The sequence below is a fragment of the Bradyrhizobium sp. Mp19 genome, assembly GCF_029952935.1.
GTDB classification, from domain to species: domain Bacteria; phylum Pseudomonadota; class Alphaproteobacteria; order Rhizobiales; family Xanthobacteraceae; genus Bradyrhizobium; species Bradyrhizobium elkanii.
The window spans coordinates 55,434-111,110 of the sequence record NZ_JASAUT010000023.1 but is presented as its reverse complement, the minus strand read 5'-3'; the positions used below and the strand labels follow the sequence as shown (position 1 = coordinate 111,110).

Below are 55,677 nucleotides of genomic sequence, written 5' to 3'. Positions count from 1 at the left end.
GCATGCGTGAGCGGGCGAACTTCTTGACGCCCATCGGCTTGCCGAACAGGTAGCCCTGGACCTGATCGAAATCCATTCCGTGCGCGGCGAGAAAGTCCGCGCGCGTCTCGACCCCCTGGGCCACAACCTGCGCGCTGTTGTCGTGGGCCAGCTCCACGACACGCCGGCATACGGTCTGCTTCAGGCGCTGATCCGCGCAGCCGGTGACGAATTGATGGTCGACCTTGAGCTGGACGAACGGAAAGTTCGGCAGTCCCAGCAAAGATGGCCAGTTCGCGCCGACATTGTCGATCGAGATGCCGATATTGTGCAGCCGAACGCGCCGGGCGACATCGATCGCCAGATCCAGATTATCGACCACCTCGGTGCTGTCGATCTCGATCAACAGGCCCGCGAAGGCCGCATGATCCGGCATCCGGTAACAGAGCTCGCGCACGGCATGATCGTCGGCGAGGAAGGAGATCGGCAGGTTGATCGAGAGATTGACCGGCCCGGTCTGCTCGAGGAGATAGCGCCAGTCCTCGATTGCGCGCTCGATCACGAACTCGGACAGCGCATGAAAATGCGGATCGCTTTCGTCCGGGATGAAGTAGGCCGGCGGCACGACGCCCCAGGCCGGATGGCGCATCCGGATCAGCGCCTCGGCGCCGCTCGGCACCAGCGTCCGGAGGTGAATTTTCTGCTGATACCACAGCTCGAGCCAGCCGGCCTTCAGCGCTTCGGGCACGTCCACCGCCGGGCTCGGTGCGGGTTCGAGCGGCAGCAATGACGCGAGACTGTCACGAAGGGTTCCGGCGCTGAACGGCGTAGACAGGGCCGGCAGCATGGCGATGCCGTACTCATCGCCGATCTGCCGGACGGCCTTGACGATGATCGAGTCCGGCTGGCCGATCACGAGGACCTTTCCGTCATAGTTCTTTCTCACCAAAGTCTCGAGAATTTTACTGACTTCGATGCCATCCACGGACACGCCGAGCACCAAAAGATCGGGCCGTTCCGCGTCCAGAACGGTGTCGAGTTCCAAAGCCTGACTGCATTCACTGGTGATGAAGCCGAGGTCTTCCAGCGCTTCGGCGAGGAAGGTCCGAAGGTGTTTTTTGCTGTCCGCAATGCATGCGCGTGGGGTCAGCTTGCGATGTCCGAACCAGCCGGCTCGCGTGCGTTCGATGTGACTGATGTGATTCATGCCCCGCCTTGTCCGTAGTTACCCCGGCTTGACTCGTACATCCTAGAGCGGCGGCAATCATGGAAATTTCTGGATCATACATTGATTGCCCCGCTAACCTTAAAGGATTCAATTCGATTCAAATGGCGCTGGAATCGCGACGTCTCACCGCTGTTACACGTGCAACAAATGCGTCATCTGACATTCATAAGCGCGATCGCGTCCGACTTTGCACATCGGCAGAAACACTGTGCGCGTGTGTCATCGAGAGACGGCGTTAATGACTGTGTTGTCGCGTCGATGCAGATGCGGAACTGCGTCATTGTCGGACATCGGATCGCATCATGCAGAGTGCTCCGCAGAGCGCCGATGGCGAATCAGATCACTCGTTTAGCGATGCCAACGCAGTTGTGCGTGACGTCGTCGTTGCCGCTCGCAACGTCTCCGGCATCAATGCGCAGTAGCCGATCAGCCCGGCGCAAGCGACAGCTGCAAGGAACAGAAATGCGGCGCTGTAACCGGCGTGGACAATAATGAATCCGGCTACAGCCGTGCTCAGCGCGCCGCCGAGGCCGGTTGCGGTGGCGATCGCGCCTTGGCTGATGTTGAAATGCCCGGTACCGTGAGTGAGATCGGCAATCACGAGCGGGAACAGCGCGCCGAAGATTCCGGCGCCGATGCCGTCGAGCAATTGCACCGACACCAGCCAGTATGGGTTGTCCGACAACGGATAGAGTGCGCCGCGGATCGCCAGCACCGCGAGCGCGGTCGCGAAGATCGGCTTGCGGCCCCAGACGTCGGCCTTGCGTCCGACCAGCATCGCGACCGGCACCATCACGATCTGTGCCGCGATGATGCAGACCGACATCAGCGAGGTCCCGAGGTTGCGGTTGACCAATGCGAGCTTCTGTCCGACCAGCGGCAGCATCGCCGCATTGGCGAAATGAAAGATCACGGTCGAGACCGCGAAGATTAGCAGCGGCCTGCAGGTCAGCAGCACGCGAAAGCCGGATGGCCGGTCCTGCGATGCGCCGTGCTCCTCCATATCGTCGAGCCCGCGTGCGACCTGGTGATCGATGGCGGCGGGTGGGATCGACAGCGTCGCGGCGATGCTGGCGAGCGCCATCGCCGCGAGCAGCCAGAACACGACGACTGGACCGAACCAGTAGGCAGTGCCGCCGGCGATCGCCGCGGCCACCGCATTGCCGGCATGATTGAACGCCTCGTTGCGGCCGGTCCGCGCCGCGAACGCCTTGGGCCCGACAATGCCGAGTGTCACCGCGGCAATCGCCGGCGCCAACACCGAGCCGCTAGCGGCCGCCAGCGCCTGGGTGGCGGCGACCAGTTCGAACCGGTCGAGCAGGGGCAGCAGGAGGCACGCGGCGGTCACGGCAATGGCGGCGGCGATCATCAGGGCACGTTTGGCGCGGCTGCGGTCTATGAGGGCGCCGGCCGGTGTCTGGGCGAGGATCCCGGCGATGGCCGCGATCGACATCACCGAGCCGATCGAGGCCTCGTCCCACTTCCGTTCGGTCAGGAGGTAGATCGCCAGATAGGGGCCGAGCCCGTCCCGCACGTCGGCGAGGAAGAAGTTCAACGCATCAAGCGCGCGCTCAACGGTCGTCGTCCCGGACGGCTGCAAGTCATACCTCGCGGCGGGATTGCGCATCTCAACCCGCCCGCAGGCGGAGAGTTCCCGCGCAGGTAAAGTGGTGTTGCCAACAGGGATTTCCGCCGCGCATGCGTCATTTGGATGGGTTGACCCGGCGGGGGTGTCCGGCCAATTTCCGGCCGGCTTAAGGGGAGAATAATACTCATGAATTCCAAGTTGGTGGCTGCCGCGATCGTGGCAGCCAGCGTTTTGTCCGCGCCTGTCGCACAGGCCGAGCAGTTCATTAACGTGCTCACCGGCGGCACCTCCGGCGTCTACTATCCGCTCGGTGTCGCAATGGGGAAGATCTACGGCGACAAGATCCCCGGCGTGAAAACCCAGGTGCAGGCGACCAAGGCCTCGGTCGAGAACCTGGTGCTGCTGCAGCAGGGCCGCGGCGAGATCGCCTTCACGCTCGGCGATTCGCTGAAGGCGGCCTGGGAAGGTGACGCCGAGGCCGGCTTCAAGAACAAGCTCGACAAGCTGCGCACCATCGGCGCGATCTATCCGAACTACATCCAGATCGTCGCAACCGGCGAGAGCGGCATCAAGACGCTGGCCGATCTCAAGGGCAAGAGCCTGTCGGTCGGCGCGCCGAAGTCCGGCACCGAGCTCAACTCGCGCGCGATCCTCGCCGCCGCCGGCATGAGCTACAAGGATCTCGGCAAGGTCGAGTACCTGCCGTTCGCCGAATCGGTGGATCTGATGAAGAACCGCCAGCTCAACGCCACGCTGCAGTCCGCCGGCCTCGGTGTCGCCTCGCTGAAGGACCTCTCGACCTCGAGCGAGATCACCGTGGTCGCCGTGCCGAAGGAGACCGTCGACAAGATCGGCCCGCCCTTCGTCTCCGTGATCATCCCGGCCAACACCTATACCGGCCAGGACAAGGACGTGCCGACCGCCGCGGTCGTGAACTACCTCGTGACCTCGAGCGCAGTGTCGGACGATCTTGCCTATCAGATGACCAAGCTGGTCTACGAATCGCTGCCGGAACTCGCCAACGCCCACGCCGCGGGCAAGGAGATCAAGCTCGAGGCCGCCGCGACCGGCAGCCCGGTGCCGCTGCATCCCGGCGCGATCCGCTATTACAAGGAGAAGGGCCTGATCAAGTAGGGCCGGTTGCTTCGAGGATGTTGTGGCCGGGCGCCCGTCCCCGACTTGATCGGGGATGACCCGGCCATCCATCTTTCTAGAGACGTTGATTTTTCGATGGATGCGCGGATCGAGCCCGCGCATGACGTGCGGTGGGGCGCTATAAGCGTCGCGGGCACGGCGGGGGACTGATCATATGCAGCAGCAGGTTGAGGGCGAACAGCCCATCAAGGTTGAATTCGACAATTTCGAGCATGGCTTTCCGGAAGGCTTCGGCCCGGGCGCCTGGGGGCATCTGGCCTATGCGATCGGTCTCGCCTTTGCGGTGTTCCAGCTCTATGTCGCGGCCTTCAACTACCTGCCGAGCCAGGTGGTGCGCGGCGTCCATGTCGGCTTCCTGATCCTCCTGACCTTCGGCCTGATCGGCAATTTCACCGCCAAGACCGATTTCGGCCGCGCGGTGAGCTGGATCGTCGGCGCCGCCGGCTTCCTCTGCGGGCTCTATCAGTGGATCTTCTATGCCGACCTGATCGCCCGCGACGGCGATCCGACCCATATGGATCTTGCGGTCGGCACGCTGCTTGCGGTCCTGATCTTCGAGGGCACGCGGCGACTGATGGGGGCGGCGCTGCCGCTGATGTGCGGCGCCTGTCTGCTCTACTGGTTCTTCGGCCAATATCTGCCGTCGCCGTTCAATCACCGCGGCTATGACTTTGACCAGATCGTCACCCATCTCTCGTTCGGCACCGAAGGCTTCTACGGCGTGCCGATCTACGTCTCGGCGACCTACATCTTCCTGTTCATCCTGTTCGGCTCGTTCCTGGAACGCGCCGGCATGATCCAGCTGTTCACCGACGTCTCGCTCGGCCTGTTCGGCCGCACCCGCGGCGGCCCCGCCAAGGTCGCGGTGTTCGCTTCGGGCATGATGGGTACGATCTCGGGTTCGGGCGTCGCCAACGTCGTTACCGTCGGCCAGTTCACGATCCCCTTGATGATCAAGTTCGGCTACCGCCGCGCCTTCGCCGCGGGCGTCGAGGCCACCGCTTCGATGGGCGGCCAGATCATGCCGCCGGTCATGGGCGCGGTCGCCTTCATCATGGCCGAGACGCTCGGCGTGCCCTATTCGGAGATCGTCAAGGCCGCGGTGATCCCGGCGATCCTCTACTTCGCCTCGGCGTTCTGGATGGTGCATCTGGAGGCCGGCAAGCACGGCCTCGTCGGCATGAAGCGCTCGGAGATCCCGAGCGCCTGGAAGGCGCTGGTGGCGCGCTGGTATCTCGTGCTGCCGCTCGCGGCGCTGGTCTACATGCTGTTCGAGGGCTTCACGCCGCTCTATGCCGGCAGCATGGGACTTGCGCTCACGGTCGCGTTGATCCTCGGCGCCAGCATCACGCTCGGCTTCTCCAACACCGTCGTGCGCTACATCTTCTGGATCGGCCTTGCGCTGGTGGTCGCCGCGGTCTCGCGCCACGGCATCGAGATCGTTCCGGTCGCCAGCGTCGTTGCCGGTTTGATCGTCATCGCGGCGATCACCCGCGGCGGCCGCGCCACGCTGAAAGCCTGCCGCGACTCGCTCGCCGACAGCGCCAAGTCGGCGCTGACGGTCGGCATGGCCTGCGCCATCGTCGGCACCATCATCGGCATGATGACGCAGACCGGCGTCGGCACCATCTTCGGCAGCTGGATCATCGGACTCGGCGCCAAGAGCCTGTTCCTGGCGCTGATCATGACCATGCTGCTGTCGATCCTGCTCGGTACCGGCATCCCGACGATCCCGACCTACATCATCACCGCGGCGCTGGCTGCGCCGGCGCTCGCCAAGCTCGGCGTGCCGCTGATCGCAAGCCACATGTTCGCGTTCTACTACGGCATCATGGCCGACCTCTCGCCGCCGGTCGCGCTCGCAGCCCTGGCGGCGGCGCCGATCGCCAAGGAGAACCCGGACAAGATCGGCTGGGAGGCGATGCGGATCGCGCTGGCCGGCTACGTCATTCCGTTCATCTTCGTCTACTCGCCGGCACTGATGCTGCAGACCGGGGATCCGATGGCCGCGCAGCTCGGCTTCTACGGCGCGGTGGCGCTGGCGACCTTCAAGGCGCTGGTGGCGATCGGGTTGTTCGGCATCGTCGCGATCGGCTTCCTGTTCACGCGGCTGACCTTCATCGAGATCCTGGTCGCGTTCGGCGCCGCGCTCTGCCTGCTCGGCGATTTCCCGTTCTCGGATACGGCGGGCTTCACGCTCGCCGCTGCGGTCGTGCTGTGGCAATGGCGGCAGCGTCCGCGCAATGCGGTGGCGGCGGCTTGAGCCTCTGCCTCGCTTCCGCGGGTGTCGTGAAGGCGCTGTCGATCGCGGCCTTCACACTCGCCTGGACGCATTCGATCGAGAAGAGCGCCTGGCAGGAGGACTGGCTGGTCACGCCGGCCGGGCTCACGCTGCAACAGGCGCGCGTCAAGGGCACCGGCGCCGGCATGGAGCCGCCGCCGGAGGCGCGGCTTGTCGATGGCTGGTTTCAATGGTCGCCCCAGGCGGTGCCACGGCCGGAGGTCGTGCTCGGTAATTCCGGCGCCGCGGGTGAATGGCACCTGTGCCGGGAGGGACGCTGCCAGACGCTATCGGAGATTTTCGGGCATCCGATCGGTGCTAATGTCACGACGATGAGTGTTTGCGAGAATCCGTAGGGATCCGTAGCCCGCATGAGCGCAGCGATATGCGGGGATAGCGCCCCGGATATCGCTTCGCTCATCCGGGCTACGGTCCGGCAGCAAGAACAACAAGGGAGAAAGACCGATGGATCGGCTCAAGGGCAAGGTTGCGATGGTGGTCGGCGCGGGCTCGATCGGGCCCGGCTGGGGCAATGGCAAGGCGACCGCCGTCACCTTTGCGCGCGAGGGCGCCAGCGTTTTCTGCGTCGATCGCAACGGCGCCGCGGCGGAGGAGACCGTCGGCATCATCACCGGTGAGGGCGGCAAGGCTGTCGCATTCACCGCCGATGTCTCGCGCGCCGGCGAGGTCGAGGCGATGGTCGCGGCCTGCCTGAAGGCCTATGGCCGCATCGACGTGCTCGACAACAATGTCGGCATCGCCGAGGTTGGCAGCGTGGTGGAAGTTGGGGAAGCGGAGTGGGATCGCGTCTTCGCGGTCAACCTCAAGAGCGCCTATCTGTCGATGAAGCACGTCATTCCCGTGATGATCAAGCAGGGTGGCGGCTCGATCATCAACATCTCCTCGATCGCCTCGATCCGCCATGTCGGCATTTCCTATGTCAGCTACAACGCGAGCAAGGCCGCGATGAACCAGATGACGCGCTCGACCGCGGTCGAGTTCGCCTCCAAGCATGTCCGCGTCAACGCGATCCTGCCCGGGCTGATGAAGACGCCGATGGTCGCGCATTCGGCCGGGCTGGCGCAGAGCTACGCCAAGGGCGATGTCGAGGCGATGTGGCGCGCGCGCGACGCGCAGGTGCCGATGGGGCACATGGGCGACGCATGGGACGTCGCCAATGCCGCGCTGTTCCTGGCGTCGGACGAATCGAAGTATGTCACCGGCATCGAGCTCGTGGTCGACGGCGGCATCACCTCCAAGTCGGGTGCGTGAAGGGCGATCATGATGCGATCGGACGGGACCGCATCATGATCTCGCATTCTTGATTGAGCATGATCTCTTCGGAAATCCGGTTCCCACTTTTCCGGATCATGCTCTATTGCGCCAGCGCCAGGATGCCGCCGGCCAGTGAATGCCAGGCCGCCGAGGTGCTGATCGGCCAGTTCAAGAGCTTCACCGCGACCAGTGCCAGCCCGCCATAGACGTAGACCGGGTGCGGGCGGCCGCGGGTGCGCCAGTCGAACACGATCGCGACGACCAGCAGCAGATAGGCGACGAACGCCGGTGCGATCGTGACCGGGACCGGCGGTGGGCCGGGCGGTCCCGGCGGCGCGAGGACGGTCAGGAACCAGCGCGCGACCGCCGCATCGAGGATCGAGATCGATGCCAGCAGCATCAGCCGCTTGTGGGTCTCGCGGTCGCGCAGGTAGATGATCGCGAGCGCGAACATGACGGCGAAGAACAGGATGCCGCTGAGCGGAACGATGGCAAAGGCGAGGCCCTCATTGAGCTGTCCGATCGCCGCCGAACGCTTCATGACGCTGATCGAGGCCACGATGCCCATCATGGTCATCGCGGTCGCCAGCGAAATGCCGATCAATCCGACGCTGCGATGCCGGGTGATTCGTCCCGAGGCGGCGAGCCAGCTCTGGAACACGAAATAGAGCGTCCAGGCGAAGAACAGCAGCCCATGCAGGTGCACCACGGGAGGCGATGACAGCGAGCCTCTCGCCATCGGCATCCAGTAGGTCGGGGCAAAGCCGAGAAAGGCGACCGCCATGCAGGACAGCGCCATATAGAAATAGAAGAACTTCGCCTCGACTTTCGCCGCGGCGCGCGGGGAATTGCGATCAATGAGGATTGTCATGATGTTAGGTCTGACAAACCCTGTGATGGTTCAAATGATATTGCGGCCCGGCGCTACGCCTCTACGCTGAGCTCGGCGCGGTCGAGCTCTTCCTCGACCAGATGGAACGCGTCGTCGCCGATCGCCTCGGTGCGGCGCAGATTGAGCAATGCCTGACGCGCCGCGGCGATGGCGCGGCGGCGCAAGGGATCCGACGGCAGCTCGCGCGAGGTCAGGCCGCCATCGGGATCATTCTCGGCGCGCAGCAGCACGGCGCGATATTCGAGCCGGAGGATCTCGGCCTCTTCCGACGGGTCGGCGTCGATCTCGTCGAGCGCGGCGCGAAACACCACGCCGCGGGCATGGGCCGCTTCGCGTCCGACCGGATCGTCGTCAGCGAAATTCAACGCCAGGATCAACGGCCGCAGCGTCAGCCCCTGGATCACGAGCGAACCGAGCACCACGGCAAACGCCGTCAGCAGGATCAGATCGCGATACGGAAACCATTCAGGCAGCGCAAACGCCGCTGCCAGCGTGACGATGCCGCGCATTCCGCACCACGACACGATGAAGCCGCGCTTCAAGGTCGGCACGGCGTCCACCACATGGGCGGGCAGCAGGTTGCGCGCCTTCAGCGTGCGCAGCAGCGCGCCGTAGGGCATCACCCAGAGGATGCGGGCGAGGATCACGACGGCGAGGATCGCGGCGGCAAAGCTGCAATATTTCCACCGCACCTCGTCGTCGAGGCCGGACCAGATCGGGCGCAACTGCAGGCCGATCAGCATGAAGGCGAGCACGTTGAGCACGAACACCACGGTTTCCCACACCGCGTAGGACGACACGCGCAGCCGCGCCGATGTGCGGGCCGGCGCGGTGCGCGAGATGGTGATTGCATAGGCGATGATGGTGAGGATGCCGGACAGCCCGAGATGCTCGGCAATGATCCACACCATGAAGGTGCCGCCGAACTGCGTGATGATCGCGCTCGGCGCCTCGGTGATGCGGCGCGTGATCATCATCCAGACTTGCGCGAACAGGAAGCCGGCGGCGAGGCTGCCGACCAGCGCAATCGTGATGGACGGCACGAACTCGCGGATCTTCATATGCTCGGCGGCGACGAGGCCGACAGCGACGCGATAGATGAGCAGCGCGCTGGCATCGTTGAGCAGGCTTTCGCCTTCGAGGATCTTCTGGATCCGGTAGGGCAGGTTGACCTGGCGCAGGATCGCGGTGGCCGCGGCCGCATCCGGCGGCGCCACGATGGCGCCGAGCGCGATCGCAACCGCCCACGGCATGTCCGGGCGCAGCCAATGCGCGACCACGGCGACCGCCGCCGTCGTAACGCCGACCGCGACCACCACCAGCGTCGAGACCGGCAGCCAGTTGTTGCGGAGGTCGCGCAGCGAGGTGTCGAACGCGGCATCGAGCAGCACCGGCGCGACGAACAGCGCCAGCGCCAGTTTGGGTTCCAGCGCCCAGGTCGGGGCCCAAGGCAGCAGCGTCAGCAGCACGCCGCCGAGCGCCAGGAAGGTCGGGTAGGGTACCTTGATCCGCCGCGCCAGCGCCGACAGCGCCACCGCTGCGAGCAACAGGCCGATGATCCATTCGAATGTGAGCAAGCCGAACCCCCGATGCAGCCGATCGTCGCAATTGACGTATAATCCAGCGTGTGGTTTTGCGGCAAATGGCGCGCTGCCCGGAATCAGGGGCCGGTGGTTCGGGCGCAAGAGAGGGATGACTTGTCGGCGATCCGGATGCGACAAAAACGCGCAAATCTGGCCGTGATGCTGCTGGTCTGCGTTGGCCTGTCGGGCGCGCTGATGTCGGGCGTTGCGCGCGCCACCGGCAGCGAGCCGGGCGAGGATGTGCAGACCAATGCCGGCCCCTGCATCGCGGCGGCAGCGGCGGCCGATGACGACAAGATCATCGACGTCTGCGGCACGCTGATCGACAATGAGAAGGCGGCGCGGCCCGATCGCGTCAAGGCGCTGATGGCGCGGGCGGCCGCCTATGACCGCAAGCAGATGATCGATCGCGCGATCGCGGACTACGACACCGCGCTCAAGCTCGATCCATCGCTTGCAGATGCGCATAATGCGCGCGGCGAGCTGTGGCGCCGCAAGGGCGATCGGCCGAAGGCGATCCTGGATTTCGGCGCCGCCGTCAAGCTCGATCCCAATCACACCGCGGCCAAGGCCAACTACAAATCGCTGTCGCTGGAGCTGGAGCGGATCGGCGCCATGATGGCAGTCGCCGGCAAGCCGAGCTTCGATTGCCGCAAGGCGCGCCGACCGGTGGAGAAGGCGATCTGTGCCAATCCCACGCTTGCCGATCTCGATCGCGAGATCGTCGCATCGACGTTCCGCACGGTGCGCGAGGCGCAGAATCCGCACCAGGCGCGCGAGCTGCAGCGCGCGCAGGATCAGTTCGTCGCCCGCCGCAATTCCGAGTTCGGCAAGCCGGACTACGACCTGGAAAAGGCGATGCGCGAGCGTCTGCAGCGGATCAACGGGGTCGACGGCTACTAGTGCTCCGTTTCGATTGAAGCGGAACGGGGCTCTAGATTCTTGTTTTGACGCGTTTTCTTCACGCGAACCGGTACCCACTTCTCTCGAAAACGCTTTGCTCCGACCGGCCGAAGGTCGCGGTCATTTCGGCTTGAAACGGCGCCACTTCCCGTGACAATGGTCGGCAAATGACGCGCGACCGCGCGAGGGAGAAACGCGATGAACCATCAGCAGAGCCGGTATCATGAGGTGTATGCCCGCTCGCTTCGGGACCCCGAGGGCTTTTGGGCCGAGGCAGCGCGCGAGATCGACTGGATCGAACCGGCCAGGAAGATCTACGATCCCTCCGTGGGCGCCTATGGGCGCTGGTTCGCCGGCGCCGTGGTCAACACCTGCTACAACGCGCTGGATCGCCACGTCGCCGGCGGCCGCGCCAGCCAGGTCGCGCTGATCCACGATTCGCCGCTCACCAACACGATCACCAAATTCACCTATTCCGAGCTTCTGACGGAGGTGCAGACGCTGGCCGCGGTGATGCAGGATTTCGGCGTCACCAAGGGCGATCGCGTCATCCTCTATATGCCGATGGTGCCGGAGGCCGTCGTCGCGATGCTCGCCTGCGCGCGGATCGGCGCGGTGCACAGCGTGGTGTTCGGCGGCTTCGCGGCCAAGGAGCTTGCGACCCGCATCGACGACGCCAAGCCGAAGCTGATCTTCTCGGCGAGCTGCGGCATCGAGCCCGGGCGCATCGTGCAATACAAGCCGCTGCTCGACGAGGCGATCCGCCTCGCCGGCAGCAAGCCCGAGACCTGCATCATCCTGCAGCGGCCGCAGCAGGCTTGCGAGCTCGCCGCGGGCCGCGATCATGATTGGGCGACGCTGCGCAAGGCCGCGTTCGACGCCGGCAAGGCCGCGCCGTGCGTGCCGGTAGCCGCCACCGATCCGCTCTACATCCTCTATACGTCAGGCACGACCGGAATCCCGAAGGGCGTGGTGCGCGACAATGGCGGTCATCTCGTCTCGCTGAAATGGTCGATGCACAATCTCTACGGCGTGAAGCCCGGCGAGATCTGGTGGTGCGGCTCGGACATCGGCTGGGTGGTCGGCCATTCCTACATTGTCTACGGCCCGCTGATTCACGGCGCGACCACCATCATGTATGAGGGCAAGCCGGTCGGCACGCCGGATGCCGGCGCGTTCTGGCGCGTGATAAGCGAGCACAAGGCGGTCGCCTTCTTCACCGCGCCGACCGCGTTCCGCGCGATCAAGAAGGAAGACCCCGAAGGCAAGTTCATCCGGAATTACGATCTGTCGGGCTTCCGCACCCTGTTCCTCGCCGGCGAGCGCGCCGATCCGCCGACGGTGGAGTGGGCGGAGCAGCAGCTGAAGGTGCCGGTCATCGACCACTGGTGGCAGACCGAGACCGGCTGGTGCATCGCCGGCAATCCGGTCGGGCTCGGCCAGCTGCCGGTCAAGCACGGCTCGCCCACGGTGCCGATGCCGGGCTATCAGGTCGACATCGTCGACGAGGCGGCGAAGCCGGTGGCGGCCGGCACGATGGGCTCGATCGTGATCAAGCTGCCGATGCCGCCGGGCTGCCTGCCGACGCTGTGGCAGCAGGACGATCGCTTCAGGGACGCCTATCTCTCGGAATTCCCCGGCTACTACAAGACCTCGGATGCCGGCTACAAGGATGCGGACGGCTATGTCTGGGTGATGGGCCGCACCGACGACATCATCAATGTCGCCGGCCACCGGCTCTCCACCGGCGGCATGGAGGAGATCCTCGCCTCGCATCCCGACGTCGCCGAATGCGCCGTGCTCGGCGTCAAGGACGCGATCAAGGGCGAGGTGCCCTGCGGCTTCCTGGTGCTGAAGGCCGGCGTGACCAAGGCGCCCGCCGAGGTCGAGAAGGACGTCGTGGCGCTGGTGCGCGACAAGCTCGGGCCGGTCGCCGCGTTCAAGCTCGCGATCACGGTGGCGCGGCTGCCGAAGACCCGTTCCGGCAAGATCCTGCGCGGCACCATCAAGAAGATCGCCGACGGCGAGCCCTGGACCATGCCGGCGACGATCGAGGACCCGAAGGTGCTCGACGAAATCGGCGAGGCCCTGAAGGGAAAGGCGTAGGCGACGATCGTCGTTCTGAAAACGAAGCGACGAAGCATGCGGTGACGCACATCCGGGAGGGCACGTCGCGTGAACCCCTCTCCCTAACCCTCCCCCGCAAGGGGGGAGGGAACCCTTCCGCCGGTGGCTCCATCACGTAAGACGAGCTGGCTGGCAAGCAGTTTGCGCTGCGTTACGTGAGGCGAGCACGCTCGTCAGGCTCCCTCCCCCCTTGCGGGGGAGGGCTGGGGAGAGGGGTGGCCCCGGGCGCGATGGACGATGAGGGCACCCATAGCGCAATCCGGCCGCGCACCCGCGAAACCCATCGGAAGCAAAACGGCCTTGATTTTGATGGATTGCCGGGTCATCCCGGCCTTCCCTGTCATATGCCACGAGATACGGACCCACGGATGCGATCCATTTCCGCACGCGCGCCACTCGCCTTGCTGCTCGCCCTGCCGCTGCTTGCAGGCTGTCTCGAGCGCGGCCGATCGCCGATCGCGGAGAGCATGGGCGACGACGATCAGTACTGCCAGGCCGGCGGCAAGGTGGCGGTCGGCTCGCCTGATTATGTCGCCTGCCGCAAGAACCGCGACGTGCAGCGCCAGAACGCCGAGGCCCGCACCGATCGGCGGCAGCGCGATCTCGGCGAATACATGATGAACAATCCGGACCGGCACTGAGCCGCGCCGACGGTCGCCGTCACGCCCGTTGCGTGCGCTTCCAAGCAAAAACGCGGCAGGTTGCCCTGCCGCGTTTCGTGTTCTGCTCTTCGAGTTGCGCGATCCGCGCTTACTCTTCCTCGTCGTCGGGTTTCTTGCCGCCGATCGTCTTCAGCTTGGCGAACACCGCATCGACGTTGAGATCGTCGTGGCGCTCGACCGGCTGGTCGTCCAGCTCGTCCTTGCGCGTGGTCTCGGAGGCCGGCAGCAGCGTGGCGCCGCCGTAGACGGTGGTGGTCGGCTTCTCCTTGGCGGCGCGCTGCACCTCGAAATCGAGCTCGATCTGCGAGCACAGGCCGAGCGTCACCGGGTCCATCGGGGTCAGGGTCGAGGCGTTCCAGTGGGTGCGGTCGCGCACGCTGGCGATCGTGGTCTTGGTGGTGCCGACCAGACGCATGATCTGGGCGTCCTTCAACTCGGGGTGGTTGCGCACCAGCCAGAGGATCGCGCTCGGCCGCTCATGGCGGCGCGACACCGGGGTGTAGCGCGGGCCCTTCTTCTTGGCGGCGGAAGGCAGCACCACCTTGCTCTCCTGGAGCTTGAGGCGGTAGTTCTGGTCGCGCTCGCCGCGCTCGATCTCCTCGCGGGTCAGCTGGCCGTTGGAAATCGGGTCCATGCCCTTGATGCCCTGGGCGGCGTCGCCGTCGGCGATGGCGCGGACCTCCAGGGGGTGCATTTTGGTAAAATCGGCCACCTGATCGAAGGTCAGGGCGGTATTGTCGACCAACCACACGGCAGTCGCCTTCGGCATCAGCGGTGCGTTGCTCATGGCAAATCTCCTTTGTGCTTCGCCCACCTCTGTCGAGGCGAAGCTGGTAGTCATCGGCGATGACGGGAATTATGGCGCCTATATAAGCCCTCCGGGGGGAATGGCGCAATGGCCCAGCAAAATCGCCTTGACAGCGCCCGAAAGCAGTCCCAAGTCCTTACCGTAACTGGCCGTTCCCCGCCCCGCCGGCGAGGGGTGATTCGGTCCCGAGATTGCTCCGAGACAGCCCCAAGACAGCCCCAAGACAGCCCATGTCAGCGAAAAAACCCGACCTTAGAATCGTGCTTTGTTCCCCCCGCGGCTTCTGTGCCGGGGTGGTCCGCGCCATCGACACGGTCGAACGTGCCCTCACCATTTATGGCGCGCCGGTCTATGTCCGGCACGAAATCGTCCATAACAAGTATGTGGTCGACAGCCTGAAGACCAAAGGCGCCATTTTCGTCGAGGAATTGGCCGAAATCCCCGACGACACCGACGCGCCGGTGGTGTTTTCCGCCCACGGCGTTCCGAAATCGGTTCCCGCCGAGGCGAAATCCCGCAATTTCTTCTCACTGGACGCGACCTGTCCGCTGGTGACCAAGGTCCACCGCGAGGCGGCGATCCATTTCAAGCGCGGCCGCGAGATCCTGCTGATCGGACATTCCCATCACCCCGAGGTGGTCGGCACCTTGGGCCAGCTGCCGGTTGGCGCCGTGACCCTGATCGAGACCGCCGAGGATGCCAAGACCTTCGTTCCGAAGGACCCCAACAACCTCGCCTTCGTGACCCAGACCACGCTGTCGATCGACGACACCGCGGAAATCGTGGCGCTGCTCAAGCAGCGCTTCCCGAACGTCAATGGTCCGCACAAGGAAGACATCTGCTACGCGACCACCAATCGCCAGCTCGCGGTGAAGAAGGTGGCGCCGGTGGTCGATGCCCTGATCGTGGTCGGCGCGCCGAACTCGTCAAACTCGCAGCGCCTGCGCGAAGTCGCCGAGCGCGAGGGCTGCCCGATCGCCGTGCTCGCCCAGCGCGCCAGCGACATCGACTGGAGCAGGTTCGAAGGCATCAGTAGCCTCGGCATCACCGCGGGCGCATCGGCGCCGGAGGTGATCGTCGAGGAGATCATGGGCGCCTTCGCCGAGCGCTACGAACTGCACGTGGAGACGGTCTCGGCCGCGGAAGAGAACGAGTTCTTCCCGCTGCCGCGTTCGCTGCGGCCCGACGCTGCCGCGGCGGAATAGACCATATGGCGGTCTACACCGACGTTGCCGCCGAAGACCTCGCGGAATTCCTCAAAAGCTACGACATCGGCGAACTGCTCTCCTACAAGGGCATCGCCGAGGGCGTCGAGAATTCGAACTTCCTGCTGCACACCAGCGAGGGCGCCTACATCCTCACGCTTTATGAGAAGCGCGTGGCGGAGGACGACCTGCCGTATTTCCTGTCGCTGATGGCGCATCTCGCCGAGCGCGGCGTGTCGTGCCCGCAGCCGGCGCGCAACCGCAAGGGCGAGGTCACTAGCCGGCTCGCCGGCCGGCCCGCGGCGATCATCAACTTCCTCGAGGGCGTGTGGCCGCGGCGGCCGAACGTGGCGCATTGCTCCGGCGTCGGCGAGGCGCTGGCCAAAATGCACGTTGCCGGCCGCGATTTCCCGCTGGTCCGCAACAATCCGCTGTCGGTCGCCGGCTGGCGGCCGCTGTTCGATCTCGCCGCCGCGCGGGCCGACAGCGTGCAGCCGGGCCTGCACGACTTCATCGCGCGCGAGCTCGATCATCTCGAAGCCTCGTGGCCGGCGGATCTGCCGGTCGGCGTGATCCATGCCGACCTGTTTCCCGACAACGTCTTCTTTCTGGGCGACAAGCTCTCGGGCCTGATCGACTTCCCGTTCGCCTGCAACGACATCCTGGCCTACGACGTCGCGATCTGCCTCAACGCCTGGTGCTTCGAGCCGGACCATTCCTTCAACGTCACCAAGGCGCGCGCATTGCTCAATGCCTATGGCCGCGAGCGTCCGCTGTCGGCGGCGGAAGAGGCCGCGCTGCCGCTGCTCGCGCGCGGTGCCGCGATGCGTTTCCTGCTGACGCGGCTGGTCGATTTCCTCAACGTGCCCGAAGGCGCGCTGGTGCAGCCGAAGGACCCATTGGAATATGTCCGCAAGCTGCGCTTCCAGCAGAACGTCGCGAGCCTGCGCGATTACGGCATCACGCCGGCCGGATGCGCGGCGTGAGCGACAAGCCGCATGTGATTGTCTTCACCGATGGTGCCTGCTCCGGAAATCCGGGGCCGGGCGGCTGGGGCGCGATCCTCAGATTCGGCGAGGTCGAGAAGGAATTGAAGGGCGGCGAGCCGCACACCACCAACAACCGCATGGAGCTGATGGCGGCGATCTCGGCGCTGGAAGCCCTGAAGAAGCCCTGTGTGGTCGATCTCACCACCGACAGCCAGTATGTCCGCCAGGGCATCACCGGCTGGATCCATGGCTGGAAGCGCAACGGCTGGCGCACCGCCGACAAGAAGCCGGTCAAGAATGTCGAGCTGTGGCAGCGCCTCGATGCTGCGCTGAAGCCGCATGAGGTGCGCTGGCACTGGATCAAGGGCCACGCCGGCCACGCCGAGAACGAACGCGCCGACGAGCTGGCACGCGAGGGCGTGGCGATGGCGAGGTTGAAGAGTTAGGGCCGCAGCGAGTCGGGTGCGTAGGATGGGTAGAGCGAAGCGAAACCCATCATCTCAATGCACGGCACGAAGGCGATGGGTTTCGCTGCGCTCTACCCATCCTACGATTCCCGGAATTTCGGCGATCTTTCCCTCTCCCCTTGTGGGAGAGGGTGGACGCGATGCGCAGCATCGCGGACGGGTGAGGGGTCTGTCTCCGCGGATAGAGACCCCTCATCCGGCGCGGATTGCATCCGCGCCACCTTCTCCCACAAGGGGAGAAGGGAAGAAGCGTCGGCTTAGAGCTGACCGAGCAGCGTGTCGCCGCCGGAGACCTCGACCTTGCCCGGGGCGGGCTCGAGGTTGAGCTTCTTCACCACACCGTCCTCGACCAGCATCGAGTAGCGCTTGGAGCGGATGCCGAGGCCGTTGCCGGAGGCATCGAGCTCCATGCCGATCGCCTTGGCGAAGTCGGCATTGCCGTCGGCGAGGAAGACGGCTTCGTCGCGCTGGTCGGTGTCGCGCTTCCAGGCGTTCATCACGAAGGCGTCGTTGACCGAAACGATCGCGATGGTGTCGACGCCCTTGTTCTTCAGGGCATAGGCATTGAGGAAGATGCTCGGCAGATGCATCTTGTGGCAGGTGCCGGTGTAGGCGCCAGGCACGGCGAACAGGGCGACCTTCTTGCCCTTGAAAATATCGTCGGTGGTTTTGACCTGCGGACCCTCGGCGGTCATCACGCGAAACTTGGCTTCCGGCAGCTTGTCGCCAACATTGATCGTCATCGTTGTTCTCCCTCGGTGAAGCGGAACTGTCTTAAACCCGGCTACAGCACGGCACAATACGGGCTCGCTGAAGAACGGCAATGCCGGAGGCCAAAGCGTTTTCGAGCGAAGTGGATACCGGTTCGCGTGAAGAAAACGCGTCAAAACAAGAATCTAGAGCCCCGTTCCGATTCAATCGGAACGGAAAAAGGCTCTGGTCACCGTTCCGTCATCAGCCGGAAAACCCGCCGGCGTCGAGAAAGGCCTTCTCCTCGGCCGTGGTCTGCCGGCCCAGCACGCGATTCCGGTGCGGGAAGCGGCCGAACCGGCGGATGATGTCGGCGTGGTCCTCGGCGTATTTCAGGTTGTCGGGATGGCAGTCATATTGCCGGAACAGCGCCACGCATCGCTGCTGGTCGGCGAGGTCCTCCGAATGCTCGAAAGGCAGATAGAGGAATTCGCGCAGCACCGGGGCGGTCCGCGCATCGACGCCGCGGTCGATGGCACGGCTTGCAACCTCGCGCGCCAGCTTGTCGGTGGAGAAGGTCTTGCTGTCGTTGCGAAACAGGTTTCGCGGAAACTGGTCGAGCACGATGGTCAGCGCCAGCGCACCGTCGTCGCTGGCCTCCCATGACGACAATTCGCCGGCAGCCGCCTTCTGCCAGGTGGCGAGGAAGCGGCTGCGGATCTCGGCATCGAAGGCGTCGTCGCGCTTGTACCAGCGGTCGCGGCCGGCATTCCGCCAGAAGCCAAGCACGTCGGCCGGCGTCGCGAGGCTTGCGTCAGACATCGAACGTCAGTCCACTCACGCCTTAAGCCGCGGCCTTCTTCTCGTCGCGCAATTCGCGGCGCAGGATCTTGCCGACATTGGTCTTCGGCAGGTCGGTCCTGAACTCGATCTGCTTCGGCACCTTGTAGGCGGTGAGCTGGGTGGCGCTGAACTTGATGATGTCCTCGGCGGTGAGGTTCGGGTCCTTCTTGACCACGAAGGCCTTCACCGCCTCGCCGGACTTCGCATCGGGCACGCCGATCACGGCGCATTCGAGCACGCCCGGATGGCTTGCGATCACCTCCTCGATCTCGTTCGGATAGACGTTGAAGCCGGAGACCAGGATCATGTCCTTCTTGCGGTCGACGATCTTGGTGTAGCCCTTCTCGTCCATCACGCCGATGTCGCCGGTGCGGAAATAACCGTCCGCGGTCATCACGCGCGCGGTTTCGTCCGGCCTGTTCCAGTAGCCCGCCATCACCTGCGGGCCCTTGGCGCAGATTTCGCCGGCCTCGCCGATCGGCAACTCATTGCCGTCATCGTCGCGGATCGAGAGCCAGGTCGAGGGGACGGGAAGGCCGATCGTCCCGGAGAACTCCTCGATCGTTGCAGGATTGCATGTCAGGGTCGGCGACGTCTCCGACAGGCCATAGCCTTCCGACAACGAGATGCCCGTGACCTTCAACCATTTCTCGGCGACCGGCCTTTGCGTCGCCATGCCGCCGCCGTTGGCGATCTTCAGCTTGGAGAAGTCGAGCTTGTCGAATCCGGGCGTGTTCAGCAGGCCATTGTAGAGGGTGTTGACCGCCGGGAAGAAGCTGACCTGGTACTTCGACAGCTCCTTGACGAAGCCCGCCATGTCGCGCGGATTCGGAATCAGCAGATTGGTGCCGCCGGCCCGCATGCCGAGCAGATAGCAGGCGGTGAGCGCGAAGACGTGATAGAGCGGCAGCGCGCAGACGATGACCATCTGTTCGACGATCGGCGGCTTCGCCAGCGCCGGCTGCAGCCAGGCGTCGTTCTGCAGCACGTTGGCCAGGATGTTGCGGTGGAGCAGGGTGGCGCCCTTGGAGACGCCGGTGGTGCCGCCGGTATATTGCAGGAAGGCGACGTCATCGAGCGTCAGCGCGGGCTTGTTGAGCTTCAGGCCGCGGCCGGCTGACAGCGCCTCGTTGAAGCCGACGGCGCCGGGGATCGACCAGGCCGGCACCATCTTCTTCACCCGGCGTACCACCAGATTGACGATCACGCCCTTGAAGCCGAGCAGGTCGCCCATGCTGCCGACGATGACGTGCTTGACCGCGGTATTGGGAAGTACCTTCTGTACGGTGGTGGCAAAGTTCTCCAGCACGATGATCGCCTCCGCACCGGAATCCTTCAGCTGGTGCTCGAGCTCGCGCGGGGTGTAGAGCGGATTGACGTTGACCACGGCAAAGCCGGCGCGCAGCACGGCCGCGGTCGCGACCGGGTATTGCAGCACGTTCGGCATCATCAGCGCGACGCGCGCGCCCCTCTGCAGGCCCTTGCTCTGCAGGTAGGCGCCGAGCGCCGCCGACATCTCGTCGAGCTCGCGATAGGTGATCGCCTTGTCCATGCAGATGAACGCCTTGCGATCGGCGAATTTCTTGAAGCTCTCTTCGAGCAGTTCGACCAGCGACGAATATTGCGTGACGTCGATATCGGCGGGCACGCCGGCCGGATAATGCTTGAGCCAGATGCGCTCCATGATGGTCAATCCCCTCTCTCAAAATTGGCTGATGTCCCGGATTGCTTCCGGGTTTTCCGACCTTTGGCCGCGTTATTTCAGGCAGTATTGAGCGATGCCGCGGCCAATGGCAAGCCGCTGCGCGTTATCGACGCATTAGAGGAAATGACGGTCGGAAATGACGGGCGGGCGCTCCGCTAGCCGGCCGGCTTGGCGTCGGCTTTCGGCTTGTCGGCAGCCTTGGGTTTGTCGGCCGCAGTCTTGGGCTTGGCAGCCGGCTTTGCCGCCGCCGGCTTGCCGGCAGGCTTTGCGGCGGCGGGCTTGTCCGCGGCCGTCTTCGCAGCTGCGGCATCCGGCTTAGCGTTGGCGTGACGCACGGGCTTGGCCGCCGGCTTGTTGTCCGACTTGGAGGCGCTCTTGGTGTCGGCCTTCGCGTCATCGGCCGCATCGGGCTTCTTGCCCGCGACGCGGCTGTGCTTGCCCTTGGCGCGCTTGACCGGCTGCATCTTCTCGGTGTCGGCCTCGACGGCGGCGATCAACGCAGCCCCGGTCTTGGTCGGCCCCGTATAAACCACGACCGGCTCGGACGCCGCCGCCGGCTGCGCCAGCATGTCGGCCGGCTTGGTCGGCATCGCGGCCTGCAGGCCCGAGGCGAAGAAGCTGACGCCGCCATCGCCATTGGTGCTGGAGCTTCCGGCACTGGCGACGGTGTCTTCTGCGTCCTCGTCGCTGGCGGGCCGCTTGTGCTTGGGACCGCACATCTCCTCGCGCAGGTTCGGCGGCGTGGAATCGATCGGCACCAGATTGTCGACGGTGCCGAGCGAGGGCCGCAGCCACGCCATCCCATTGTTGGCAAAGCCGCGGTCCAGGAGCTGCGCGGCGCGGATCGCGCGCATGCGGCCCGAGGAAGCGCCGAGTACCACGGCGATCAGCCGCTTACCGTCGCGCGTCGCCGACGCCACGAGATTGTAGCCGGAGGCGCAGATGAAGCCGGTCTTGAAGCCGTCGGCGCCGGGATAGCGGCCGATCAGCTTGTTGAAGTTCTGGGTGATGCGGCGGCCGAAGCGGATCGACGGGATGTGGACGAAATACTCGTATTCCGGCAGGTCGCGGATGATGGCGCGGGCGAGGATCGCCATGTCGCGCGCCGAGGTGATCTGGCCGTCGGCGGGCAGGCCGTTCGGATTGACGTAGCTGGTTTGCGTCATGCCGAGCTTTTGCGCGGTCTGGTTCATCATCCCGGCAAAGCCGTCGATCGAACCGCCGAGGCCCTCGGCCAGCACCACGGCCATGTCGTTGGCCGACTTCACCAGCATCATCTTCAGCGCGTTGTCGACAGTGACCTGGGTGCCGGGCCGAAAGCCCATCTTCGATGGCGACTGCGACGACGCGGTCGGCGACACCGTGAGCAGCGTGTCGAGCGAGACGCGGCCATCCTTGACCGCCTTCAACGTCACATAGGCCGTCATCATCTTGCTGAGCGAGGCCGGGTACCACGGCATCGTCGCATTATCGGCCTGCAGCACCTTTCCGGAATCGGCCTCGACAACCAGCAGCGCCTCGGCTTGCGCCATTTGGGGCGTGGCGACGGCGAGCATCGCGACGGCCAGAATCCATTTCAATGACGGGCGAGGAAGGTGCACGAATCCGGTTCCGGTCCTTTGAGACCCGCCTTGAAAAAAGGAGGTCTTGCGATTGTGACGTACGGGTTTCAAGCGTGTCCGGCGCCGCATTGCGGCAATGCAAACCCTATACCGGCTTGCCAGCAGAGAACAGAGGCCGGTGAATTATATCGTGGACGAAATCGGCTGAATTTCGGCAGCCGCCTCAATTGGAAAGGCGGGAATTATGGTGTCTCGATGCCGGCGCGCGCCTGTTCCTGGACCATGAACTGGGCCCGCGCGAGCTCGGCAAAGCGCCCGCCTTTCGCCACCAGTTCATCGAAAGTTCCGCTTTCGATCACCCGTCCCTGGTCGAACAGCAGGATGCGGGTGGCGTGGCGGATGGTGGAGAGGCGGTGCGCGATCACGAAGGTGGTGCGACCCTTCATCACTTCATCGAGAGCGGCATTCACCTTGGCCTCGGTGACGGCGTCGAGGGCGCTGGTGGCCTCGTCGAGGATCAGGATCGGCGGATCCTTCAGCAGCGCACGCGCGATCGACAGCCGCTGGCGTTCGCCGCCCGACAGCATGCGGCCGCGCTCGCCGGCATGGGTATCGAATTTCTTTTCGCTGCGCTCGATGAAATCCAGCGCCTGTGCGCGCGCCGCGGCGGTGCGCAGCTCCTCATCGGTCGCGTCGGGCTTGCCGACGCGCAGATTGTCGGCGAGCGAGCGGTTGAACAGCAGCGCCTCCTGGAACACCACGCCGATGTTTCGCCGCAGCGCCGTCAGCTTCAGCGCGCGTATGTCCATACCGTCGATCCTGATGATGCCCGATTGCGGATCGAACGCGCGGTGCAGCAGCGCGATCGCGGTGGATTTGCCGGCGCCGGTCGAGCCGACCAGCGCGATCGTCTGGCCCGGCAGGGCGGTGAAGCTGAGATCCTCGATCGCCGGCCGCTTGCCGTCATAGGAGAACGAGACGTCGTCGAACTCGACGAGGCCGGACAGCCGTCCGGGATCGACCGCGCCGGGCCGGTCGCGCACCGCCGGCACCGCATCGAGCACGTCGAAGAACTCCTGCAGGCGCGGCGCTTCCATGAACACGTTGTTGATGAAGCTGACCACCTGCTCGAGCTTCTGGATCAGCATGGTGGCGAACGAAACGAACATCACGATCTCGCCGACCGTAGTGAGGTCCTGGTTATGCAGCGCGATGCCGACGGTGAAGATCGCGAGCACCGTGATCGTGGTCGAGGCGCGCGTAATCACGGTGACCAGCGCCCACCATGACAGCACCGGCATCTGCACCGCGAGCAGCTTGTCGGCGACGTAGCGCAGGCCCTGCACCTCGGAATCGATCCGCACGAAGCTCTGCACCAGCGCGACATTGCCGAGCGCGTCCGAGGCGCGCGCCGAGAGGTCGCTGTAATAGGCCTCGACCTCGCTCTGCATGCCGTAGGTCTTGCGCACCACCAGCGTGGTCAGCACGGTGAACACGACGCAGAGCCCGAACAGCAGGAGCGCCAGCCGCCAGTTGATGTAGAGCGAAAGCGGCAACAGCACGATCAGCGACATGATCGCGGCGAAATGCTCGCGGAAGAAGCCGAGCCAGAGCCGCCACAGCGCGTCGGTGCCGTTCAGCATCACCTTCATCAGCCGCCCGGAATGGGTGCCGGAATGGAAGGTCAGCGGCAGCTGCAGGATGTGCTCGAAATAATCGGTCAGCACCGCCTGGCGCTGGCGGTGCGCCAGCCGGTCGGCCTGCAGCGCCACGATCGCGCTGCAGCCGATCGTGAACAGGCCGAACGCCGCCCAGGCAACGAGCAGCGGCCATGCCGAGGAGGTCGCGAACAGTCCGGTGACCGGCCGGCCCGACAGCACGTCGACGATCTTGCCGAACAGCACCGGCTCGGCGAATTGCGCGCCGGCGAGCAGCACGTTGGCGATGGCCAGGATCCAGCCGAGCCGCGCCTCCTTGCCGAGCAGTTCGAGGACGCGGGTATAGAGGCGAAGCATGGACATGCCGGCGGCACTCGTCAGCGGTGGGCGCCCGATCAGGCGGGATGCAATCTAATCAGGGTTCGCGATGCAGGGCCAGCGGTGACAGCGCGTCATGCTCAGGGTGAGGGGTTGAACAGTGGTGCAACATATCCGCTGTCGTCCCTGCGAAAGCAGGGACCCATAACCACGGGGTTGGATTGTTGAGGAAGGCTGGAGCCCCAGCGCTACGCAACAATGGCCTTCGGTGGTTATGGGTCCCTGCTTTCGCAGGGACGACACTGAGTGTTTGGTGCCGCTCGTCAGTTATGCATTTCGCATGCTCTCAATTCACCAGGCGGCTGTCGATCGGCGGCAGGAAAGCCTCGTCGAAGATGTCGGCGGCGTGCGGCCGCTTCTGGAATTTGAAGTCCTCCGCGAGCTGGTCGACCGAGCGCTCGAAGCGCTCCGCCTCGATGCCGCCGATGCCGTCGCGCTTCACCTCGCTGGTCAGGATGTTGTCGCGGATGATGGCGTTCAGCCGCTCCAGCTCCAGATCGCGCGAGCCGCCATCCATCCGGCTCGCGACCTCGCCGGCGGCGCGGGCCGGATCCTTGACCGCGAGGTTGGTGCCGCCGATCGCCGCGCGCACGAACCCTTTCACCGCATCCGGCTTCGCGGCGGCAAGGTGCGGGCTGACGATCACGGCAAAGCCGTAGGCCTCGCAGCCATAGTCGGCGAAGCGCAGCACCGCGAGATCGTCGGCGGGCACGCCGCGATCGCGCAAATTGATCGCCGAGAGATAGGAGAAGCCGGTGACGGCATCGACCTGGCCGGCGGAGAGCATCGGCTCGCGTACCGCGGCGCTGATCGTGCTCTGCTTCACGCTCGACAGCTTGATGCCGTTCTGCTTCGCGACCGCGGGCCACAGCCGGATCGAGAGGTCGCCGTCGGCGACGCCGAGGCTCTTGCCCTGCATGTCGGTCAATGTCCGGATGCCGCGGCTCTTGCGCGCGATGATCGCATAAGGCGCCTGGTTGAACAGCACGAACACCGCCTTGACGGGGGCCGCGCCAGGCTTGTCGCGAAAGCGGATCAGCGAGTTGATGTCGACGAGGGCGAAATCGCTCGAGCCGTCGGCGACGCGCGCGATGGCATCCGCCGAACTGGTCGCGACGTTGGTGCCGACCGCAAGGCCCTCGGCGCTGAACAGGCCTCCGGTCGACGCCATCACGAATGGCGCTGCGGCGGCATCAAGCGGACGGTCGAGCGTGAACTGGATGGTGAGCGGCGGCGGCAGATCGCTGGCGCGCAGCGGCGTCAACGCCGGCCACACGCCGCCCGAAAGGCCGATCATGCCGGCCAGTATCCAGCGGAGAACGGTGGTCCGACTTACCTGCATCATGACATCCGGGAGGCGAGACAAAGTGCCGCGCCGGCGCGCCTGCTTCATGACATCGAATGCGCCAGAGCAAGCGTCAATTTCAAGCGTTATTTGCAGGCATTTTGCCCCAGGCAAGGTGAACGGCCGATGACTGCCAAGCTTCGGCTTGCCATGTTTTCACCTCAGGCCGTTCAGCTTGCATTCGGTTTGGGGAACCTAATCTGGAGGCAGTGGGTTAGCTAACCAAGGCCCGTCGGGCCGGCTTCCACAAAGGATGACTGCAATGTTTGCGCGAAAAAGTGTTTTTTCGTCCATTGGCCGCGCAGCCACATTGGCAACGGTTGCCGCGGTGGCGTTGACGGCCGTCGAGCCGACGATGGCGTTCGCAGGCTCTGCTCAGACAGGCAAGGTGACCGCTGTGACGACGTCACAAGGCACGAGCGGCGCGACCGACATCAGTGCCCGCCGTCGTTACTATGGCGGTGGTGGCGCGGCCGCTGCGGCTGCGTTCGCCGGGATCGTCGGCACGGGCCTCGCGATCGCCGCAGCCCAGAGTCGCCGCGACTATTACGACTCCTACGGCTACTATGGTGGCCCGGGCTACTACGGTGGTCCCGTCTACTATGGTGGCGGCCCGGTCTATTACGGTGGCGGACCGTACTATGGTTACCGCGGCTATTACGGGCGGCGGTCGCAACTGCCGTATCAGCCGTACTGACCGCCGTCGGCGGTTCTCGGAACTGTCACAAAGCATCCGATCCACCGGCCGCGGGCCGGTGGATTTTTTCGTCGTCGCCGTTAACACGATGGCGACGCGTTTCGACTAGGCTCGAAGCATGAGTGATTCGATCGAGCGGCTTTACCAGGCGGTGATCGCGGCCAAGGATCTTGATCCGGCTACGTCGCGCACGGCACGGCTGTTCCAGCGCGGGCCGGCCAAGATGGCCAAGAAGCTCGCCGAGGAAGCGATCGAAGTCGTGATCGACGCCGTCAGCGGCAAGTCGGATGCCGTCATTCGCGAAAGCGCCGACCTGTTCTACAACCTCGCCGTTCTCTGGGCGTCGGCCGGCGTGAAGCCGGAGGATGTCTGGCGCGAGATGGAGCGGCGCGAACGGCTGCTCGGAATCGCCGAGAAGCTGCCGAAGTCGCCGGTCAAGCTGCCCAAGCCGGCGCCGGTCCCGGTGGTTCGACGCCGAATTGTCGCGCTGGAGAACCGGCTGCGCAAACGGTAGCCGTAAATCAACAAAAATTCAGCTCAATCCCGCCATGGACAAATCCGCTCCATGATGGTTCATCGCGCCCATGTTGAAACGGACTTACGACTGGTGCGTCGAGGCGGCCGACAAGCCCTATGCGCTGTGGATTCTCGCGGCCGTCGCCTTCGCTGAGAGCTCCTTCTTCCCGATCCCCCCCGACATCATGCTGCTGCCGATGTCGCTGGCGCGGCCGAAGCGGGCGTGGTGGTTCGCCGCGGTCTGCACGGCAGCGTCGGTTGCCGGCGGCGTGCTCGGCTATGCGATCGGCGCTCTGCTCTATGACGCGCTCGGACAGTGGCTGATCCATCTCTACGGCCTCTCCGACAAGGTCGACGCGTTCCGCGCCTCCTACGCCGAATGGGGCGCCGTGATCATCCTGCTGAAGGGACTGACGCCGATCCCCTACAAGCTCGTGACGATCACCTCGGGCTTTGCCGGCTACAACATCTGGCTGTTCATCCTGTGCTCGATCGTCGCGCGCGGCGGCCGCTTCTTCTTCGTCGCGGTGCTGCTCAACCGCTATGGCGATTTCATCCGCGCCGAGCTCGAGAAGCGGCTCGGCCTGTGGGTCGCGATCGGCGCGATCGTGCTGGTGCTGGGCTTTGTTGTCGCATTCAAGCTGATCTAGCGACGGACCGCTCGCGGCTTTGCCTGCGCGCGGCTTCGGGTTACGCTTGCCGCGATGGCTGATGGAATCGCGGACCTGCTCAATCCTGCCGGGCTCACGCTCGTCAGGCTTACGCGTGCAAAGGCGCGCATTGCGCTGGCGGGTCTTGTGCTGTCGGGTCTTGTGCTTTCGGGTCTTGCGCTGTCGATGACACTGATGACCCTCGATCACAGCTGGGCCCAGACAGCACCGCCGACGCTTGGCGTGCAGTCGCCGGCGCGGCAGCCGATCCCGCCTCAGCAGCAACAGATCGAGCTGCCGCCGGCGCCGGTCGAGCGCGAGAATCCCGGGCTGATCAACGAAATCGGAAAGCTGTTCGAGAAGTCGAAATCGGCGTTGCCGCCGCTGAAGAGCCCCGGCGAGACCATCAACGACCTGTCGAACATCGCGCGCCCCTCGACGGTGGTGACCGGACGCGCGGCCTGCGTGGTGGCCTCGAACGGTGCGCCGGACTGCAAGATCGGCGCCGACCGGCTGTGCCAGAGCAAGGGGTTTCGGGAAGGCAAGGGCATCGATACCGACGCCTCCGAGAAATGCTCGCCGCTGGTCTATCTGCCGGGCCACAAGCGCGGCCCGAACGACTGCAGGACGGAAAATTTCGTGACACGGGCCGTCTGCCAATAGCGGCGGCCAGGCTTGTGTCTGGGATGCCAGGCGCCTGCGAAAACACGGTTTCAGGATGAGGATTTGTCATCCTTTTGCAGCGCCAAAACGCAATCCTTGACACTGGAAAGATTGCCTTGTTGGTATGACGATCAGCATTCGAGACCAACCAACGACCAACGCTTGAGGATCCGCTTCCAATGTCCATGCCTGCTCTGTTCAAGGGCCGCCTGTCTCTTCCCGTGATCGGGGCGCCGCTGTTCATCATCTCCGTGCCCGACCTCGTTATCGCGCAGTGCAAGGCCGGCGTGGTCGGCTCGTTTCCGGCGTTGAATGCGCGGCCGCCGGAGTTGCTCGACGAATGGCTGTACCGGATCAAGGAAGAGCTCGCCGCCTATGACAAGGCGCATCCGGAGCGGCCGTCGGCGCCGTTCGCGGTGAACCAGATCGTGCACAAGTCGAACAACCGGCTCGATCACGACATGGCGCTTTGCGAGAAGCACAAGGTGCCGATGATCATCTCCTCGCTCGGCGCGCGCGAGGAGCTCAACCAGGCGGTCCACGGCTGGGGCGGCATCGTTTTCCACGACGTGATCAACCAGAAGTTCGCGCACAAGGCGATCGAGAAGGGCGCCGACGGCCTGATCCTGGTCGCGGCCGGCGCCGGCGGTCATGCCGGCACGCTGTCGCCGTTCCCGTTCGTGTCGGAGACGCGGCAGTGGTTCGACGGGCCCATTGCGCTCTCGGGTACGATTGCCAACGGCCGCGCCATTCGCGCGGCGCGCATCATCGGTGCCGACTTCGCCTATATCGGCTCCGCCTTCATCGCGACCAAAGAGGCAAACGCGGTCGAGGGCTACAAGAGCATGATCACCAACTCGTCCGCCGAGGACATCGTCTACTCCAATCTGTTCACCGGCGTGCACGGCAACTACCTGAAGCCGTCGATCGTCGCGGCCGGCATGGATCCGGAAAACCTGCCGACCTCCGATCCCTCGAAGATGAGCTTCGGCACCGATGCATCCGGCGAGCGCGCCAAGCCGAAGGCCTGGAAGGAGATCTGGGGCTCGGGCCAGGGCGTCGGCAGCATTTCCAAGGTGGTGCCTGCAGCCGAGCTGATCGCCCGGTTCAGGAAAGAGTATGAAGACGCGGTCGATCCGGCGCTTGCCTGATGGAGCCGATCTTTCGCGTCGACGGCGACCGCGTCGTCACCAGTCCGGATGCCGCGGGTCCCTGGGACCCGCGGATGCAGCATGGCTCGGCGCCGGCGGCGCTGGTGGTGTGGGCGGCCGAGGCCCTTCCGACGCCGGTGCCGATGCGGATCGCGCGCGTCACCATCGACCTGATGCGCCCGGTGCCGGTCGCGCCGCTGACGGTCTCGAGCGAGATCCTGCGCGACGGCCGCAAGATCCAGCTCTGCGGCGTCAGGCTGCTCGCCGACGGTGTCGTGGTCGTTTCGGCCAGCGTGCTGAAGATCAAGCAGCAGGCGGCCGAGCTGCCGCCTGACGTCGCCGCGCTCGCCGTCGATCTGCCGGGCCCCGACGAAAGTATGATCGAGCCGGGCAACCTTGCGAACAGTCCGTTCGTGAAATGCATCTCGATGCGGGCCGCGCGCGGCCGCTTCGGCGTGGTGGGACCCGGCGCGATCTGGTTCCGCGTCGACCGCCCGCTGATTGCGGGCGCCGCCGTCTCGCAGGCGATGCGGGCAGTGGTTGCCTCGGATTTCTCCAACGGCACCTCGCCGGCGCTCGATTTCAGCCAATGGACCTTCATCAACGCCGATCTCTCGGTGAGTCTCGCGCGCGAGCCGGTCGGCGACTGGATCCTGCTCGATGGCCAGTCCTGGATCGGGTCCGACGGCGCCGGGCTTGCAATGTCGCGGCTCGCCGATCAGCGCGGCTATTTCGGCCAGGCGGTCCAGAGCCTGGTCATCGAGCGGCGCTAGGACGCGCTACGCTTCTTCGACCTCCCCTTGAAAAGGGGAGGTCGCTTTGCTCGCCAGAGCAAAGCGGGTGGGGATCAGCTCTCTCCACTTGCAGCATCGCCTGGGGCTGACCCCCATCCCGACCTTCCCCCTTTCAGGGGGAAGGCGAACTCCAGTCACGTCTACGGTGCATGGGGTTGTTTCACCGATTCGCAGTGCGGGAGCGCCAAGCGACTGCCCCTGCGGCAAAAATAACTCCGCTTCCCGGGAACGGTTGGCGGCACGTGCGAGTTTCGCTCCCGTTAGGGGGTCCCATGATGCGTATTGATCCCGCCGCCGGCATCGTGGCCATGGCCGTCCGGCGGTTGTGTGATGTGCCGGCCGGTGTCGACGGCCGGCCGCCGCAGGGACAGACGCGATGAAGCCTGGTCCGTCCTCGGAACGCGCGGTCATCCTCGCCGCGAGCGAGCGGGACGCCGTCAAGACTGCCCACCTGATCAAGGAAGCCGGCTATTACGCCAACATCTGCGGTGACCTCGCCGAGCTCGAGCGCCAGATCGCGAACGGGGCGGGCCTTGCCATCATTGCCGACGAGGTGATCAGGGCCGCCGATCTCGCCGGCCTGACGCACTGGTTGAACGAGCAGCCGTCATGGTCGGACTTTCCTATCGTGCTGATCAGCGAGAAGGGGGGATCCGAGCGCAATCCCGAAGCCGCGCGGCTCGGCCGGGCGCTCGGCAATGTCACCTTCATCGAGCGGCCGTTTCATCCGACCACGCTGGTAAGCCTGGTCGCCGCGACAGTGCGCGGCCGCCGCCGTCAATACCAGACCCGCCAGATCCTCGAGGATCTGACCGAGAGCGAAGGTCTGCTGCAGACTGCGCTCAATGCCGGTCATCTCGGCGCGCTCGAGCTCCATCTGCCGGATTTCGAGCTCGAGGCGTCGCCGACCTGCAAGACCTATTTCGGACGCAGGCCGGGCGATCCCTTCACCTATCAGGATCTCTTGGACGCGGTGCATCCCGACGACCGCGCCCGCCGGAGCGAGATCGTCGAACAAACGTTGCGCACCGGCTCGGATTATCGGATCGAATACCGCAACATCTGGCCCGACGGCACCGAGCACTGGGTCGACGTCCGCGCCCGTGCGGTGCGTCGGCCCGACGGCGGCCTCCGCTCGTTGGTCGGCGTCTGCTCCGACATCACCGCGCGCAAGACCGCGGAGATCGAGCGCGAGGCGTTGCTGGCGCAACTTGCCGCCGAGCGCACCGCGCTTGCCGAACTCACCGCGACGCTGGAGCAGCGGGTCGAGCAACGCACCGCCGACCTGATGAAGGAGGTCGCCGCGCGCGAGCGGGCGCAGGAGCAGCTCCGCCATGCGCAGAAGATGGAGGCGATCGGCCAGCTCACCGGCGGCGTCGCGCACGACTTCAACAATCTGCTGATGGCGGTGATGGGCAATCTCGATCTGCTGCGCAAGCGGATGCCGGAGGATCCGCGCCTGCGTCGTCTGGTCGACGGCGCATTGCAGGGCGCCGAGCGCGGCGCGTCGTTGACGCAGCGGCTGCTGGCGTTCGCGCGGCAGCAGGATCTGCGCGCGGTGCCGGTCGATCTCGGCGCGCTGGTGCGCGATATGAGCAATCTGCTCGAGCGCTCGCTCGGACCGCGCATCATGCTGCGGCTCGACATTCCCGAGGGGCTGCCGCTGGCCTGCGTCGACAGCAACCAGCTTGAGCTTGCGGTCCTCAACCTTGCGATCAATGCACGCGACGCGATGCCGGATGGCGGCGTGATCGAGATCCGCCTCGCGGCCTGGCAGGCGAAGAATGATCCGACGCTGCAGCCTGGCGAATATTTGAAGCTCTCGGTGATCGACAGCGGCACCGGCATGTCGGCGGACGTGCTGAAGCGCGCGATCGAGCCGTTCTTCTCGTCGAAGCCGGTGGGCAAGGGCACCGGGCTCGGCCTCTCGATGGTGCATGGGCTCGCCGTGCAGCTCGGCGGCGAGCTGCAGCTGTCGAGCGCGGTCGGCGAGGGCACCACGGCTGCGCTGGTGCTGCCGGTTGCAACGGCGGTGCCGGAAGTCGAGAGCCCGGCGCCCGCGACGCAGACGGTCAAGCGCTCGGCCGTGATCCTGCTGGTTGACGACGATCCGTTGATCGCGATGTCCACCATGGAAATGCTGGAGGACCTCGGTCACCGCGTGATCGGCGTCAATTCCGGACCGCAGGCGCTCGAGATCCTCAGGAGCGACCAGGAGATCGACCTGATGATGACCGATCACGTGATGCCCGGCATGACCGGCATCGAACTCGCCGCGGCTTCGCGCAAGGTGCGGCCGCAGCTCCTGGTGCTGCTCGCCACCGGCTATGCCGAACTGCCCGACGGCACCCAGGTCGACCTGCCGCGGCTGGCCAAGCCCTACCACCAGGATCAACTGCGCGACCGGCTCGATCGGTTGCTCGGGCAGGGGATGCAGCAGCGTGCGGCCGCGACCGGCACCGACGATCTTGCCGCACCTTCCACTCTCTCCCCGTCACCCTGAGGTGCGAGCGGAGCGAGCCTCGAAGGGCGCCGGCCCTGGCTGGTGCCGCAAGCAGAGATAGCGCGCGCTGAAACATCAGGGCCGTGCATCCTTCGAGGCGCGCGAGAGCGCGCACCTCCAGCGACAAAGGCGAAGCCTTTGCGCGGGGATGACGGGACCAGCAATCGTCGTGCGAGCATCCTACCCCACCATGCGGTCGCGGCCGGTCCAGAAGCGCGCCTTCAGCACCTTCTTGTCGACCTTGCCGACGCCGGTCATCGGCAGCTCCTTGACGAACTGGATCTGCTTCGGCGCGTGTGCCGAGCCCTTCTTCGCCTTCACCAGTCCGATCAGCTCGTCGGCGTCGGGCACAGCGCCCTCGCGCGCGACCACGACGGCGGTGACGGCCTCACCCCATTTGTCGTCTGGCACGCCGACCACGGCGACCATCGCGACGTCGGCATGTTGCGACAAGACGTCTTCGACTTCGCGCGGAAAAATGTTGAAGCCGCCGGAGACGATCATGTCCTTCTTGCGGTCGAGGATGAACATGTAGCCGCGCTCGTCCTTGCGCGCGATGTCGCCGGTGTGCAGCCAGCCGCTCTTCAGCGTCTCCGCCGTGATGTCGGGCCGCTTCCAGTATTCGGCCATCACATGCGTGGCACGCACGCAGATCTCGCCGGCCTCGCCGGTCGCGACCTCCTGGTCGTCCTGATCGAGGATCTTCACCTGGCAGGCGGTGATCGGGAAGCCGCAGGACAGGAACAGCTCCGGCGTCTTCGGGTCATGATCCGCCTTGCGCAGCACCGAGACCGGATAGCATTCGGTCTGGCCGTAAAGCTGGGAGAACACCGGGCCGATCCGCTCGATGCCTTCGACCAGCCGGCTCGGCGACATCGCCGAGGCGCCATAGAGCAGGAGCTCGAGCGAGGAGAGGTCGGTCTTGTCGAGCGCGGGATGATCCAGCATCACGTAGATCATGGTCGGCACGAACAGCGTGAAGTTGATCTTCTCGCGTGCGATGGTCGTGAACACGGCCTCCGGATCGAACCCTTTCAGCATGTGCACCGTGCCGCCGCGTATCAGCGTCGGCAGCACCTTGGTGCCGGCGACATGGCTGATCGGCGCCACCGTGAGATAGCGCGGCGTCTCCGGGATCTCGAAATCGGCGAGGATGGCGGCGGCGAAGCCGCCATATTCGCGGTGATAGCGCAGCGCGCCCTTGGATTTGCCTGTCGTGCCGCCGGTGTAGTTCAAGGTCGAGATGTCGTCCTCGCGGGCGAAGCTCTTCGCGCTCGCGCTGCCGGCATCCTCGGCCACCTGCAACAGGTCGGCGCCGTAATCCGCCGGGCCGAGCGTGAACACGGTCTTCAGGCCCTGTGCCTTCGTCGCGAGCTCGCCGCCGCGATCGCGAAACGTGATGCCGTCGACGATCAGCATCTGCGCTTCGGAATCCTCGATCTGGAACAGCTGGTCGTCGAGTGAGCCCAGCGGATGCAGCCAGGTGATCGCGAGCCGCGACAATTGCGCGGCGACGCCGGCGCACCAGCTGTCGGCGCGGTTGGCGGTGAGCAGCGCGACGCGGGTGCCAGGCGCAAAGCCGAGCCGCATGAACACGCTCTGCATTCGTCCGATCAGGTCGGTCGCGCCCTGATAGCTGAGCGAGCCGCCCGGCCATGCGAAGGCGGTGCGCGACGGATAGCGCGCCAGCGCCCGCAAGGTCTGTTCGCACACCGCCGGAAATGCATAGAGCGGATTGCTCATCTCGTTGTCCCTCCCGCCTTTGTCTTTGGCTTTTGTCGTGCCAATGTTGGCGGCAACGCTAACACAATGATGATGGGAAGAAACAACTTGTCCGCCGATCCTCTCGCGCGTTTTCGCGGTCGCCTGCGGCTGCCGCTGATTGCAGCACCAATGTTCTTGGTCTCCGGTGTCGAGCTGGTGGTAGCCGCCTGCCGCAACGGCGTGATCGGTTCGTTTCCGACGGCGAATTGCCGTGAGACGGAACAGCTCGATGCCTGGCTCGGCGACATGGCGCGGCGCCTGCAGGCGCATGCCGATGCAAGCGGCCAAGCGGCCGCGCCGATCTGTCCGAACCTGATCGTGCATCGCTCCAACACGCGGCTGGCCGAGGATCTCGCCGTGCTGCTGCGGCACAAGCCGGAGCTTGTGATCACCTCGGTCGGCTCGCCCGCGCCGGTGCTTGGCCCTCTGCACGATGCCGGCGCGCTGGTGTTCGCCGACGTCGCCTCGATCCGCCATGCCGAGCGCGCGGCAGCAGTCGGCGCCGACGGGCTCGTGCTGCTCACTGCGGGTGCGGGCGGGCAGACCGGCTGGCTCAATCCGTTCGTGTTCGTCCGCGCGGTGCGCGGCTTCTTCGATGGACCGATCGTGCTTGCCGGCGGCATCAGCGACGGCCACGCGCTGCGCGCCGCGGAGGCGCTCGGCTGCGACCTCGCCTATATGGGCACCAAGTTCATCGCGACGCGCGAGAGCATGGCGGACGGCAGGTACAAGCAGATGCTGGTCGACTCCACCGCCGACGACATTCTGCTCACGACGGCGTTCACCGGCCTGCAGACCAACATGCTGCGGCCCTCGATCGAGGCCGCCGGTCTCGATCCCGACGACCTGCCGGCACGCGGCGCGATCGACATCGGCAAGGATATCGACATCGGCGCCCGCGAAAGCCGCCCCAAACGCTGGCGCGATATCTGGAGCGGCGGTCATTCCACCTCCGGGGTCACCGGGGTGCTCGGCGTCGACGAGCTCGTGGCGCAGACGATCGCGGAGTATGAGGCGGCGAGCGGACGGGTGCGGCTCGCCTGATCCGCCGCGAAACAGCAGCCGCTCAAATCCCGCCGCCCGCTTAACGCGGCATTAACCATGCCAGTCCCAACAATACAGTCACGGGCCGCCACGGCTGGCCGCCCGGCAGTTTGTGGGAATGCGACATGGCCCTTGAGGCGCTCTCCAAGACCCCGGCAACGCTCGACGAGCTCCGGATCCGGGTGTTCTATGCCCTGCAGCGGCATCCGCTGTGCCGTCAGGTCGAATTCGACATCGTCAGCACGCCGCGCACCCGCCGCACCAACTGGACGGTCAGCCTGCACACGGTCCAGCCCGGCGCGCTCTGGACGGCGCACGAGATCGTCGCCGACATCCAGGAGGCCTATGAGCTTGATGCCGCGGCATGATTTTCCGGCCGTTTCGGGACAATTTCACCTATTTGGCGTCGTCACGGCACGGTACCGCCGCATTTCACGCGCAGTTTGCAGCGACACCGGCCGGCAATGGAGTAGTTTTTGACCAGAGCCATCACCCTCGCCGCGCTGACATGCTTCCTCCTCGCCGGCGCCGCGATTACAGCCATTTTGGGCCGTGACAGCCTGCCGGCGGCGCAGGCCGACATTGGCCCGGTCGCCAACCGTGCCAGCAAGCAGGACAAGCTCGCCGTCACGACGCTTGCCGCGGCCTCGTTTGAGGCGCCCCAGCCGATTGAGCCTCCCGCCAATCCGTCTCCGCTCCTGTTGCGGGCGCAAGCCGCGATTCCGGGCGCGACCGATACGGTGCGCCAGGCCTATGCCTCCGTCGAGCCCGCCGATATCGGCCTGCCGAAGATCACCGACCCCGTCGATGCGGCTCAGCCGAACATCGCCGAGCCCGCACCCGCGCTGGTCGCCCCCGCGCCGCCGAAGCCCAAGGCTGCGGCCAAGCCGGCGCCGCAGAAAACCTATGCGCTGCTGAGCGACGCCCAGATCGCCGGCATCAAGGACCGCCTCAAGCTGTCGTCGTCGCAGGAATATTACTGGCCAGCGGTCGAGACCGCATTGCGCGCCGTCGCCCGCAAGATCCACGCCAAGCGCCAGGGCGATCCCGCCGTGGGCAACATACCGATCGATCCCGACTCCGAGGAGGTCCAGCAGCTGAAGTCGGCGGCGATGCCGCTGCTGTTCCAGCTCCGCGAGGATCAGAAGAACGAGGTTCGTTCGCTGGCGCGCCTGATTGGCCTGGAACGCGTCGCTGCGATGATCTGAGGCAGGGTCCGGCCGAACCGGATCTGCGCTCCTTATGCTCTAGCTGGCCTCCAGCGGCCGCAGCTTCTCCACCTTGCCCTGGGTTTCGACGAGCAGCTGTTTCATGAAGTCCTTGTTGCGCTTCAGCCAGGGCTCGAGCGTCTGCCTGACGTCGCTTGGCGACTTCTTCTCGATGGCCTGCGCCAGGCGGGTCTGAAACGTCCCCCAATCCTTGAACATCTCCTTCAGCAGCGCATCGTCGGAGATGTTGATCGCCGACTTGATGTCGCCGACGGTTTCGAGCTCGCGCATATTGCCCTGTCGCAGGATCGAATCCAGGTTTTCCAGGCATTCGTGGTAGCGCTCCAGCAGATCGTCCCATCGCTTGGCGCTGAAGTCATCGTCCAGGCCCTCGACGGCGTTGTATAGCGGCTCGAGGAACGACCAGCGGAAGCGCCGCGCCAGTCGCAGCAGGATCGACAGGAAGACGATGTCCTTCGGCATGTTCTGCGCGATCATCAGGCGGGGATCCTCGCTGAATGGCGGCATCGGCACGAAGATGATGACGATCGAGAACGGCGTGCTGTCGAGATATTCGAGCCGGGCGACGACAGGCTGATACAGCTTCAGATCGCGGAAGATCGGACTGAGGACCTGCTCACGGCTGCGCCGGCTGGCGATATCCACGTCGGCGAACGAGTTCGCGACATAGCTCGTCAGCTCGTCGAGCCAGGCCCCGCTGTCGTAACGGTTTTGCGCGCGGAGCAGATCCTCCCAGTCGAGCTCCGCCGTGTCGGGACCGGACAACAGCGTGGTGGTGCCGGCATCCGCCTCCAGCACGGCATCCCTCAGGAAGCCGCGCGCGCGATCGGCGGGGGGCAATGGCCTGAGCGTTTCGGCCTTTTGCCGGAACGACAATTCGTCGCTGAACACGATGCGAAGCCGCAGGCGAAACAGCTCTTCCGGCCGGGTGATCTGCAGGAACTGCGCGTGAATGTCCTTCGCCGCCTCGTTGAACTTGGGCGCGTAGTTGGCGTTCAGTCGCGGCCGCAGCGGCGCAGGACCGAAGGTCGGCTTCACGAACAGGTCTTCGAGGAATCGCCGGACGTCGTCCTCGCCGATTCCATAGAACTCGTTCTCCGCCAGCATCGGAAACGAAGGCGAAGAGTCGACCGAGAACCACAGCACCTTGGAGATGAGCTTCAGCGCGCGCTTGTAACCGTCGAACTGGGCAATCTCGGATGCGCACCAGGTCCAATTGTGCTCAGCATTGGTGTGGATGAAGATCAGGCAATCGGCCTTCGCCGTGTTGTCGATCATCCATTGCCGCCATTCGGAGCCGCCGGGAATTTCCTCGCAGACGAAGCATTCCACCGGACGCTGGCCGTCCAGGCTGCTGAGATATTCGAGCCGCGCCTTGAGCAGGCGCGCGAGAAATCTGTCTTCGGCGCGATGGCTGATAAACACCGAGAAATCATTTGGCATGGCAGAACCCGATCTGCATGAATCTTATGCGACGGCTGGCCGTGTCTCATCGGCCGAATGCCGCGGCTGCACATCCTGCCGCGAGCTCAATGATAGCTCGTCTCTGAAATCTGCGATCGCCCGGCGCGAAAAAGAAAAACCGCCCGCCAGTGATTTATCTCACTATACCTTAGGGTGTGCCATGTGCAAGATACCTAGGGACCTGGCGCGCGACGCTCGCCGGGCTCCGGAATGGACTCGCTAAAATTTTTCGAAACTCAGCTGATGTGTCGAACACATCGCTTCATTTTATGCCTTGGCGCCGTTCGCGCGGGCGCGCGACCAATTGAGCCTTCGGCCGTGATCGGTCGGCCGTATCGAGATCAGCAAAAGTCATAGTCGGGGGCAGTTATGCCGAAAACCAAGCAGCAGCATCTCGATCGCGCATTGGGGCCGAAGCGGATACTGGCGCTCGATGGCGGTGGCATCCGCGGCATCCTGACGCTCGAATATGTCAGCGCCATCGAGGCAATGTTGCGCAAGCGGTTCGGCAACAGCGATCTCCTGCTTTGCGATTATTTCGATCTGATCGGTGGCACCTCGACCGGATCGATCATCGCTGCCGGACTGGCCTGCGGAATGACGGCCGACGCGTTGAAGCAGCTCTATCGCGGCATCGGCACCGACGTCTTCCAGGGTTCGTTCTGGCGGCGCGGGCTGCTGGCGCCGAAATTCAAGTCGGATGCCCTGCAGCACGCTCTCGACGCGCAGCTTGGCGCCGACACCTCGCTCGGCGGCGATCGCATCCGCACCGGCCTGATGATCATGACCAAGCGGCTCGATACCGGCAGTCCCTGGCCGCTGCACAACCACCCGGATGCGCCCTTTGCCAGGCAGGACGGCGGGCTGCGGCTGACGCAAGTGGTGCGCGCCAGCACCGCGGCGCCGACCTATTTCAGTCCTCAGGAGATCACGATCTCGTCGCGCTCCGGCAGTACGGTCAGGGGGGCCTTCGTCGATGGCGGCGTCAGCCCGTTCAACGATCCTGCGCTGCAGCTCCTGATGCTGGCGTCGCTCCATGGCCATGGCTTTCGCTGGCCAACCGGCAGGGACAATCTCCTGCTCATCTCGGCCGGCACCGGCGTGTTCAAGTCGACCTTCTCGACGGAAGAAATCGTTCACATGCCGGCGGCCGAGCAGGGCCTGCGCTCGCTGCAATCGCTCATGGACGATTGCGGACGGAATAATCACGGCATGCTGCAATGGCTGACCAACTGCCTGACGCCCTGGTCGATCGATCGTGCGGTGGAAGATATGGTGGCGGACAGTCGGGTCGGACCGCAACTCGCGACCTATGCGCGCTACAACGTGCTGCTGGAAACCACCTGGTTGAAGAAGACGGTCGCGATCGACCGGACGCCGGACGCGCTTGCGAAGATCGCCGCGATGGATGACCCGAACAACATGGACGAGCTTGCCGAGATCGGACGGCTCGCAGCCGTCAGGCAGGTCAAGCCGGAACACTTCCCGTCGGCCTTCGATCTCACGTGATGCCGCGCGAGGTGCCATCTCGACACGCAAGTCGCAGTTTCGACAACCAATTCGCCTTCGGCTATCTTCGTCACCGAGACATGATGATCCAGTCATTCGTCCAGGTGTCGCGATGTCCACAAAGCAAGATGCCGGATCGCCGAACACGGTGGTCCTTTTCAGCGGTCACATGATCGATGCGCCAGATCGAAAAACGCCACGCTTTCCGCCGGACAAGGAGCCTGTTGCGGCCGCTGCGATCGCCGACGCGCTTGCGAAGATCGGTGTTACCAAGGGTGATCTCGCCATTTGCGGCGGCGCCTGCGGCGGCGATCTGTTGTTTGCGGAAGCTGCCCTCGCGAAGGGCATGCAGCTTGAAATCTATATTCCATTCGACGAACCGACGTTCCTTGCCGGCTCGGTCGATTTCGCTGGCGGCAACTGGCGCGCGCGCTATCTCGCGGCGAAATCGCGAGCCGCGCTCCATGTCATGCCCGACGAACTGGGGCCGCTGCCGGCCGGTGAAAACGCCTATGAGCGCGACAATCAATGGATGCTGGAGCGGGCCGCCCGATTTGGCGACAGGAAGCTCGCCTTTGTCTGCCTGTGGAATGGCGAAGGCGGCGATGGTCCCGGCGGCGCCAAGCACCTGATGGATGAGGCCGGGCGCAAGACGACGTGGGTTTATTGGCTGGATACGAAGAAATTATGGGACTGAAGGAATTGCGATATGCCGTCGTGTTTCATGATCATGCCCTATGGCCGAAAGCCGACCCAGGCCGATCCCAAGTTTGGTCCAGCCGAGATCGATTTTAACGCATTGTGGGATCGCGCCTACGTACCCGCCATCAAGGCGCTCGGTTATCAGCCGGTGCGCGCCGACCAGGACACCAGCGCATTGATCGTCAGTGAAATGCTGGAACGGATCTACTTCGCCGATCTCGTGCTGGCCGACATGACGATTCCGAACGGCAATGTCTATTACGAGGTCGGTATCCGCCACGCATCGCAAGAGACCGGGTGCGTGTTGCTTGCGGCCGACTGGTCCAAACAATTGTTCGATGTCGTGCAGATGCGAACCGTCCGCTATCCGCTGCCCGAGGGCGAGATCACGGAGGCGACCGCGGCAGCCATGCAGGCCGCGATCAAGGCGCCCATCAAGGCGCTTGCTGACGGGATTTCGCCGATGCACCAGTCGATCCTGGGCTATCCAGACAAGGTCGACTCGCGCAAGGCGATGACGATGCGGAGCCAGCTCGCCGAGCAAGCTGCGTTTCAGACCAAGATACGCGCGGTGCGCGCGGCGCCCACGGATCAGCGCATGGCGCGGGCCCAAGCGCTGATCGCGACCGAGGGAAGTCCGCCCGCCACTTATGCAAAGGCGCTCGCTTTGTTGCTGATGCTGCGCGACTGCGTCAATGATGCCGCCGACTGGAACATCGTGCTGGATTTCATCGGCAGACTTCCCGACCGCTTCGCCAACGAGCCTGAAGTGCAGGAGAATCGTGCATTTGCCGCGGCCCAGGCCGGCGACGACATCCAGGCCATAGCCGAGATACAGACATTGATTGATTTCGCGGGGCTGACGCCGGAACGGCTCGGCTTGATGGGTGGCCGCCACAAACGCCTCGCCAGAGGCGCACCAGCCGACTCTCCTCGCCGCAAGGAGGAGCTCGAGAAGGCGATCGACTGTTATCAGCAGGGTATGGAGCTCGATCTCAACGCCTATTATTGCTCCAGCAACCTGCCCCGTCTCTATCGCGCCCGGGGAAACCCGGGCGACGAGGATCTTGCGCAGGCCACTGTGCGGGTCGCGATTGCCGCCTGCGAACGGGCCAGACGATTGCAACTTGCCGACGAATGGCTGCGCCCGACGCAGCTTGCCGCGGCCTTTGACCTTGGCGATCCCGACAAGGCCGAGGAACTGGCAATGCAGGTGGTTGCCGAGGGGCAAGCGAAATGGAAAGTGAGCAGTGTCCTTCGCGACCTCGAAGCCAGTCTCCAATACGTCACCGACCCAGCAAAGCACGCGCGATTGTCCGCCATCATCGACAGGATCAAGACGGCCTGACCGCGCGCTTCTCTGGTCATCCGCCTCAGCCGAGCCGCATCGACAGCTCGACGTCGTCGCCGAACGGTACAGACATGTAGCCGTTCGCCGGCGAGCGCACGCGCGCCAGATAGTCGGGGCTGTCGTCGGCGTTGTCGGCGACGACGAAGGCGCCCGGCTGCAGACGGCTCTCCACGAGATCGAGGATATCGGGATAGAGCGCCTTGGCGCCGTCGAGCAGCACGAGGTCGATCGTATCGGGCAGACCCGTGCGCAGCGTCTGGAGTGCATCGCCCTCGCGGATCTCGACAAGGTCATGGAGCCCGCCGGCGACGAGATTGTCCCGGGCACGCACCACCTTGGACGATTCGAACTCGCTGGTGATCAGGCGCCCGCCGCCATTGTCGCGCAGCGCGGCGGCAGGGTGCAGCGTCGAGATGCCGAATGACGTGCCGAACTCGACGATGGTCCGCGCCCGGCTGCCGCGCGCCAGCATGTAGAGCAGCGCGCCGGTCTCGCGCGAGACCGCGAGCGGCACATTGCTCAGCCGGCCGTATAGCGCGCGGTAGTCGGTCTTGCTCCGCATCAGGCGCGCCTGTTCGGTGTCGGAAAGGTCGGCCACCGCGAGCCGGGTTTCCTCGACCGCAGCGGAGGCTTGCGCGAACAGGCGCTCGAGCAGGCCCGCGAGCTCAGGTGAAATGAGGGTGGTCATGTCGGTCTCCGGTGTGAAAGCGGCGCGTCCTTGCGCCTCGCCAGAAATACGAATAATTAGTCGCATTCGCTAATCGCATTCCCCAGGACGTCCATGACCGAACGGCGAAGCTCCTCAATTTCCTCGCGAAAACAGCCGCAACAGGCCCGCTCGACCGAGCTCGTCGCGGCGATTCTCGATGCGGCTGTTCAGGTTTTGACGAAGCAAGGCGCGCAGCGCTTCACCACGGCGCGGGTGGCCGAGAAGGCCGGCGTCAGCGTCGGCTCGCTGTACCAGTACTTCCCGAACAAGGCCTCGATCCTGTTCCGGTTGCAGAGCGACGAGTGGCGGCAGACCACGCGCCTGCTGCGTGACATCCTCGCGGATGCCAAGCGGCCGCCATTGGATCGGCTGCGTTCGTTGGTGCACGCCTTCATCCGCTCCGAATGCGAGGAGGCCGCGGTGCGCGTCGCGCTGAGCGACGCCGCGCCGCTCTATCGCGATGCGCCCGAGGCGCGCGAAGCGCGGGCATCGGGCGAGCGCATCGTCGAAGCCTTCATGCGCGAGGTATTGCCGCAAGCGTCCGACGCGGTGCGCGCGATGGCCGGCGAATCTGATCACGACGACGCTGAGCACGGTGGGCAAGGATTTTTCAGAGAGCCCGCGAACGCTCGCGGAGATCAAAGCCTATGCCGACGCAATGGCCGACATGTTCTGCGCGTATCTCAGGAGTCTCGGAAAGCGCTGAAGTTCACAGATAGTGCTTGGCGACCAGCAGAAACCCGAGCACGCCGCCGGTGACAGCGAAAACCGTCACGCCGTTGCGGAAACTCACGTAAGCGGCCGACCAGTAAGAAACCGTCTGGGAGGGCGTCGCGACTTTTTTCGATTTCTGGGGCAAGCCAATTCGCTCCTGAAAAAAGGCGCCGCCATCTGGTCAACACAGATGACGGCGCCCGTCTGAGGGCTTCAGGGCGAAACCCCGCTTCAGCGTAAGCCGCGATCATGAACGGTTCGTATACCGCCGGGCGTCGCAAGCTCGCATGTCAGCTGAAGCGTCGAGTTTCCCTAAAGCATGATCCGGGAAAAGTGCGCAGCGGTTTTCCGAAAAGATCATGCTCAAACCAAGGGCTAAAGCGCGGTGACGATTCGATCCAATCTCATCGCGCCTTAGAACGAAGCGTAGGCATTTCGAAATGCGATGGCGCCAGCCAGCGAACGCGGCCGCGTGCGCACGGCATGCCCGTCGTTGCCGCTCTGCACGATCCACTGGCCGTTCTCCTGACCTACGATCTTGCCGACGTGGTGACGCCAAACCACGATGGTGCCGACCGAAGGGCCGCCGGCATTGCTGCCGTAGCGCGCCCAGGATCGGGCCAGATTGAATTGCGGACCGGGATCGCTGCCGACCTGGGTGCGCATGAACCAGCCGCACCACGCAGCGGGGCGACCGGAATGTGCATAGTGCCGATGGTGATGGTGACGGCCGCGGGCTTCGGCAGTTGAAGCGAACGCCAAAAGAACCGCCACAGCGGCTAGAAGTTTACGCATTACAAAGTCCTTCTTGCTGTTGGCAGACCATCCATGTTGTGGGGGGAAGCGCAGCGATGATCTGCGATTGGCTCGCGAAGCGACCGCATCGGTCAGGCGACGCAAAACGAAGGCGGGGCATGGCCCGCGCAGGCGTTTAAGAAACGGGCTATGGCCAAAATATGGCCGGTACGCCTCGTCCGGCGGCCGCTACGCTGCCGAAGACTTCAGGCGTGGTCCGCGCGATGGCCGGTAATTTGATTATCGCGGATGGGGCTGTCCGGACGAGGACGCGTTGCCGAGCCTCAGGCCCGCCAAGGATAAGCCGCCGATCATGAACCAGTGAGAGAGCTTCTTGGGAGGCGCCAGTCCGTATTCGCTTTCGCGTGGCTCAAACTCCGCCGGACACGCTTCGCCCTTGCGGCCATCGCATGGCCGCGCCACGCGAAGCCCGCAAGGGCGAAGCGTGGTGCACCATTCAGAATACAATTGCGCACCTCTACCTAATTTAAATACCTATATAATTCTGCTGCGGACAAGGTCGAAGCGTTCCCGACCTAGCGCTTCGTCTTGTGAAGGACCAATTTGCCATGTGAAGCGACATCGCCCCACCTAGCGGACCAATTGACCTCCGAGGCGGAAGGTCGCCCGATGCCTTTCTGATCCCAGGCTCCCTGCAGCGCAAATAGAGCGCCTTGGGGATCGGCACATCGCAAGATCCAGCAACCATCGGGCAACTCGATTGGACCTTGGAGGACCCGGCCCCCGCCAGCATCAACGCGCTTGGCAGCCGCGCCGATGTCGTCGACATTGAAGTAATAGAGCCAGCAGGGTTGCGATACGCTCGGAAGTTTGGTGAGCATTCCGCCGATCGTCTGGCCGGCCGCCGAGAACAATTCATACAGGTCGGCCGGCCCGGTTCCAGCGTGAGCCTTCTGCCAGCCAAAAAGCTCGCCGTAAAACGGGAAGATCTTGCTCCGGTCTTCAGCCAGCAACTCGTGCCAGCCCACGCGTCCAGGCTCGTCCAATCCGCTGGACTGCCGTTGGCCATATGTTAGCCCAGAAACCAGTGCAAACGTCGCTCCTTGCGGATCGGCGACCACCGAAATTCGGCCAATATTGCTGGCGGTCGGTGTTACCAGAATGGCGCCCCCACGACGGCGGATCTGCACGGCTTTCGCATCCACGTCATCCACGGCGACGTAGCCGACCCATCTCGGCCTCGCTCCCAATCGCAGCCCTTCTTCCGGGAGACTCATGAGCCCAACTGTCGGGGCGTCGCCTGCAGTAAGCAGCGTGTAGGCGAATTCCGGAGTCGACGCATCTTCCACCGCCCAGCCGATGACCTTGCCATAAAATGCGGCTGCCGCCGACATGTTCGTCGTCAGCAACTCATACCAAGCGAAGCGTCCGAGTTGATCGACCAAGCTAATTTCCCCGTTCAAGCGGGCAGACGATTGCGCACTGCATCAAATTGCACCCGTTGCAATCCGCTCCACGGGCGCGGATTCTCGATTTAATCGACCAAATTGCGCTATATCGTTCATGAAGATGAATGCAATCAGAACGAGTTCTATTACATTTTGTGTATACCGTAATTCTTGTCTGCCTCGTTCGCTCGGCGTAAGATCGTGCTTCGGAAGTCCTTTCTTCCAAACTGGGAGGATGCGGCCATGCAGCGAGCGAAGCAAGCTTCGAGAAAGAAGCGAACGACCAACGCCGCGGTACCGGCGCTGGGATTAGCCGGTCTGACTTTTTCGCTCGCGGGCAGCGCATATGCCTCCGCCGTGCCCTCCGGCGACGTTCAACACAAGCCGAACTTCGCGCCGGGCCATATGACGACGCTCAGTGAGGAAGAACTCGCCGACGTTAGTCTCGCCACCTTCCACCTCAATCTCATCGACGATGAAAGCGTCGGAGGCCGCGTGCTGCTCGCGCGGGGATGCGGTGGTTGCCGTGGCTGCGGAGGCGCCAGAGCTTGCGGAGGCTGCAGGGGTTGCGGAGGATGCAGGGCCTGCAGAGGCTGCCGCTGCGGTGTCGGTTGCGGTGGATGTGGCGGCTGCGGCGTTGGTTGGATCGGCGTAGGCGTGCCATTGGTCTCATGCGCAGGCTGCTGTGCATCCTGGGGCCGCTGCCGCTGGTGCTAGCGCTGGGCGTCGACACGTCGCGATTTTATTGGCCGGGCGCCCGAACGACCCGGCCAAATTTTTGCTTCGTTATGCATTCGCCGCGCCTGGCTGATCAGCTTGCCGATGGTGGGCGAGTGTGATCCAAATTGCTCGCAGAATACCGGTGGCCGAACGCGGCGCACAAGCCGCGCGATGCCAATGGTCGGCCGCGCGCCGGCGATCGGAAGTGACAGCAACAGGATCAGCGTGCCGCCCCGATGACAGTCAATGGCAAGAGCCGCACCGCGAAGCAGAGCCGCAAGGGCATTTTGCGATTCGCGCCGAACTTCACCGCCTATGTGATTCCTCCCGATGTGGTCTGCCTCTATTCCGAGAACCGCAAATTCTTCCTGCACGGTGATCTTTATTGTGCGGTGGCCGCGGCGATCGGCAAAAATGGTAAGGTTGCACCAGAGATCGTTCGCCAGCTCTCAAAGAGTTTTCCCGCCGACAAGATCGAGGAAGCGATCAGGCGGCTGCTAGAGCGCCGATATGTCGTAAGCGGAGCGCCGCACGCGTTCGCAGGCGCCGTCGATGGATATTGGGCGAGTCTCGGCCTCCCCCCCGAGGTCGCAGAACAGAATCTCCGCGATTGCCCCGTGCGGGTCGAAGCGATCGATGTCAAAGGCGCCAACGAACTTGCCGCGGCCTTGAGCAAGCTCGGTGTTCGGATCACCAAGCGGTCGCCCAAGCTCACGATCACACTGGCGAACGACTATCTTGACCGGCGGCTCGTCGAATTGAACGGAAAGCGCTTTGGCGATGGGACGCCCTGGCTGCTGGCGCAGCCGTCCGGCGTGTTTCCGCTGGTGGGACCCGTGTTCAAGCCGGGCGAGAGCGCCTGCTGGACTTGCCTGTTCGATCGCATGATACGCAATCGGGAGATCAAGGGATTTCTCGATCGCAGAGCGGCGCAGGTGGTCGCCGTATCGCCCCTGGTCGGCGACGCCGTCGGACAGATCGGCATCCACTTCGCTGCTGTTGAAATCGCAAAAGCGATTGCCTCGGGATTTCGTACCGATCTGCGCGATCACATCGCAAGCTTCGACCTGACCGGTGCCGTCATTGCCAAGCATTACGTCGCGCGACGCCCGCAGTGTCCTACCTGTGGCAGCAGGAAGCTGCAGAGTCCGCGCCGGGCGGCAGCGCCGATCGAGATCGCGGAGGGCGGAAAGCTCGTCATGACCAGCGGCGGTTACCGCGCCGTGACGTCGCGAGCCACCGTAGCACGGTTCCGCAAGCACGTCAGTCCGCTGACCGGCGTCGTCTCACGGCTCGAGCGGATCGAGGCCGATCTGCCGATGAACACGAATTTTTTCGCCTACCACAATTTCTCGGCGCCGGCCTGGAACGTCGACCAACTCAGATCCGGATTAAGCGGCGGCAGCTTCGGCAAGGGCTCCACAGCCGAGCAGGGCGAGGCAAGCGCGTTGATGGAGGCGATCGAGCGCTATTCGGGTATTTTCCAGGGGGACGAGATCAGGACGAAGCGCCGCTTTGTCGATTTCGCTCCCGGCGACGCTCTTCTTCCCAACGAAGTACAGCTTTTCAGCGACGCGCAGTTTCAAAGCAGACATACCTCGCAGCCGGACGATTCACATCTGGTGCCTGAGCCGCTCGATCCCTCGACCAAGACGGAGTGGTCGCCGGTCTGGTCGTTACGCGACAAGCGTTTCAAACATCTTCCAACGGGCCTCTTGTACTTCTTCTATGGCGGCTTCCACACGGATTCCAACGGATGCGCGGCCGGCAACACCCGGGAGGAAGCCATCGTTCAAGGCTTCCTCGAACTGGTCGAACGCGACGCCTACGCGATCTGGTGGTACAACCGGCTGCAACGTGCGGAAGTCGACCTCGCGCAATTCGAAGATCCCTATGTGCGCGATCTGCAAGCCCAGCTTGCCGATGCGGGGCGCAGGCTTTGGGTGCTCGACATCACCAGCGATCTCGGCATTCCCTCTTACGTGGCGATCATCCATTGGACGCAGAACGGGCACGAAAATATCGAATTCGGTTCCGGCTCGCATTTCGATCGCCGCATAGCCCTGCTGCGTTCCCTCACCGAGCTGACCCAGTTCATGTCGATTGGCATGATGGGCGGCGGAAGTGGCGAGAAGCCGACGCTGGACGGTGTCACGCCGCTGCGACTGGACGATTATCCGTTCCTGATCCCCGGCGACAATCCGATCGTGCCGTCGGCGCCGAGCCTCAAGGTTCACGACAACGCGCGCGACCAGGTCAATGCCTGCATCGAGATTGCCACCGGCGCGGGATTTGATTTCCTCGTGCTCGACCAGACGCGGCCCGATGTCCAGGTGCCCGTCGTCAGAGTGCTCGTTCCGGGGTTGCGACATTTCTATCGCCGCTTCGCGCCCGGCCGACTTTACGATGTTCCGATGAAGCTCGGATTGCTGAATCGTCCGCGACTGGAAAGCGAGCTCACGCCATTCCTTCCACACACCTGAAGGCTGGCCCGTTGCGCAACTTCCGGAAAACGAAGCTCAGGAAGATCGCACCCGTCATTGCCGCCCGATTGAACGGTCGTTGCTCCCTTCACATGCAGGCGGACGGAAGCATCGCTGCAGGCTTGGGCGGCTACTCGATCAATCTGGGACAATTCAGTGCGGCAGCGGTCGACCGTGCGGGACATCTCACCAGCGGCCTGCCGCTCGCCTCCTTTGCGGGCAAAGGCGTCCTCGCGAGGCAGGTTCATGCCCTCGTGCGGCGACTGGCAGGGCATGGATTTCTCGAATACCGCTTATACTCTCCGCGTGACGAGCAAGACCTCGTGGTCATCGAGCCGCAGGTCGCCGAATACTGGCCACAACGCGCAAAGCTGGGGAACGGTGATACCATCGTGTTGTCGCGCTTCGCCTATCTGCGCCGGCGCGGCAGCGAGATGGTGTTGGAATCGCCGCGCGCCGGCGCGCTGTTTCGGATTTTTGATCCCGCCATCGCTGCCACCCTCGCTGCCCTGTCGCGGCCTCAGAAGATCAGCAACCTTCGCCGCCATGCGGCCTCCGCGAACCTCGATCTGCTCGGATTGCTGATCGACAGCAAGATGCTGATCAAGCTCAATGCGAAAGACGGCGACGGCCTTCGGGTGAATGAAGGCGACGGCAATCTCGTTCTCTGGGACTTCCACGATCTCGTGTTTCATACGCGGAGCACGGAGGGCCGGCACACCAATCCAGTTGGCGGCGCGTTCACCCATGCGGGCGTCGTTCCACCGCTACCCGCCGTGCGTCCGCCTTGGCCCGGCAAGAAGATCGACCTCGGCAAATTCTCCACGTCGGGGTCGGTCTCGCACTTCGCGAAGCTGTTGCGCGAACGCCATTCAATACGAGATTTCGACGACCAGCATCCGGTCACGCTCGCCGAGCTCGCGCAGTTTCTCGACACGACAGCCCGCGTGCTGTCGGAATGGAAGATCGGCGCAGATTTTGACGGCGATCCCGAGGTCACCTACAGCGCAAGACCCTATCCGTCGGCAGGCGGCGCGTACGAGCTGGAACTATACTTGGCGGTCTTGAACTGCGGGGGGCTTGCACGTGGACTTTACCACTATGACGCGGGCAGCCACGCGCTTGTCGCGATCGACACCTCCGCCCAACAACTCCAAGCGCTTTCTACGGCGGCCGAGTTTGCCATGGACGCATCCGGTCCACCGCAGGTTTTGATCACGATCGCCGCGCGCTTTGGGCGGATCTCCTGGAAATACAGCTCAATCGCATATTCGCTGATCCTGAAGGACGTCGGCAACCTGATCCAGACGTTCTATCTGACGGCGACCGACATGGGCCTTGGTGGCTGCGCAATCGGCACCTGCAACATCGATCTGTTTGCAAAAATGACGGGGCTTGAATTCTACGTGGAGAGCCCGGTCGGTCAATTCGCGCTCGGGCGCGGCAGGAAACCGGCCCCCCTCTAGCCAGAGGGAGGTCTTTCGAATGTTTACGGCCTTGATCGTACGCGAATGGCGCCCAGGGGCAGGATTCGGCTTCGCCCTTCGGGCTACGCCGGGACGAGCCTTCGTGCGGATGGCTTGTCGGCTACGGCTGCGCTGAATGGTGCCCCTGGCCGGAATCGAACCAGCACTCCTTGCGGAACTCGATTTTGAGTCGAGCGCGTCTACCAGTTCCGCCACAGGGGCATTCGCAATGGTCCCGGCCGGGAAGGCCGGGGTCGCGAAGCGCGGCGGACTATAGCGGGCGGCCCGTCACGGTCAACCCGCGCGGACCGGATGTCCCGCGCCCCGGCAGCGGAATTTCCGGGGGGTGTGATCCCAGGGACGACGCAACGCCGTCGCCGTCCGTATGGCGGTCACAGCAGAGTTTGCCCGGCGGCGGCCGCCTGCCACCGTGCCCATGCCTGGCCGCGGCTGCGGCTGCGGCAACGTACTCCGGGACGGAGGCGCGAGCGTAACGGTATTGTCCGTTCGTCGATCTCGATGACGCACATGAACGCAGGCTGCTCAATCCGGGTCTTTTCTTTTCCGATGAGTTGCAAGCGGCGATGACCCAGTGGCGCCTGCACGTTCCCACGCATCATCGACTGAACGCGATCTGACCGCGGCGGACGGCGGCCGTCACGGTCAACCCGCGCGGATGTGATTGTCCCGCGCCTCGACAGCGGTATTTTCACGCGATACGACCGCAATCGACGATCTTGGAGCAGGGCCAATGACCCTCCCGAACGATGCCCGCAGGAGGACCGACGTGACGATTGCCACTGCCCATCCGTCGCATGCTTCCGCCGCCGGCAATCCGGCGCTGACCTCGGCCTTGGCGATTGCCGTGATCGCAGCGGCGACGCTGGCCGGCGCCTGGTTCTTCCAGCTCGTGCTGGAGATCATGCCCTGTCCGCTCTGCCTCGAGCAGCGCTATGCCTATTACCTTGCGGTGCCGCTCGGCGCCCTCGTCGCGGTCGCGGCCGCCCGCGGCGCGCCGCGTCCGGTGCTGCTCGCGGGCCTTGCAATCCTCGGCCTCGCCGCGCTCGCCAATGCCGGGCTCGGCACCTATCACGCCGGCGTCGAATGGGGGTTCTGGCCGGGGCCGACCGATTGCACGGGCCCGATGGTGGATTTCGGCAAGGCCGGCTCGCTGCTGGACCAGCTCGACAAGGTTAAGGTGGTGCGCTGCGACGAGGTGCAGTGGCGCTTCCTCGGCATTTCGCTGGCCGGTTACAACGTGCTGATCTCGCTCGTGATGGCCGCGATCGCCGGTTGGGGCGTGATGCGAGCCGCGCGGGCATAAGCCCGTAGGGTGGGTAGAGCGAAGCGAAACCCACCATCCTTGCTGCGGAACGAAGCCGATGGGTTTCGCTGCGCTCTACCCATCCTACGCTTCCACGGATAAAGCCCGCCCGTCTCTCGATCCGTCATGCTGAGGAGGCCGCGAAGCGGCCGTCTCGAAGCATGGACGGGCACCAGCCGGGCCGTTCATCCTTCGAGACGCGCGGAGCCTGTCATCGGGCCGCGCTTCGCGCGGACCCGGTGGCGCTCCTCAGGATGACGGAACAAAGAGGCCCTAATCGTCGACGTCGTCCTGCGGGCGGCCGAACAGATGGATGATGCCCGGCGTCGAGATGGTGACGAACAGGAAGCGCGACAGATGATGCGCGCCGACGAAGATCGGGTCGATGTGCAGCGTCAGCGCCAGCGCCAGCATCGCGTCCATCGCGCCCGGCGCGAAGGCGACCACGACGTCGGCGAGCCGCACATGGGTGGTGAAGCCGATCACCGCGACGAACACCGCCGAGATCAGGATGGCAATCGCAAACGAGCCGAGCCCGGCATTGACGTGACTGAGCAGGGTCGAGGTTTTCATCCGCGCGAAGCGGGTGCCGATGATGGCGCCGACGCCGACCAGCGCGATGTTGCGGAGCCAGGGCGGCAGGCCGCCATCGACCAGCCCGGAGCCGTGCAGCAGGCTGGAGGCGAGCATCGCGCCGAACATCCAGCTGGCGGGGAATTTGATCCAGCGCAGCAGCAGCGAGACGCCGATCGATAAGGCGACCAGCGCGACGAGGCCGAACGGCGAGGCGACCGAGGTCGGCAACGGCGGCGGCGCGGCATGCGTCACCCCGGTCAGCGCCAGCACCAGCGGCAGCGCCGCGGTCAAAATGATCACGCGCATGGTCTGCACCACCGCGATCGCCGCGACGTCGGCGCCCTTTTCCGCGGCGAGGATCGTGATCTGCGACAGCGCGCCCGGGCTGCCGGCAAGGAAAGCCGAGGTCTGGTCCCAGCCATGGACGCGCTGCAGATAGAGGCTCGAGCCGAAGGTCGAGCAGAACGTCGCCAGCGCCAGCAGGCCGATGGTGAGCGGATAGGAGCTCATGTGCTGCAGCAATTGCTGCGACATCAGCGAGCCCAGGGAGATGCCGAGCAGCAGCAGCACCGATTGCGTCAACACCGCCGGCACCGCGAGCGGCCGTCCGGTCAATGCGGCGATCGCGACCGCGACCATCGCCCCCGAGATCAGGCCGCCCGGCAATTCTGCCCACAGAAACAGCAAGCCGCCGACGGTGCCGATGACGAGAGTCTCGAGCCCGTTCAGGACTTTGCTGCGGTCGGGAATGGCCGTTGCCATCGAAGCGCGGATCAGGGTCACGCCGCCTTATGGCAAATTCGCGTGAACGCGACAAATGCATCTCGCGATTGCAGCATTGCGCCCCGGCTCGCGCGGCGCACAGATTTTCACCCTTCGAAACAAGCTGGGGATGGCGATCAGTATCGCCACAAACTCGTCATGACCGGGCCAAAGCGCGAAGCGCGTCTTCGCGCAGGTCTCCTGGCCATCGACGTCATTCCCACGCGCAAGCCAAGAGGTAGATGCCCGGCACAAGGCCGGGCATCACGGGTTCGTCGAGCGATCGAGCGCATTTGCGATTGCCCTCCCCGATGGGGAGAGCGAATCGCATCAAACCTGTCCGGGCGTTACTTCGTCGCCGCGGGCGCAGCGGCGGCGCCGCCCGACTTCTCCTTCTTGCACTCGGAGCGGAATTTCTTGCGCTCCTTGCCGTGCAGCCCCTTGGCGTCGGCTTCCTTCGAGCATTCCAGCGACTGGGCGGTGCGCGGCTTCTTCTCGGCCGGCGCCTTGGTCTCGGCCTTCGGAGCGGCGTCCTTGGCGGCGGGCGCGGCCGTTTGCGCGAAAGCTCCGCCCATCAGCAGCAGGGAGGCAAGGGCGGTTGCGGACGCGAGCGTGGAAATCGTCTTCATGGGGCACCTCGTGAGGGAAAGAGGGTCGAAACGTCGCGCGATGATGCTGAACCGTGGATGAACATGCAGTGGTCCCGCCGCCACAATATTTTAACGCGCAGGCGCGCTGGTGCGTTGTCGCAAGTCGGGGTTGCGCTAGGATAATGGTCTTACGCCAATGCCCCCCACGGGAAACCAACGGGAAACCACGGATGACGGGAGACCAGGGATGACCATTCAAACCAGATTGTTGTGCGTGATTGCGGTGTCGGGCTTTGCAGCCTTTGCGGCGAGCGCGCCGGCACAGGCCCTGACCGCGCAGGAATGCAGCGCCAAGTACCAGGCGGCCAAGTCGGCCGGCACCCTCGGCGGCCAGAAGTGGAATGATTTCCGCAAGGCGCAGTGCGGCGCCGACGCGACCCCGGCCGCGGCGCCCGCCGCTCCGCCGCCGGCAGCCGCCGCGCCCGCTCCGGCCGCGCCGAAGGAAGCCAAGCAGGCGCCCGCCGCGGCACCGGCGGCGCCGTCAGGACCCGCCGTGTTTCCGAACGCCATCGATCCCAAATACGCCAAGGAGTCCGAAGGCAAGGGACGCATGCACACCTGCGTCGACCAGTACAATGCCAACAAGGCCACCGGCGGCAATGGCGGCCTGAAGTGGATCCAGAAGGGCGGCGGCTATTACAGCGAATGCAACAAGCGCCTGAAGGGCGCCTGAGTCAGCCTCCGAGTTTGGCGAGCGGCCGGCGTAGGCCGGCCGCTTTCCGTTTGCACCGGCTCTATTGGCAGCTCTCTCTACGGGTTTTCCGTGAGCAGCTTGTCCGCCGACTGCGCCAGGAGTTGCGCGCGCTTGCGCGGGCCGCGCTCGAGGAACAGCAGGCTCTGGCCGAAGATGAAGCAGTAGAACAGGAAGGCCTGCGCATCGGCCTCTTCAGTCGGCAGCCCGGTGGCGCGATAGAGCTGGGCGACATTCTTCAGCCGCGCGGCATCGACGCTCGCGGCAGCGGCGGCAGCGGCTTCATCGGTGCGCGCCCATTGCCGGATCGCGAGCTCGACCGCCATCGCCTCGGTGTTCATGCGCTCCGAATAGAGCGTGATGATCGCCTTCAGCCGCTCGCGCGCGCTCGCGCCGTCGAGCGCGGTGTGCTTCTCGATCGATGCGATGCGGCCGTCGCGCCAGCGCGTCAGCATGGCCTCGAGCAGCGCGGCGCGATCCCTGAAGCGGCGGTAGAAGCCGCCCTTGGTGACGCCCAGATTCTTCGCCAGCACCTCGACCCGCACGCCGTCGACGCCGCTATGCGCGAGTTCGGCAAAGCCCGCCGCGACCCAGACATCGCCCTTGCTTTCAGTCATGTGATCTCCGCGCACCCACTCTGATACGGTACCGTATTGCTAGCGCGCCTCGTCCCTGATACGCTACCGTATCAAAATCGAAAGGAGGGATCCGATGGAAGGCGAGGCGACCTATCGCGGCACGGTCTATCCCTGGCATTGCGACCATATCGGCCACATGAACGTCATGTGGTATGTCGGCAAGTTCGACGAGGCGAGCTGGAACATGTTCGCGCGGCTCGGCCTGACCCCGAGCTACCTGCGCGAGTCCGGCCGCGGCATGGCCGCCGTGCAGCAGAACATCTCCTACAAGCGCGAGCTGCTCGCCGGCGACCTCGTCGAGATCAAGAGCCGGCTGGTCGAGTTCCGCGACAAGTCGATCCGCATCCTGCACGAGATGCGCAACGCGGAGACCGGCGAGGTCGCGGCGACCTGCGAGATCGCGGCCGTGCATATCGATCGCGCCGCGCGCAAGGCGGCGCCGTTTGCGCCGGCGATCCGCTACGCCGCGATGCCGCATCTCGTCCCGTCAGAACCCGTGAGTGCGTGACCCGCCATGCCCCGCTTCGAGCCGAAGAATCCCGATTATCGCGCGGTCGCGACCGATACGTTCACGCGCCAGCGCGCGATGCAGACGCTCGGTATCTCGATCGCGCGCATGGAGCCCGGCGAAGTCGATCTCGCGATGCCCTACGCGCCGGAGTTCTGCCAGCAGAACGGCTTCGTGCATGCCGGAATCATCACCGCGGGCCTCGACAATGCCTGCGGCATCGCCGCCTTCACGCTGATGCCCGAAGGCTCCGACATCCTCACCGTGGAATTCAAGACCAACCTCTTGGCGCCGGCCCGCGGCGAGCGGTTCGTGTTCCGCGGCGTCGTGGTCAAGCCCGGCCGCACGCTGACGGTCTGCGACGGCCGCGCCTACGCGATCCAGGACGGCGTCGAGACGCTGGTCGCAACCATGAGCGGCACGCTGATGGCGCTGGCGCGGCGGGAGCCGCCGGCGACGAGCGGAGCTTCATCTCCGTCACCCTGAGGAGCCGCGAAGCGGCGTCTCGAAGGGTCGATGGCCCCATCGTTATGACAAAGGAGTGCGCGGGCATATCCGGGCCGTGCATCCTTCGAGGCTCGCAAGAGCTCGCGCCTCAGGATGACGGTGCTGAGAGGAGGCGCATTGACAAGGTCCCGCCACACCGACCTGATAGGCGGATGCGTCGCGTGAGCTTCCTGCCATGATCGCCAGCCTCAGCCTGATCCTGCTCTGCCAGCTGGTCGGCGAGGTCGCCGTGCGCGCGCTGGCGGTACCGGTGCCGGGTCCGGTGGTTGGCCTCGTGCTGCTGCTGTTGCTGCTGTTGGCGCGCGACCGCTTTCCGGCGCTGGCGCGCGGGCCGCTCGGCGATGACGGCGTCGAGAGCGCGAGCC

At 64.7% G+C, this 55,677-nt stretch carries 51 protein-coding genes, 1 tRNA gene and 1 pseudogene (2 of these 53 running past the window's edge); 31 read left to right on the top strand and 22 right to left on the bottom strand.

Going from position 1 to position 55,677, the window contains the following annotated elements; genetic code table 11:
* Both QJT82_RS24250 and QJT82_RS24245 read right to left on the bottom strand, forming a co-directional pair.
* On the bottom strand, positions 1 to 1,186 hold the 5' portion of the coding sequence (locus QJT82_RS24250; RefSeq protein ID WP_028342611.1) for an EAL domain-containing response regulator. The gene continues 29 nt to the left of window position 1, outside the view; the window shows 1,186 of its 1,215 coding nt (coding positions 1-1,186); the start codon lies at positions 1,184 to 1,186; its stop codon lies off the left edge, out of view.
* Positions 1,187 to 1,547: 361 nt separating this feature from the next.
* Positions 1,548 to 2,834 carry an MFS transporter gene (locus QJT82_RS24245; protein ID WP_051447991.1) on the bottom strand — a complete coding sequence of 429 codons (1,287 nt, stop codon included), beginning with the start codon at positions 2,832 to 2,834 and terminating at the stop codon, positions 1,548 to 1,550.
* Positions 2,835 to 2,981: 147 nt separating this feature from the next.
* Between QJT82_RS24245 and QJT82_RS24240 the strand changes: the two genes are divergently transcribed.
* The 4 genes from QJT82_RS24240 (at position 2,982) to QJT82_RS24225 (ending at position 7,503) form a co-directional block, all read left to right on the top strand.
* Positions 2,982 to 3,929, top strand: a complete 948-nt coding sequence (locus QJT82_RS24240; RefSeq protein ID WP_028342609.1) for a TAXI family TRAP transporter solute-binding subunit — start codon at positions 2,982 to 2,984, stop codon at positions 3,927 to 3,929.
* Between the two features lie 175 nt (positions 3,930 to 4,104).
* The gene (locus tag QJT82_RS24235) at positions 4,105 to 6,213 is read left to right on the top strand and encodes a TRAP transporter permease (RefSeq protein WP_028342608.1); all 2,109 of its coding nucleotides are present in this window, start codon (positions 4,105 to 4,107) and stop codon (positions 6,211 to 6,213) included.
* On the top strand, positions 6,174 to 6,587 hold the full coding sequence (locus QJT82_RS24230) for a DUF1850 domain-containing protein (RefSeq protein WP_028342607.1): 414 nt from the start codon (positions 6,174 to 6,176) through the stop codon (positions 6,585 to 6,587). The genes QJT82_RS24235 and QJT82_RS24230 overlap by 40 nt, the downstream gene beginning before the upstream one ends.
* Positions 6,588 to 6,696: 109 nt before the next feature.
* Positions 6,697 to 7,503 (top strand): glucose 1-dehydrogenase, encoded by an 807-nt coding sequence (locus tag QJT82_RS24225; protein WP_018269644.1) that lies wholly within the window; start codon positions 6,697 to 6,699, stop codon positions 7,501 to 7,503.
* A gap of 103 nt (positions 7,504 to 7,606) precedes the next feature.
* Here the strand turns inward: QJT82_RS24225 and QJT82_RS24220 are convergent, their stop codons facing one another.
* Both QJT82_RS24220 and QJT82_RS24215 read right to left on the bottom strand, forming a co-directional pair.
* The gene (locus tag QJT82_RS24220; RefSeq protein ID WP_028342606.1) at positions 7,607 to 8,377 is read right to left on the bottom strand and encodes a hypothetical protein; all 771 of its coding nucleotides are present in this window, start codon (positions 8,375 to 8,377) and stop codon (positions 7,607 to 7,609) included.
* Between the two features lie 53 nt (positions 8,378 to 8,430).
* A complete protein-coding gene (locus QJT82_RS24215; RefSeq protein WP_028342605.1) occupies positions 8,431 to 9,975 on the bottom strand; it encodes a sodium:proton antiporter in 1,545 nt (514 codons plus the stop codon).
* A 135-nt stretch (positions 9,976 to 10,110) separates the two neighbouring features.
* Here QJT82_RS24215 and QJT82_RS24210 point away from each other — a divergent pair, with 135 nt between their 5' ends.
* The 3 genes from QJT82_RS24210 to QJT82_RS24200 all read left to right on the top strand — a co-directional run bounded on the left by QJT82_RS24210 (position 10,111) and on the right by QJT82_RS24200 (position 13,652).
* On the top strand, positions 10,111 to 10,884 hold the full coding sequence (locus QJT82_RS24210; RefSeq protein ID WP_080686841.1) for a tetratricopeptide repeat protein: 774 nt from the start codon (positions 10,111 to 10,113) through the stop codon (positions 10,882 to 10,884).
* A gap of 198 nt (positions 10,885 to 11,082) precedes the next feature.
* On the top strand, positions 11,083 to 12,990 hold the full coding sequence (locus tag QJT82_RS24205) for a propionyl-CoA synthetase (protein WP_028342603.1): 1,908 nt from the start codon (positions 11,083 to 11,085) through the stop codon (positions 12,988 to 12,990).
* A gap of 389 nt (positions 12,991 to 13,379) precedes the next feature.
* Positions 13,380 to 13,652 (top strand): hypothetical protein, encoded by a 273-nt coding sequence (locus tag QJT82_RS24200; RefSeq protein ID WP_075969207.1) that lies wholly within the window; start codon positions 13,380 to 13,382, stop codon positions 13,650 to 13,652.
* Positions 13,653 to 13,761: 109 nt separating this feature from the next.
* Here QJT82_RS24200 and QJT82_RS24195 read toward each other — a convergent pair whose 3' ends face one another.
* On the bottom strand, positions 13,762 to 14,460 hold the full coding sequence (locus tag QJT82_RS24195) for a cell cycle transcriptional regulator TrcR (RefSeq protein WP_028342602.1): 699 nt from the start codon (positions 14,458 to 14,460) through the stop codon (positions 13,762 to 13,764).
* Positions 14,461 to 14,711: 251 nt separating this feature from the next.
* On the opposite strand from QJT82_RS24195, the gene ispH reads away from it, so the two are divergent.
* The 3 genes from ispH to rnhA are packed head-to-tail and all read left to right on the top strand — an operon-like array spanning position 14,712 to position 17,121.
* A complete protein-coding gene (gene ispH, locus QJT82_RS24190; RefSeq protein WP_028342601.1) occupies positions 14,712 to 15,686 on the top strand; it encodes a 4-hydroxy-3-methylbut-2-enyl diphosphate reductase in 975 nt (324 codons plus the stop codon).
* A gap of 5 nt (positions 15,687 to 15,691) precedes the next feature.
* Positions 15,692 to 16,672: a homoserine kinase gene (locus tag QJT82_RS24185; RefSeq protein ID WP_028342600.1), complete on the top strand. Its 981-nt coding sequence runs from the start codon at positions 15,692 to 15,694 to the stop codon at positions 16,670 to 16,672.
* Complete coding sequence (gene rnhA, locus QJT82_RS24180; RefSeq protein ID WP_035632202.1) at positions 16,660 to 17,121, top strand: ribonuclease HI; 462 nt, start codon at positions 16,660 to 16,662, stop codon at positions 17,119 to 17,121. Before QJT82_RS24185 ends, rnhA begins: the two co-directional genes overlap by 13 nt.
* A gap of 278 nt (positions 17,122 to 17,399) precedes the next feature.
* Here rnhA and QJT82_RS24175 read toward each other — a convergent pair whose 3' ends face one another.
* From QJT82_RS24175 to QJT82_RS24150, 6 genes are all read right to left on the bottom strand, one after another.
* Positions 17,400 to 17,885, bottom strand: a complete 486-nt coding sequence (locus QJT82_RS24175; RefSeq protein WP_028342598.1) for a peroxiredoxin — start codon at positions 17,883 to 17,885, stop codon at positions 17,400 to 17,402.
* Positions 17,886 to 18,096: 211 nt separating this feature from the next.
* Positions 18,097 to 18,654 carry a DUF924 family protein gene (locus QJT82_RS24170; protein WP_028342597.1) on the bottom strand — a complete coding sequence of 186 codons (558 nt, stop codon included), beginning with the start codon at positions 18,652 to 18,654 and terminating at the stop codon, positions 18,097 to 18,099.
* Between the two features lie 22 nt (positions 18,655 to 18,676).
* A complete protein-coding gene (locus tag QJT82_RS24165) occupies positions 18,677 to 20,359 on the bottom strand; it encodes a long-chain fatty acid--CoA ligase (protein ID WP_028342596.1) in 1,683 nt (560 codons plus the stop codon).
* A gap of 176 nt (positions 20,360 to 20,535) precedes the next feature.
* Positions 20,536 to 21,936 (bottom strand): D-alanyl-D-alanine carboxypeptidase family protein, encoded by a 1,401-nt coding sequence (locus QJT82_RS24160; RefSeq protein WP_196238202.1) that lies wholly within the window; start codon positions 21,934 to 21,936, stop codon positions 20,536 to 20,538.
* 248 nt (positions 21,937 to 22,184) lie between these two features.
* A complete protein-coding gene (locus QJT82_RS24155) occupies positions 22,185 to 23,963 on the bottom strand; it encodes a glucan ABC transporter ATP-binding protein/ permease (protein ID WP_028342594.1) in 1,779 nt (592 codons plus the stop codon).
* Between the two features lie 301 nt (positions 23,964 to 24,264).
* Complete coding sequence (locus QJT82_RS24150; RefSeq protein WP_028342593.1) at positions 24,265 to 25,320, bottom strand: ABC transporter substrate-binding protein; 1,056 nt, start codon at positions 25,318 to 25,320, stop codon at positions 24,265 to 24,267.
* A 265-nt stretch (positions 25,321 to 25,585) separates the two neighbouring features.
* Here QJT82_RS24150 and QJT82_RS24145 point away from each other — a divergent pair, with 265 nt between their 5' ends.
* From QJT82_RS24145 to QJT82_RS24115, 7 genes are all read left to right on the top strand, one after another.
* Positions 25,586 to 26,020: a hypothetical protein gene (locus QJT82_RS24145; RefSeq protein ID WP_028342592.1), complete on the top strand. Its 435-nt coding sequence runs from the start codon at positions 25,586 to 25,588 to the stop codon at positions 26,018 to 26,020.
* A gap of 118 nt (positions 26,021 to 26,138) precedes the next feature.
* Positions 26,139 to 26,534, top strand: a complete 396-nt coding sequence (gene hisE / locus QJT82_RS24140) for a phosphoribosyl-ATP diphosphatase (RefSeq protein WP_028342591.1) — start codon at positions 26,139 to 26,141, stop codon at positions 26,532 to 26,534.
* Between the two features lie 70 nt (positions 26,535 to 26,604).
* The gene (locus QJT82_RS24135) at positions 26,605 to 27,186 is read left to right on the top strand and encodes a YqaA family protein (protein ID WP_028342590.1); all 582 of its coding nucleotides are present in this window, start codon (positions 26,605 to 26,607) and stop codon (positions 27,184 to 27,186) included.
* 54 nt (positions 27,187 to 27,240) lie between these two features.
* Positions 27,241 to 27,849 (top strand): hypothetical protein, encoded by a 609-nt coding sequence (locus QJT82_RS24130; protein ID WP_028342589.1) that lies wholly within the window; start codon positions 27,241 to 27,243, stop codon positions 27,847 to 27,849.
* A gap of 179 nt (positions 27,850 to 28,028) precedes the next feature.
* The gene (locus QJT82_RS24125) at positions 28,029 to 29,000 is read left to right on the top strand and encodes a nitronate monooxygenase family protein (protein ID WP_028342588.1); all 972 of its coding nucleotides are present in this window, start codon (positions 28,029 to 28,031) and stop codon (positions 28,998 to 29,000) included.
* Complete coding sequence (locus QJT82_RS24120; RefSeq protein WP_028342587.1) at positions 29,000 to 29,773, top strand: thioesterase family protein; 774 nt, start codon at positions 29,000 to 29,002, stop codon at positions 29,771 to 29,773. The genes QJT82_RS24125 and QJT82_RS24120 overlap by 1 nt, the downstream gene beginning before the upstream one ends.
* Before the next feature lie 397 nt (positions 29,774 to 30,170).
* Positions 30,171 to 32,297 carry a hybrid sensor histidine kinase/response regulator gene (locus tag QJT82_RS24115; protein WP_259245089.1) on the top strand — a complete coding sequence of 709 codons (2,127 nt, stop codon included), beginning with the start codon at positions 30,171 to 30,173 and terminating at the stop codon, positions 32,295 to 32,297.
* A 180-nt stretch (positions 32,298 to 32,477) separates the two neighbouring features.
* Here QJT82_RS24115 and QJT82_RS24110 read toward each other — a convergent pair whose 3' ends face one another.
* Positions 32,478 to 34,040 carry an AMP-binding protein gene (locus QJT82_RS24110; protein ID WP_028342585.1) on the bottom strand — a complete coding sequence of 521 codons (1,563 nt, stop codon included), beginning with the start codon at positions 34,038 to 34,040 and terminating at the stop codon, positions 32,478 to 32,480.
* Between the two features lie 87 nt (positions 34,041 to 34,127).
* Between QJT82_RS24110 and QJT82_RS24105 the strand changes: the two genes are divergently transcribed.
* The 3 genes from QJT82_RS24105 to QJT82_RS24095 all read left to right on the top strand — a co-directional run bounded on the left by QJT82_RS24105 (position 34,128) and on the right by QJT82_RS24095 (position 36,313).
* Positions 34,128 to 35,105 carry a nitronate monooxygenase gene (locus QJT82_RS24105; protein WP_028342584.1) on the top strand — a complete coding sequence of 326 codons (978 nt, stop codon included), beginning with the start codon at positions 34,128 to 34,130 and terminating at the stop codon, positions 35,103 to 35,105.
* 125 nt (positions 35,106 to 35,230) lie between these two features.
* Positions 35,231 to 35,473, top strand: a complete 243-nt coding sequence (locus QJT82_RS24100) for a hypothetical protein (RefSeq protein WP_028342583.1) — start codon at positions 35,231 to 35,233, stop codon at positions 35,471 to 35,473.
* Positions 35,474 to 35,581: 108 nt separating this feature from the next.
* Complete coding sequence (locus QJT82_RS24095) at positions 35,582 to 36,313, top strand: hypothetical protein (protein WP_028342582.1); 732 nt, start codon at positions 35,582 to 35,584, stop codon at positions 36,311 to 36,313.
* A 39-nt stretch (positions 36,314 to 36,352) separates the two neighbouring features.
* Here the strand turns inward: QJT82_RS24095 and QJT82_RS24090 are convergent, their stop codons facing one another.
* Positions 36,353 to 37,777 (bottom strand): toll/interleukin-1 receptor domain-containing protein, encoded by a 1,425-nt coding sequence (locus QJT82_RS24090; protein WP_028342581.1) that lies wholly within the window; start codon positions 37,775 to 37,777, stop codon positions 36,353 to 36,355.
* 390 nt (positions 37,778 to 38,167) lie between these two features.
* Here QJT82_RS24090 and QJT82_RS24085 point away from each other — a divergent pair, with 390 nt between their 5' ends.
* Entirely contained in the window at positions 38,168 to 39,307 is a 1,140-nt protein-coding gene (locus tag QJT82_RS24085) for a patatin-like phospholipase family protein (protein ID WP_028342580.1), read from the top strand.
* A 70-nt stretch (positions 39,308 to 39,377) separates the two neighbouring features.
* On the opposite strand, the gene QJT82_RS24080 is transcribed toward QJT82_RS24085, so the two are convergent.
* The gene (locus QJT82_RS24080) at positions 39,378 to 39,773 is read right to left on the bottom strand and encodes a hypothetical protein (RefSeq protein ID WP_245288811.1); all 396 of its coding nucleotides are present in this window, start codon (positions 39,771 to 39,773) and stop codon (positions 39,378 to 39,380) included.
* Between the two features lie 3 nt (positions 39,774 to 39,776).
* Between QJT82_RS24080 and QJT82_RS24075 the strand changes: the two genes are divergently transcribed.
* Together QJT82_RS24075 and QJT82_RS24070 are read left to right on the top strand one after the other, a co-directional pair.
* The gene (locus tag QJT82_RS24075; RefSeq protein ID WP_245288810.1) at positions 39,777 to 40,004 is read left to right on the top strand and encodes a hypothetical protein; all 228 of its coding nucleotides are present in this window, start codon (positions 39,777 to 39,779) and stop codon (positions 40,002 to 40,004) included.
* A gap of 12 nt (positions 40,005 to 40,016) precedes the next feature.
* Positions 40,017 to 41,357: a TRAFs-binding domain-containing protein gene (locus QJT82_RS24070; protein WP_155258638.1), complete on the top strand. Its 1,341-nt coding sequence runs from the start codon at positions 40,017 to 40,019 to the stop codon at positions 41,355 to 41,357.
* A gap of 25 nt (positions 41,358 to 41,382) precedes the next feature.
* Here the strand turns inward: QJT82_RS24070 and QJT82_RS24065 are convergent, their stop codons facing one another.
* Positions 41,383 to 42,048: a class I SAM-dependent methyltransferase gene (locus QJT82_RS24065; protein WP_028342577.1), complete on the bottom strand. Its 666-nt coding sequence runs from the start codon at positions 42,046 to 42,048 to the stop codon at positions 41,383 to 41,385.
* Positions 42,049 to 42,141: 93 nt separating this feature from the next.
* On the opposite strand from QJT82_RS24065, the pseudogene QJT82_RS24060 reads away from it, so the two are divergent.
* Positions 42,142 to 42,775: pseudogene (locus QJT82_RS24060) on the top strand (TetR family transcriptional regulator).
* A 3-nt stretch (positions 42,776 to 42,778) separates the two neighbouring features.
* On the opposite strand, the gene QJT82_RS24055 reads toward QJT82_RS24060, so the two are convergent.
* The 3 genes from QJT82_RS24055 to QJT82_RS24045 form a co-directional block, all read right to left on the bottom strand.
* The gene (locus QJT82_RS24055; protein WP_155258637.1) at positions 42,779 to 42,928 is read right to left on the bottom strand and encodes a hypothetical protein; all 150 of its coding nucleotides are present in this window, start codon (positions 42,926 to 42,928) and stop codon (positions 42,779 to 42,781) included.
* A 269-nt stretch (positions 42,929 to 43,197) separates the two neighbouring features.
* On the bottom strand, positions 43,198 to 43,578 hold the full coding sequence (locus QJT82_RS24050; RefSeq protein ID WP_233475590.1) for a hypothetical protein: 381 nt from the start codon (positions 43,576 to 43,578) through the stop codon (positions 43,198 to 43,200).
* 536 nt (positions 43,579 to 44,114) lie between these two features.
* Positions 44,115 to 44,984 (bottom strand): VOC family protein, encoded by an 870-nt coding sequence (locus tag QJT82_RS24045; RefSeq protein WP_338132188.1) that lies wholly within the window; start codon positions 44,982 to 44,984, stop codon positions 44,115 to 44,117.
* 959 nt (positions 44,985 to 45,943) lie between these two features.
* Here QJT82_RS24045 and QJT82_RS24040 point away from each other — a divergent pair.
* Together QJT82_RS24040 and QJT82_RS24035 are read left to right on the top strand one after the other, a co-directional pair.
* The gene (locus tag QJT82_RS24040) at positions 45,944 to 48,190 is read left to right on the top strand and encodes a TOMM precursor leader peptide-binding protein (RefSeq protein WP_264641759.1); all 2,247 of its coding nucleotides are present in this window, start codon (positions 45,944 to 45,946) and stop codon (positions 48,188 to 48,190) included.
* Positions 48,191 to 48,282: 92 nt separating this feature from the next.
* Positions 48,283 to 49,656, top strand: a complete 1,374-nt coding sequence (locus QJT82_RS24035) for a SagB family peptide dehydrogenase (RefSeq protein WP_028342573.1) — start codon at positions 48,283 to 48,285, stop codon at positions 49,654 to 49,656.
* Between the two features lie 137 nt (positions 49,657 to 49,793).
* Here the strand turns inward: QJT82_RS24035 and QJT82_RS24030 are convergent.
* Positions 49,794 to 49,878: transfer RNA gene (locus QJT82_RS24030), tRNA-Leu, on the bottom strand.
* Between the two features lie 529 nt (positions 49,879 to 50,407).
* Between QJT82_RS24030 and QJT82_RS24025 the strand changes: the two genes are divergently transcribed.
* Positions 50,408 to 50,980, top strand: a complete 573-nt coding sequence (locus tag QJT82_RS24025; protein ID WP_051447990.1) for a disulfide bond formation protein B — start codon at positions 50,408 to 50,410, stop codon at positions 50,978 to 50,980.
* A 273-nt stretch (positions 50,981 to 51,253) separates the two neighbouring features.
* On the opposite strand, the gene QJT82_RS24020 is transcribed toward QJT82_RS24025, so the two are convergent.
* Positions 51,254 to 52,318: an AbrB family transcriptional regulator gene (locus QJT82_RS24020; RefSeq protein WP_028342571.1), complete on the bottom strand. Its 1,065-nt coding sequence runs from the start codon at positions 52,316 to 52,318 to the stop codon at positions 51,254 to 51,256.
* A 347-nt stretch (positions 52,319 to 52,665) separates the two neighbouring features.
* Positions 52,666 to 52,947, bottom strand: a complete 282-nt coding sequence (locus QJT82_RS24015) for a PsiF family protein (protein WP_028342570.1) — start codon at positions 52,945 to 52,947, stop codon at positions 52,666 to 52,668.
* Between the two features lie 208 nt (positions 52,948 to 53,155).
* Here QJT82_RS24015 and QJT82_RS24010 point away from each other — a divergent pair, with 208 nt between their 5' ends.
* Positions 53,156 to 53,641 carry a hypothetical protein gene (locus QJT82_RS24010; RefSeq protein ID WP_018269666.1) on the top strand — a complete coding sequence of 162 codons (486 nt, stop codon included), beginning with the start codon at positions 53,156 to 53,158 and terminating at the stop codon, positions 53,639 to 53,641.
* Between the two features lie 77 nt (positions 53,642 to 53,718).
* Here QJT82_RS24010 and QJT82_RS24005 read toward each other — a convergent pair whose 3' ends face one another.
* Positions 53,719 to 54,276 (bottom strand): TetR/AcrR family transcriptional regulator, encoded by a 558-nt coding sequence (locus QJT82_RS24005; RefSeq protein ID WP_028342569.1) that lies wholly within the window; start codon positions 54,274 to 54,276, stop codon positions 53,719 to 53,721.
* Between the two features lie 94 nt (positions 54,277 to 54,370).
* Between QJT82_RS24005 and QJT82_RS24000 the strand changes: the two genes are divergently transcribed.
* The 3 genes from QJT82_RS24000 to QJT82_RS23990 all read left to right on the top strand — a co-directional run.
* The gene (locus tag QJT82_RS24000; protein WP_028342568.1) at positions 54,371 to 54,805 is read left to right on the top strand and encodes an acyl-CoA thioesterase; all 435 of its coding nucleotides are present in this window, start codon (positions 54,371 to 54,373) and stop codon (positions 54,803 to 54,805) included.
* A gap of 6 nt (positions 54,806 to 54,811) precedes the next feature.
* Positions 54,812 to 55,291, top strand: a complete 480-nt coding sequence (locus QJT82_RS23995; RefSeq protein WP_028342567.1) for a PaaI family thioesterase — start codon at positions 54,812 to 54,814, stop codon at positions 55,289 to 55,291.
* A gap of 196 nt (positions 55,292 to 55,487) precedes the next feature.
* Positions 55,488 to 55,677 carry the beginning of a CidA/LrgA family protein gene (locus QJT82_RS23990; protein WP_018269670.1) on the top strand. Its footprint extends 197 nt past the window's final position, so the window shows 190 of its 387 coding nt (coding positions 1-190); the start codon lies at positions 55,488 to 55,490; its stop codon lies off the right edge, out of view.

Bases quoted from the DNA above. Each gene is read 5' to 3' on its own strand.
- QJT82_RS24025 (WP_051447990.1), top strand. From the start codon at position 50,408: ATGACCCTCCCGAACGATGCCCGCAGGAGGACCGACGTGACGATTGCC.
- QJT82_RS24115 (WP_259245089.1), top strand. From the start codon at position 30,171: ATGAAGCCTGGTCCGTCCTCGGAACGCGCGGTCATCCTCGCCGCGAGC.
- QJT82_RS24135 (WP_028342590.1), top strand. From the start codon at position 26,605: ATGTTGAAACGGACTTACGACTGGTGCGTCGAGGCGGCCGACAAGCCC.
- QJT82_RS24170 (WP_028342597.1), bottom strand. From the start codon at position 18,654: ATGTCTGACGCAAGCCTCGCGACGCCGGCCGACGTGCTTGGCTTCTGG.
- QJT82_RS24110 (WP_028342585.1), bottom strand. From the start codon at position 34,040: ATGAGCAATCCGCTCTATGCATTTCCGGCGGTGTGCGAACAGACCTTG.
- QJT82_RS24075 (WP_245288810.1), top strand. From the start codon at position 39,777: ATGCCCGACGAACTGGGGCCGCTGCCGGCCGGTGAAAACGCCTATGAG.
- QJT82_RS24210 (WP_080686841.1), top strand. From the start codon at position 10,111: ATGCGACAAAAACGCGCAAATCTGGCCGTGATGCTGCTGGTCTGCGTT.
- QJT82_RS24225 (WP_018269644.1), top strand. From the start codon at position 6,697: ATGGATCGGCTCAAGGGCAAGGTTGCGATGGTGGTCGGCGCGGGCTCG.
- QJT82_RS24150 (WP_028342593.1), bottom strand. From the start codon at position 25,320: ATGCAGGTAAGTCGGACCACCGTTCTCCGCTGGATACTGGCCGGCATG.
- rnhA (WP_035632202.1), top strand. From the start codon at position 16,660: ATGCGCGGCGTGAGCGACAAGCCGCATGTGATTGTCTTCACCGATGGT.
- QJT82_RS24185 (WP_028342600.1), top strand. From the start codon at position 15,692: ATGGCGGTCTACACCGACGTTGCCGCCGAAGACCTCGCGGAATTCCTC.
- QJT82_RS24035 (WP_028342573.1), top strand. From the start codon at position 48,283: ATGCAGGCGGACGGAAGCATCGCTGCAGGCTTGGGCGGCTACTCGATC.
- QJT82_RS24070 (WP_155258638.1), top strand. From the start codon at position 40,017: ATGCCGTCGTGTTTCATGATCATGCCCTATGGCCGAAAGCCGACCCAG.
- QJT82_RS24020 (WP_028342571.1), bottom strand. From the start codon at position 52,318: ATGGCAACGGCCATTCCCGACCGCAGCAAAGTCCTGAACGGGCTCGAG.
- QJT82_RS24145 (WP_028342592.1), top strand. From the start codon at position 25,586: ATGTTTGCGCGAAAAAGTGTTTTTTCGTCCATTGGCCGCGCAGCCACA.
- QJT82_RS24040 (WP_264641759.1), top strand. From the start codon at position 45,944: ATGACAGTCAATGGCAAGAGCCGCACCGCGAAGCAGAGCCGCAAGGGC.
- QJT82_RS24010 (WP_018269666.1), top strand. From the start codon at position 53,156: ATGACCATTCAAACCAGATTGTTGTGCGTGATTGCGGTGTCGGGCTTT.
- QJT82_RS24120 (WP_028342587.1), top strand. From the start codon at position 29,000: ATGGAGCCGATCTTTCGCGTCGACGGCGACCGCGTCGTCACCAGTCCG.
- ispH (WP_028342601.1), top strand. From the start codon at position 14,712: ATGTCAGCGAAAAAACCCGACCTTAGAATCGTGCTTTGTTCCCCCCGC.
- QJT82_RS24005 (WP_028342569.1), bottom strand. From the start codon at position 54,276: ATGACTGAAAGCAAGGGCGATGTCTGGGTCGCGGCGGGCTTTGCCGAA.
- QJT82_RS24085 (WP_028342580.1), top strand. From the start codon at position 38,168: ATGCCGAAAACCAAGCAGCAGCATCTCGATCGCGCATTGGGGCCGAAG.
- QJT82_RS24205 (WP_028342603.1), top strand. From the start codon at position 11,083: ATGAACCATCAGCAGAGCCGGTATCATGAGGTGTATGCCCGCTCGCTT.
- QJT82_RS24125 (WP_028342588.1), top strand. From the start codon at position 28,029: ATGTCCATGCCTGCTCTGTTCAAGGGCCGCCTGTCTCTTCCCGTGATC.
- QJT82_RS24195 (WP_028342602.1), bottom strand. From the start codon at position 14,460: ATGAGCAACGCACCGCTGATGCCGAAGGCGACTGCCGTGTGGTTGGTC.
- QJT82_RS24130 (WP_028342589.1), top strand. From the start codon at position 27,241: ATGGCTGATGGAATCGCGGACCTGCTCAATCCTGCCGGGCTCACGCTC.
- QJT82_RS24165 (WP_028342596.1), bottom strand. From the start codon at position 20,359: ATGGAGCGCATCTGGCTCAAGCATTATCCGGCCGGCGTGCCCGCCGAT.
- QJT82_RS24160 (WP_196238202.1), bottom strand. From the start codon at position 21,936: ATGCTCGCCGTCGCCACGCCCCAAATGGCGCAAGCCGAGGCGCTGCTG.
- QJT82_RS24050 (WP_233475590.1), bottom strand. From the start codon at position 43,578: ATGCGTAAACTTCTAGCCGCTGTGGCGGTTCTTTTGGCGTTCGCTTCA.
- QJT82_RS24080 (WP_245288811.1), bottom strand. From the start codon at position 39,773: ATGGAGCGCGGCTCGCGATTTCGCCGCGAGATAGCGCGCGCGCCAGTT.
- QJT82_RS24000 (WP_028342568.1), top strand. From the start codon at position 54,371: ATGGAAGGCGAGGCGACCTATCGCGGCACGGTCTATCCCTGGCATTGC.
- QJT82_RS24155 (WP_028342594.1), bottom strand. From the start codon at position 23,963: ATGTCCATGCTTCGCCTCTATACCCGCGTCCTCGAACTGCTCGGCAAG.
- QJT82_RS24230 (WP_028342607.1), top strand. From the start codon at position 6,174: ATGGCGGCAGCGTCCGCGCAATGCGGTGGCGGCGGCTTGAGCCTCTGC.
- QJT82_RS24175 (WP_028342598.1), bottom strand. From the start codon at position 17,885: ATGACGATCAATGTTGGCGACAAGCTGCCGGAAGCCAAGTTTCGCGTG.
- QJT82_RS24015 (WP_028342570.1), bottom strand. From the start codon at position 52,947: ATGAAGACGATTTCCACGCTCGCGTCCGCAACCGCCCTTGCCTCCCTG.
- QJT82_RS24235 (WP_028342608.1), top strand. From the start codon at position 4,105: ATGCAGCAGCAGGTTGAGGGCGAACAGCCCATCAAGGTTGAATTCGAC.
- hisE (WP_028342591.1), top strand. From the start codon at position 26,139: ATGAGTGATTCGATCGAGCGGCTTTACCAGGCGGTGATCGCGGCCAAG.
- QJT82_RS24100 (WP_028342583.1), top strand. From the start codon at position 35,231: ATGGCCCTTGAGGCGCTCTCCAAGACCCCGGCAACGCTCGACGAGCTC.
- QJT82_RS24245 (WP_051447991.1), bottom strand. From the start codon at position 2,834: ATGCGCAATCCCGCCGCGAGGTATGACTTGCAGCCGTCCGGGACGACG.
- QJT82_RS24200 (WP_075969207.1), top strand. From the start codon at position 13,380: ATGCGATCCATTTCCGCACGCGCGCCACTCGCCTTGCTGCTCGCCCTG.
- QJT82_RS24240 (WP_028342609.1), top strand. From the start codon at position 2,982: ATGAATTCCAAGTTGGTGGCTGCCGCGATCGTGGCAGCCAGCGTTTTG.
- QJT82_RS24090 (WP_028342581.1), bottom strand. From the start codon at position 37,777: ATGCCAAATGATTTCTCGGTGTTTATCAGCCATCGCGCCGAAGACAGA.
- QJT82_RS24220 (WP_028342606.1), bottom strand. From the start codon at position 8,377: ATGACAATCCTCATTGATCGCAATTCCCCGCGCGCCGCGGCGAAAGTC.
- QJT82_RS23995 (WP_028342567.1), top strand. From the start codon at position 54,812: ATGCCCCGCTTCGAGCCGAAGAATCCCGATTATCGCGCGGTCGCGACC.
- QJT82_RS24065 (WP_028342577.1), bottom strand. From the start codon at position 42,048: ATGACCACCCTCATTTCACCTGAGCTCGCGGGCCTGCTCGAGCGCCTG.